The sequence below is a fragment of the Actinomycetospora soli genome (assembly GCF_021026295.1).
In the GTDB taxonomy this organism is placed as follows: Bacteria; Actinomycetota; Actinomycetes; order Mycobacteriales; family Pseudonocardiaceae; genus Actinomycetospora; species Actinomycetospora soli.
Genome location: NZ_JAJNDA010000002.1, coordinates 453,591 through 500,175, shown reverse-complemented (window position 1 = coordinate 500,175; position 46,585 = coordinate 453,591). Strand labels below are relative to the sequence as shown.

Below are 46,585 nucleotides of genomic sequence, written 5' to 3'. Positions count from 1 at the left end.
TTGGAGTGGACTGCGGGAAGTCGAACGCGAAACCGCCGAGTGGGTGCGCTGGTACAACTACGAACGCCTTCATTCGTCGGTCGGATACCTGCCGCCGGTTGAATGGGAAGCCCATTACACTGCCGCGATAACCCGGCAGGCCGCCGCGGCCTGACGCCCAGCCTCACCCAGGCCCGGGGCGGTTCACCACCGACCAGCCCAGACACGCCGCGATCACCCGCGGGTCCGGCTCCGGCCACCGCTCCAGCGTGTCCGCGCGCGCCCGGGCGGTCTCGAGCATCCAACACGCCCGGCGCCACTCGTCATGCACCAACCGCGCCTGCCAGGCCACCAACCCGGCCTCGCACTCCTGACCGGGCAACTCACGCGGGTCGGTCCACGGCACCGCCGGCGGCGAGGTGTCGAACACCCCACCACCACCCGAGAACCCCACCTCCACCGCCATGACTCGAACTGTAGTTCGAACCCCCGACAGTCACCGGCACCCCGAAACCCCAGGCCAGGGCCGAGCGCGACGCGAGAGGTACACCAGGCAGGAATCCGGCCCAAAGAACCTGCCTCACGTACACCTCGCGACCCCGAAACCCACGACAAGCGCCGAGATCACGAATCGGTCACGATCCGCCTCAGGCCAGGTTGCGTAGCTCCGGCCAGGCCTCGGCCCACGGTCGGGACGGCGTGCACACGGCGAGCAGCACCCGGTCGTTCACCGGAGCGACCTCCGGCCCGACGTACATCGGCAGCGGCACCAGCCGACGGCAGAACCGGGGCGCCCACTTCACGTCGCCCACGAGCAGCGCGTCGGCCGAGCCCGGCGGCACGTCGAAGTACCCGAAGCCGCGGTGCGTCGAGTACACGGGCGTCGGCAACCCGTACCGCGGGCCCTCGTGCTCCAACGCGCTCGCGTACCAGTAGGAGTAGGCCATCACCACGGTCCCGGGCGGCAGGGCGTGCCGCTGCCGTGCGACGCTGGCCGCGAGGTCGGACCAGCCGATCTGGCCCATCGTCTCGAACTCCGTCGTCGCCCGCCACGACGCCGGACCGAACGGCAGCACCCAGAGCACCGTGAGCACGGCCGACACGACCACCGCCGCCGGGTGGACCGCCCACCGCCACCACACCCGACGTCGGGAACGGGACGACGAGCAGACCGCGACGGCTCCCGCCGCGATGAGCACCGCGTAGAGCCCGGACAGGTAGTAGGGGCGGCCTCCCGCCGCCAGCAGCACCACCGTGACCAGCAGGGACGCCCATCCGAACGACCGCCACGGGCGCAACGGCGGGTACCGCAGCAGCGCCCACCCGCCGAGCAGCACCAGCACGGCACCCGGCGCGAGCCCCGCGTAGTAGAGGGCCCGGGGCAGGAACTCCCACCGGTCGCCGAACAGCGACGACTCCCCGGCCACGACCGAGCCCATCCGCAGCTGGGGCCACCCGTGGGTGGCCTGCCAGACGAGGGTCGGGACCGTCGAGGCCGCCGCCAGCCCCATCCCGACCCAGAGCAGCGGCCGCCGGAACAGGCGCCGGGGCCCGGCCACCGCGATCCCGACGACGAGCCCGCCGAGCAGCACGACGATCAGCACCTTGCCGAACAGCGCCACGGCGACGACGAGCCCGAGGGCGAGGAGCAGACGGTCGTCCGCAACGCCGTCGCGCTCCTGGCGCAGCCAGCGGGCGAGCAGCCAGAGCACCACGGCCCAGCACACCGGGTCGACGGTGGACGTCGCGAGCAGGTGTCCGGTCGCGAGCAGGTACGGGCTGATCGCGGTGACCGCGGCCGCCAGCACCTGCGCCCGCCGGCCACCCCCGAGCTCCCGGGCGATCAGTGCGGCGACGACCGTGCCCGCCGCGGTCAGCAGCGTCGCCGGGAGGCGCAGGACGACGAGGTCGCCCGGCGCCAGGTGGTCGAGCGCGGCGGCGAGCAGCGGGAGCAGTGGCGGCTGGTCGGCGTACCCCGCGCTCGGTCGCGCACCCGCGGAGAGGAAGTAGTACTCGTCGCCGAACCACCCGTAGCGCGCCGAGACCGCTGCGAGCAGCACCGCGACCCCCGCCGCGATCGCGAGGACCGGGCCCCGGGCGAACGGGGCCGACGGGGCCGGCGCGGTAGCCGACGGACGGACGGACAGCGGGGGCAGGTCGAGTCCGCGCGCGGGTGTCGTCGTCATCCCGCCTCCACCGGTCCCGTCGCGTGTCCGGGCGAAGGTAGCGGGTGGCCGACCTGGGACACTGACCGACCGTGGAGCTCACGCACAGCTGGTCGCGGGCGGTGCCGGACAGCTCACTCGGCGTGCTCGCGGGGCTCGCCGCCCGCTACGAACTGCGCGAGACCCGCAACGCCGCCGCGATCCTCGCCGCGACCGCGCCCGAGGAGTTCGCCCAACTCTGCGCCGTGCTCTCGGCCTTCGCGCTCTCGACCGTCGACCTCATCGAGGCCGGCGGCAACGAGTCCAAGCTGGCCGCCCGCCTCAACGCCGACTTCCGCGGGCGGGGCTGGCGCGAGGGACGCGTGGACACCGTCGTGCGCTCGGTGCTCCAGGTCCAGCCGTGGGCCCCGGCGGGTGAGCACGAGGTCGTCGAGCGCACCGACGAGGTGCGCAACGAGGGCTACAAGGTCGACAACGTGAAGGGCCGGGTCGCGCTCGACGTCGAGTGGAACGCCAAGGACGGCAACCTCGACCGCGACATCGGCGCCTACCGCAGCCTCTACGACGCGGGCCTGATCGACGGCGCGGTGCTGCTCACCCGCACGCACGACGACCTGCGCGAGCTCGCCCGCCGCCTCTCCCGCGCGGCCGGGCAGTCCGACGAGCAGATCCGCAGCCGGTTCTCGACGTCGACGACCACGCACCTGGGCAAGCTGGAGTCGCGCATGACGCGCGGGGACGCCGGCGGGTGCCCGCTGCTCGCGGTCGCCATCAGTGCCCGGTGCTTCCTTCCCGACGACGGGTCGGTGCCGGTCGCGTGGCCCGGTCACCGGGAGGAGCAGCCGGTGCTCGAGGGGTGGGCCGGATGAGCCCGCACGACGACGGGCCGAGACTGTCGGACCCCCTCGCTAGCGTGCCCCCCGTGACCGCCCCGCCGCTCGACCCGCCGCCCGCGCCGCTCCGCCGCCCCCGGGCCGACCCGTTGCGCGCCGACGTCACGCCGGTCGAGTCGGTGCCGCTGCCGACGGTCGAGGGCGGCTGGCCCTGCGTGCTGGCCGACCCGCCGTGGCGGTTCACCAACCGCACCGGGAAGGTCGCGCCCGAGCACCGGCGGCTCGACCGGTACGACACGATGACCGCCCCGGAGATCGCGGCGCTCCCCGTGGCCGACGTGGTCGCCGCGAACGCGCACCTCTACCTCTGGGTGCCGAACGCGCTGCTCCCCGAGGGCCTCGCGGTGATGCAGGGCTGGGGCTTCCGCTACGTCTCCAACCTCGTGTGGGCGAAGCGGCGCAAGGACGGCGGGCCCGACGGTCGTGGCGTCGGCTTCTACTTCCGCAACGTCACGGAGCTGATCCTCTTCGGCGTCCGGGGCTCGATGCGCACCCTCCCGCCGGCCCGCCGCCAGGTGAACATGATCGAGACGGTGAAGCGGGAGCACTCGCGCAAGCCCGACGAGGCGTACGACCTGATCGAGGAGTGCTCGCCCGGCCCGTACCTGGAGATGTTCGCCCGCTACCCGCGGCCGGGCTGGACGGTGTGGGGCGCCGAGTCGGCCGAGGACGTGACGCCCCGCGGGCGCCAGTACCCGGCCTACCGGTCGACCCCCGGAGGCCCGAGCTGACCTGAACCTGACAGAGATCTGACACAGCGTCACCCCAACGCGCTAAGGGTGACCACGTTCCGTCGTTCGGACGCCAATTCCGACCGCTTGACCGCTCTGTGCCAGCTGGTTATGGCGCTCATCGGCCACTCTCGGTGAGAATGCCGGGCATGACGAAGACCCCCGACCTGGCGCGCAACCAGCGGGTGACCGGCGCCGAGCGCGAGAAGCTGGGCAGCGAGCTGCTGAAGCGGTACCAGAAGGGCGCGAGCATCCGCGAGATCTGCGCCGACACCGGCTACAGCATCGGGCGGGTCCGCCGGCTGCTCGTGGACGCGGGCGTCGAGTTCCGCGGGCGCGGCGGCACGCACGGGCGCGCGCGCAAGAAGGCCGAGTAGCCGCGCGCGGACCCGCCGGGCCGGTCGGTCAGCGCCGCAGCCGGGTGAGCAGGTTGAAGCCGTACTTCAGCCCGACGTCCAGCCGCGAGCCGTCCGCCGGCAGCAGCCCGAGCTGACGCGCGAACTGCATCTGGTCGAAGATCACGAAGTTCGACACGATCTTCCCGTCCCGCACGGTGAAGTGGTCGACCCCGTCGAGGTCGAGGCGCGCACCGGTCGGCTCCACGCCCTCGAGCGCCGCGCCGGTGTGGGTCCCGGTGAGCGTCCAGCGGACGAAGACCTGCTCGCCCTCCTCGACCATGGCCTGCATCGTCAGGGTCACGTCCGGGACGGCCGCGAACAGCGCCTCGAAGTACCCCTCGATCTCCGTCGCCCCCCGGTAGGTGGCGGTGGGCATCCGCTCGCGGGTCTCGTCGGTCCACACCGCGCGCAGGGGCGCCGCGGTGTGGGTGTTGAGCACGTCGAAGGTCCAGCGCACGACCTCGCCGGGGGTGGCGTCGGCACCGGGCGGCGTGGGGGCGGGCGGACCCGCGCTGCGCGACATGGCTGGGAACCTAGGGCCCGGCCGGTCCCACCGCGCGACGGCCGGCACAGCGGTGAGGGATGTCCACATCGAGAAGTGGGCACCTGCGCGCCCATGAGCTCCCAGACTCTCGCCCAGTGGGTGTCCGCGATCGGCAGCGCCGGATCGCTCCTCGGCTTCGCCGCCTACGTCTGGATCATGCTGCTCAATCGCAAGGACCAGGTCGAGGTGCGCCAGGAGCAGCAGGCCCAGGGCGTCACGGCCTGGCTCGACGACGGGGAGCGGCACGACCGCGACGAGGACTACGTGCTCTGCGTGCACAACGGCGGCGACTCGCCGGTGTTCAACGTGCGCTGCCTGTTCTCACTGCCGTCCAGCGACGACCAGCACGCGGTCGACCTCGCGCTGCTCCCGCCGCGCCACGACGCGGTGCGGTCGCTGCCGTTCGGCGCCGACGAGGTCTCGCGCGAGGAGCTCTACTCGGCGCCGGCGGTCCCGGAGATGCGCTTTACCGACTCGCATGGCACGCACTGGGGGCGTGACGGGCACGGGCAGCTGCACCGCGTGGAGAACCGCGGCGTGCGCCGACGCCCGGAGCACCGCTCGGACCGGGACCGGAACGAGGACACCGGCCGCGACGACTCGGACTGGGAGTCCGCGCACCGCGAGCGGGCCGGCGCCCAGTCCTGAGGCCCGTCGTCACCGATCCGGGGACCACCCCGGCGGCAGGAGCACCGAGCACGGGTCGAACACGGCCTCGGACACCGCGTCGCCCGCGCAGTCCCGCGCCGGGCGCAGGACCACGGAGGGGTCCCCGGTGACGAGCCGGTCGAACGCGTCCGCGACGTCGACCAGGTACCGCGGTTCCGCCACCCCGCGGCCGAAGTGGGACATCGCGACCAGCCCGACCTCGGGGGCGAGCGCGGCGAGGCGGGCGGTCGACGCGGCGAAGGCCCCGAGGTCGCACTCCGGCGCCTGCGCGTAGATCGGCCCGGTGTTCACGGTGTCGCCGGCGAACAGCACGCCCGCGCGGTCGTCGAGCAGGCAGAGCGAGTCCGGGCTGTGGCCCGGGGTGTGGAGCACGGTCAGGGTGCGGCCGCCGAGGTCCAGCACGTCCCCGTCGGCCAGGGGCTCGGGCTCGGGTCCCGGCGGGGGGCCGGGGTCGACCCAGCGCTCGAGGCCGTCCGGGAGCGGGCGCGGGTCGGAGTCGGCGGAGAGCAGGTGGAAGTACCGGCGGTCGAGCTCCCGGTAGGCCGCCGCGGCGTCGAGCACCTCCCGCATCCACCCGAGGTAGGAGGCGCGCTCGGCGGGGTCGATCCCCGTCGTCGACGACGGGTGGGCCGAGACGCGGGAGAACTCGGCGTTCCCGCCGACGTGATCGACGTGCGCGTGCGTGTTGACCACGTCCACCGGCCGCGAGCACACGGCCTCGACCACCGGGCGGATCGGGGCGATCCCCAGCCCCGTGTCGACGAGCACGGCCCGGTCGCGGCCCGCGACCAGCCAGGAGTTGACGTGCGAGGGCTCCGCGAGCAGCCACACGTCCGGCGCGACCGGCCGGACGTGGAACCAGGGCGGACTCACAGCTCGGTGAGGATCCGCGGCCCGTCCGGGGTGATCGCCACCGTGTGCTCGACGTGGGCGGCGCGGCTGCCGTCGGCGGTGCGCAGGGTCCAGCCGTCGGGGTCGTGGCGGTAGTCGTCCTCGCCGCCGCGGTGCAGCATCGGCTCGATCGCGATGACGAGCCCGGGCTGCAGCGTCATCCCCTTGCCGCGGCGGCCCTCGTTCGGGACGTGCGGCTGCTCGTGCATGGCCCGGCCGATCCCGTGGCCGCCGTGGTCGGCGAGCATGCCGTAGCCCGCGGGGCGGGCGATCCCGGCGATCGCGGCGCCGACGTCGCCGAGCGTGTTGCCCTTCCGCGCCGCCGCGATGCCGGCGTACAGCGCGCGCTCGGTGGTGTCGATGAGCGCGAGGTCGCCCGGGTCCGCGGTGCCCACGACGTAGCTCACGGCCGCGTCGCCGCACCAACCCTCGACGAAGGCCCCGATGTCGATGCTGACCAGGTCGCCGTCGACCAGCCGGTAGGAGCCCGGGATCGCGTGGACCACCGCGTCGTTGACGCTCGCGCAGATGACGCCCGGGTAGGGCGAGGGCGCGAACCGCGGGTGGTAGTCGAGGAACGCGGGCTTGGCGCCGTGGTCGTTCATCACGTCGTGCGCGACCGTGTCGAGCTCCTTGAGCGTCACGCCCGGGGCGCTCGCCCGCTGCACGGCGTCCAGGCAGCGCGCGACGACCCGCCCCGCCTCGCGCATCAGCTCGATCTCGGCGGGCTTCTTCAGCTCGATGGTCACGCGTCGTCTCACCGGCGCGACAGTAGCCCGCGCGTCCGACCCCGGCGCGAATCACAGCCGTGTGGTTCATCCACAGTGTGGATGGAGCCTGTGGATCGAATGACATGGGTGTCATTCGATCCCCACTGTGGACAACCCCTGGGGACAACCCGTGTGACCCGCGCCCTCGTTCGGCTCCCGGCGACCCCGGGGACCCGACGGCCATGGGTCGATTCACCGGCAAGGTCGTCATCATCACGGGCGGGGGCTCCGGGATCGGGGCGGCGACCGCACACCGCTTCGCCGCGGACGGGGCCACCGTGGTGATCGCCGGCCGCTCGCAGGACAAGCTCGACAAGACCGTCGCCGACGCCCCCGCGGGGTCGACGGTGATCGCCAAGGCGTGCGACACCTCCGACCAGGACGCGATCACGCACCTGATCGACGAGGTCGCCCGCGAGCACGGCCGGTTGGACACGCTCGTCAACAACGCCGCCGTCGCCCGCCCGGGCACCGTCTCCGACCTCGACGCGGCGACCTGGCGCGAGGTCATGGCCACCGACGTCGACGGCGTCTTCTACGCGTCGAAGGCCGCGATCGACCACCTGAAGGCCACCCGCGGCAGCATCGTCAACGTCGGCTCGGTGTCCGGGCTCGGCGGCGACTGGGGCATGGCCGCCTACAACGCCGCGAAGGGCGCCGTGGTGAACCTGACCAACGCCATGGCCCTCGACCACGGCCCCGACGGCGTCCGCGTCAACGCCGTGCACCCCTCGCTCACCGCCACCGACATGAGCGAGGGGATCCGGGAGGACGACGAGGTCATGGACAAGTTCCGCGACCGCATCCCGTTCGGGCGTCCGGCCGAGCCGGCCGAGGTCGGCGACGTCATCGCCTTCCTGGCCGGCGACGACGCCCGCTTCGTCTCCGGGGCCCACGTGCCGGTCGACGGCGGTCTCGGCGCCTCGAACGGCCAGCCGCGGATGTGAGCTGCGCCCGGGTGGGCACGCCGTGGGGCTACGACCCCACCTTCTGCTCGCCCGGTGCCAGCCACACGTACTCGTCCGGGTCGATCCGCTCGGTCGCCTTCTCGTACTCGGACATGTAGCCCGGCCAGTTCGTGATGATCCGGCCGGACTCGTCGCGGTACCAGGAGTCGCACGCCTGCCAGGCGGTGCCCTCGAAGCGGGACTGCACCTCGGCGTCAGAGGCCGCCTCGACGTCGGGGCGCACCTCCGCCGCGGCGGCGCCGCGACGGTCGGCCTCCTGCAGCGCCGTGCGCACGTACCGCGCCTGCGACTCGAGGTAGACGATGATCGACCCGCCCGAGGTGTTCGTGTTCGGGCCGTACATCACGAAGAGGTTCGGGAAGCCCGGCACCGTCATCCCCAGATGCGCGTGCGGGCCGTCCGCCCACTCCTCGCGCAGTGAGCGCCCCTCCCGGCCCTGGACCTCCATGGGGAACATGAAGCTCGTCGTCCGGAAGCCCGTGCCCCAGATGATCGTGTCGACCTCGTGCAGACGACCGTCCTTCGTGCGGACGCCCGACGCCTCGATCCGCTCGACGGAGTCGGTGACCACCTCGACGTTGTCCCGCTGCAGCGCCGGCAGCCAGTACGAGCTGAACAGCACCCGCTTGCACCCGAAGGTGTAGTCCGGCCAGACCTTGCGACGCACCTCCGGGTCGCGCAGCTGGTGCCGCATGAAGATCTGCGACTTGAGCCGCAGCACCGGCCCGACCGTGCGCGGGTGCCGGATCGACGCGGTCAGCGACTCCAGGTAGAGCCGCTTGAGGCCCCACCGGCGCAGCCGCTGCACGCCCGGGACCTTGATCAGCCGCTGCACCGACCGCGGGTAGGGCATGTTCTTCCGCGGCAGGAACCAGTTCCCGGTGCGCTGGAAGACCGACATCTTCCCGACGACGGGTGCGATCGCGGGAACGAACTGCACCGCGCTCGCGCCGGTGCCGATCACGGCGACCTTCCGACCCGTGAGGTCGTGGTCGTGGTCCCACTGCGCGGAGTGGAACTCGGTGCCGGCGAAGTCCTCGCGCCCCGGGATGCCCGGGATCGACGGCTGGGCGAGCTGGCCGGTCGCGATGACGACGGCGTCGGCGGTGTACTCGTCGCCCTGCTCGGTCTCGACGCGCCACAGCGTGGCCTCGTCGTCCCACCGGCACGCGGTCACCGTGGTGTTCGGCCGGACGAGGTGGTCCACGGAGTGCTCCCGGGCCACGGTGCGCAGGTACTCGAGGATCTCCGACTGCGGCGAGCACAGCCGCGACCACGACCGGCGCTGCGCGAAGGAGTACGAGTACAGGTGGCTCGGCACGTCGCAGGCCGCGCCCGGGTAGGTGTTCGCGAGCCACGTGCCGCCGATGCCGGGAGCGGCGTCGAGGATCGTGACGTCGGTGTAGCCGTGCGCCCGCAGTTCGATGGCGGCCCCGATACCACCGAACCCCGCTCCGATGATCACCACGCGCCTGGTCATGTCGGGAACCTACCCTGGGAGTCATGGCTGACGGTTTGTTGGTTTTCGACGGCCGGTGCGGGTTCTGCACCCGCAGCGTCGGCTGGGTGCGGGCGTTGGACCGCCGGGGCCGGATCGAGACCCGCCCCTACCAGGAGCCCGGTGTCCCCGAGTCCGTCGGCACCGACGCCGCGACCTGCGCGGACGCCGTGCAGTGGCGGGGTCCCGACGGCGTCCGGCTCGAGGGGGCGGCCGCGGTGAACGCGGTGCTCGACACCGTCACCGGCACGCGGATTCCCTCGACCGTGTACCGTGCGACGGCGGGTCTGCAGGAGCGGGTCTACCAGTGGGTGGCCGACCACCGGGGCCGGTTCCCCGGGATGACGCCGTACTGCGAGTCGCACCCCGCGGAGTGCGCGGGTTAGCTCGCGAGCCCCCGCTGCACCTGGCCCGCCACGGACATGAGCAGGGCGTCCCGGCCCGGCGCCGCCGCGAGCTGCACGGCCCGCGGGAGGCGCAGCCCGGTGTCCACGGGCAGCGTGACCGCGGGCTGCCCCGTGTGGTTGTACAGCGGCGTGTACCCGTAGAAGCGCCCCATCGAGGTCAGCGTCACCAGCCCGTTGCGCTCGGGCGGGCCCCAGCGGTCGACCTCGGGCGCAGCGCCGCGCATCGTCGGCGAGAGCAGGACGTCGACGTCGGCGAGCTGGTCGAGCAGCCGGTCGCCGAGCCGGTCCCCGTGTGCCTCCGCGGCCGCCACCGCACGCTCCGGGAGGAGGGATCCGGCCCGCACGAGGTCCCGGATGCGGGGCTCGAACCGCTCCGGGTGCTCCGCGCCCGCCGCGGCGTCGGCGATCCCCCGCAGCATCCGTGTGACGACCGCGAGGGCCGCGGCCCGTGCGCGGTCGGGCCGCATCCGCACGGGCACGACGCGGTGCCCGGCGTCGGCGAGCCGGTCGGCCGCGAGCCGCACCGCCCCCGCGACGTGCGGGTCGAGCGCGACCGGCGGCGCCAGCGGCAGCGGGTCGACGAGCACCCCGATCCGCAGCCGGCCGGGCTCGACGTCCAGGGCCGCCCGCAGCGAGGTGCCGAACGAGCCGACGGCGTCGTAGAAGGTGGCCGCGAGCGCGAGGTCCCGCGTGAGGCACCCGACCGTCGCGAGCCCGCGCCACCCGCCCGGGCCGGGCATCGTGCCCGTCGTCGGCTTGAACCCGGGCAGCCCGCAGCAGGCCGCCGGGATGCGGATCGAGCCGGCCCCGTCGCTCGCGGTCGCGAGGTCGACCACCCCGGCCGCCACCGCCGCGGCCGACCCGCCCGACGAGCCGCCCGGGGTGTGCCCGAGGGCGAGCGGGTTGCGGGTCACGCCGTGGGCGGCGGAGTCGGTGACGCCGAAGGCCGCGAGCTCGGGCAGCGTGGTGCGCCCGATCGGGACCATCCCGGCCCGGCGGATCGCCGTCAGGAAGGCGTCGTCGGCCGCACCCGCCGTCGAGTGGGCGCGACCGCCCCAGCCGGTGACCTCGCCGACGGCCGTGACGTCGTCCTTCAGCGCGATCGGCAGGCCGTGCAGCGGCCCCTCCCCCGCGGTCGGGGCGGGCGGGTCGTCGGTGATCGAGACGAACGCGTTGAGCGTCGACCGGGTCTCGTGGGCACGGCGGATCGCGTCGCGGACCGGTTCCGGCGACGTCGAGGGGGCGGACACGGGCGGCACGCTAGCGGCATCATCTCCGGTGTGTTCCGCCTCGCCCGCGTCCCCGCCACGCTGCGCGGCACCGTGCGCCGCCTGGTGGCGTTCGACGAGGGCTCGGAGGTGGTCGTCCGCCGCCGGCAGGCCCCCACGTCGACGTGCACGCTGGTCGTCGGGCTGGCCGACCCGTTGCGGGTCGACGGGGTGGAGCACGCGGCCTTCGTGACCGGCCTGACCGTCGCGTCCGCGATCACCGAGTTCGCCGGACACCAGGCGGGGGTGCAGGCCGACCTCACGCCGGTCGGCGCCCTGCGGCTGTTCGGGGTCGCGCTCGAGGGGCTCGTCGGGCTCGACGCGCTCGGCCCGGACCTCGCCCGGCTCCCCGACCGGCTCGCGGACCTGCCGTCGTGGTCGGCACGGCTCGCCACGGTCGTCGCGGTGCTCGAGCGCCGGCTCGCGACGACGGGTCGGATCCCCGACCCCGAGGTGGCCCGCGCGTGGGCGCGGCTCGAGCACTCGGCCGGGCGGCACCCGGTCGCGGCGCTCGCGGACGACGTCGGGTGGAGCCGGCGGCACCTCACCCGCCGCTTCACCGCGCAGATCGGCCTCTCCCCCACGACGGCGGGTCGGGTCCTGCGGTTCCGGCGGGCCGCGGACCTGCTGGTGCCCCCGGTCGGCGCGGGCGGCTCCACCGTGCGGATCGCGGACGTCGCGGCGGCCTGCGGATTCGCCGACCACGCCCACCTCGACCGCGAGTTCGCCGCGCTCGCGGGCTGCTCGCCCACCGAGTACCGCGCCGGGTGGAGCACGGTGGCCGTCGACCCGGCCGACGTCGTGCACGGGTAGAGGTCCCCGACGTCCAAGACGTCCGGCCGGGATGCCGCCACGATCGACGCATGATCTGCACGACGCTGCGCTCCGACGACGTCCTCGCCCTCGCGCACTGGCTCTCCGGGACCCTCGGCCTCACGCCGGGGTACGTCGCGGCCGACCACGCCGAACTCTTCTGGCACGGCGGAGCGGTGCTCCTCGGACCCCGCCGTCCGGACGACCCGTGGGACACCGGGGGCGCCGTGACCTACCTCGTGGTCGACGACCCGGACGCCCACCACGCCCGCGTGGTCGCCGCGGGCGGCGAGATCGTCCTGGGGCTCACCGACCAGGACTACGGCTCGCGGGAGTTCGCGGTGGTCGACGCGGAGGGCAACCGGTGGTCGTTCGGGACATATCGCCCGACCGAGCCGGTGTCGGATGGGACGAACCGGGCATACTGACCGTGTGAGGCGGAGGAGCACACCCGTCCTGGTGGCGGTGGCGGTCGTCCTCGTGCTGGCGGCCGCGGCGGTGGAGTTCGCCCTGCTCCGGCAGGCCTCGACCGGACCCGCCCCGGTCTCCGCCACGCTCGTGGTCCCGGTCGAGGCCGGTCCCGCGACTCCCCGTCCCGCCCCCGTGACCGGGTGTGACCTGACTAACATCCAGCCATGGGCACCCACCTCAACCCCTACCTGCACTTCGACGACTCCGCCCGACCGGCCATGGAGTTCTACCGCGACGTCCTCGGCGGCACGCTGAACGTCATGACCTTCGGCGACATGGGCACCGAGGGCCCCGAGGCGGCGAAGGTCATGCACGCCCAGCTGGAGACCGACCAGGGCTTCACGCTGATGGCCTCCGACACCCCCGCCGGGATGGACCGGCCCTCCGGGTCCTCGATCTCGGTCAGCCTGTCCGGCGACGAGGGGGACCGGCTGCGCGGGTACTTCGAGCAGCTCTCCGCCGACGGCACCGTCTCGGTCCCCCTCGAGAAGCAGATGTGGGGCGACGAGTTCGGCCAGTGCACCGACCGCTTCGGCGTGACCTGGCTGGTGAACATCGCCCAGCCGCAGGGCTGAGGACCGTCGCGACTGGTGTGATGGGGGCGTGAACGACGGCGGGGCGACGCGGCCCGTGGCGCGGGGGGCGATCCTCCCGCTCTACGCGGCCGGGTTCGTCACGGCGTTCGGCTCGCACGGCATCGCCGCGAACCTCGGGTTCACCGGCGACCTCGGCGAGCAGCTCGTCACGCTCGGCATCCTGCTGGCGCTCTACGACGGCGCCGAGATCGTCCTCAAGCCGGTGTTCGGCGCACTCGCCGACCGGGTCGGGCTCCGCCCGGTGCTGCTCGGGGGCCTGTTCGGCTTCGCCCTGGCCTCCGCGGCGTTCGTGCTGGTCGGCAACCCGGCCCTGCTCGGACTCGCCCGCTTCGCCCAGGGCGCGGCCGCGGCCGCGTTCTCCCCGTCCGCCGGGGCCCTGATCGGCCGGATCGCACCGGCGACCGGCCAGGGCCGTGCCTTCGGCGGCTACGGCGCGTGGAAGGGCCTCGGCTACACGGCCGGACCGCTGCTCGGCGGGGTGCTGATCGCGGCGGGCGGCTACCCGCTGCTGTTCACGGTGCTCACGGTCGTCGCGGTGGCCGTGTTCGTGTGGACCGTGGTCGTCGTCCCCGACCCGCCGCCGCTCCCGCGCCGGCGCCAGGGGCTCGGGCAGGCGCTGCGCGGCCTCGCCGACCCCGGGTTCCTGCCCCCCACGCTCGCCCTCGCCGCCAGCGCCGCCGCCCTCTCGTGCGGTGTCGGCTTCCTGCCGCTGGTCGGCGCCGCGGACGGGCTGTCCCCGGTCGCGACGGGCGCGGCGGTGTCGGTGCTCGCCGTCGTCGCGGCCGTGAGCCAGCCGCTGGTCGGGCGCGTGCGCGACGCGGGCCGGCTGCCCGACCGGACCGCGCTCGTCGTCGGGACCCTCCTCACCGCGGCCGGGCTGGCGGTCCCCGCCGTGGTCGGGCACCTGGCGGGGCTGCTCGTGGCAGCGGCGGTCATCGGGATCGGCACGGCCGTGATCACCCCGGTCGCGTTCGCCGTGCTCGCGGCGTGGAGCCCGCCGGAGCGCATCGGGCAGACGATGGGCTCGGCGGAGATCGGCCGGGAGATCGGCGAGGCCGGTGGCCCCTTCCTCACCGGCGTGCTCGCGGCCGCGTTCGGCCTCGGCGGCGGGTTCCTCGGGATCGCCGTGCTGGTCGCGCTCACCGCGCTCGGCGGACTGCAGGTCCGCCGCCGCACGGCCTGATGGCCCGCTCCGACTCCGGCGAGTCGCTGCTCGAGCGGGTCGTGCGGATCCTCGAGTGCTTCACCCCGGAGGCGCCCGCGCTCGCCGTCACCGAGATCGCGCGGCGCGCCGACCTCCCCTCCACCACGGCGTCCCGGCTGGTCGCGGAGCTCGTCGGGCACGGCCTGCTCGTGCGCGACGACGGCCGGGTGCGGATCGGCACGCGCCTCTGGGAGCTCGGGGCGCGGGCCTCGTCGACGCTCTCGCTGCGCGAGACCGCGATGCCCGTGCTCGAGGACCTGCACCGGACGGTCGGGCAGCACGCCCAGTTCGGGGTGCTCGACGGCGACGAGGTGCTGTTCGTCGAGCGCCTCTCGGCCGAGCGGGCGGTGATCAACCTGACCCGCATCGCGGCCCGGCTCCCGCTGCACGCCTCGTCGTCGGGCCTGGTGCTGCTCGCGTTCGGCTCGACGACGCTGCAGGAGCGCGTGCTCGCCCGCCCGCTCGCCGGTTTCACGCGGAACACGATCACCGACCCGACCGTGCTCCGCGCCCGCCTCGCGGAGATCCGCGACCGTGGCGTCGCGCTCTGTCCCGGCTACATCCACCTCGACGCGACCGGCGTGGCCGTCCCCGTCCGCGACCCCGACGGCCACGTGGTGGCGGCCGTGTCGGTGGTGGTGCCCAACGACGGCGAGGCGGCCCGGACGGTGCCGGCGCTGACCGAGGCGGCGCGGCGCATCCGGAGACGACTGCGGTCCTGACGCCGGGTCGGCCCGTTGAACGGGCAGGCCCTACCGCCCGAGGCACCCGGCTCCGCACGCTGACGGGCATGACCTCGCTGGTGGTGACCGCCAAGGACGTCGTCGCCGACGGCGTCGTCGCCCTGACCCTCGCGCGTCCCGACGGCGGCCGGCTCCCGGACTGGACGCCCGGCGCGCACGTGGACCTCACCCTCGACTCGGGCGCGACGCGGCAGTACTCGCTGTGCGGCGACCGGTGGGACCCGTCGTCGTACCGGGTGGCGGTGCTGCGCGAGCCGGACGGCCGCGGCGGCTCGCAGTACGTGCACGACGTGCTGCGCCCCGGCGACACCGTGGGGCTGGGCGGCCCGCGCAACCACTTCCCGCTCGCGCCCGCGCCGCGGTACCGGTTCGTGGCGGGCGGCATCGGCGTCACGCCGCTGCTGCCGATGATCGCGGCGGCGGAGGTGCTCGGGGCCGACCACGCGCTGCTCTACGGCGGGCGACGGCGGGCCTCGATGGCCTTCCTCGACGAGCTCCCGGCGGACCGGACCACGGTGGTGCCGCAGGACGAGCGGGGTCTCCTGCCCCTCGCGTCATGGCTCGGGACGGTCGACGAGGGCACGGTGGTCTACGCCTGCGGTCCGGGGCCGCTGCTCGACGCCGTCGCCGCCCTCGTCCCGGCCGCCCGCCTGCGCACGGAGCGGTTCACCACGACCGAGGTCGCGGCCCCGGTCCGCGACGAGCCCTTCACCGTCGAGCTCGCCCGCAGCGGGACGACCCTGACCGTCGACGCGTCGGTGTCCGTGCTGGAGGCGATGCGCCGCGCCGGCGCCACCACGCTGTCCTCCTGCGAGCGCGGCACCTGCGGGACGTGCGAGACGACCGTGCTCGCCGGCGTCCCCGACCACCGCGACCAGGTCCTCGCCGACCACGAACGCGCCGCGGGCGACTGCATGCTGCCCTGCGTCTCGCGCGCCGCCTCCGACCACCTCGTCCTGGACCTGTGATGACCACGTCGAGCACCACCCCCGTCACCCACGTCGACCCGTTCTCCGTCGAGGTCCTCACCGACCCGCTGCCGTTCCAGGCCGCCCTGCGCGATGCGGGACCGGTCCAGTACCTCGCAGCCCACGACCTCTACGCGATGGGCCGCTACGCCGAGGTCCGCGCCGCGCTGACCGACTGGCAGCGCTTCTGCTCGTCGGCCGGCGTCGGGCTGTCGAACTTCCGCCGGGAGAAGCCCTGGCGTCCGCCGTCGTTGCTGCTCGAGGCGGATCCGCCGCACCACGACGCCCCCCGCCGCGTGCTGTCCGCGATCCTCGGCCCGCGGGCCCTGCGGCGGTGGCGCGACCAATGGTTCGCGGCGGCGGTCGAGCACGTCGACGCGCTGCTCGGGACCGGTGGCCGGCCCGTCGAGGTCGACGGCATGACCGCCCTCGCCGAGGCCTTCCCGCTGCGGGTCTTCCCGGACGCGGTCGGCATCGCCCGGGAGGGCCGCGAGCACCTGCTGCCCTACGGCGAGTACCTGTTCAACGCGTTCGGACCGCACAACGAGCTGGTGGCCGCGGGCGCCGTGCACGCCGGCGAGCACGCGGCGTGGGTCAACGCGCAGTGCGCCCGGGAGACGCTCGCCGACGAGGGGTTCGGCGCCGACATCTGGGCCGCCGCCGACCGCGGCGACCTCACGGCGGAGCAGGCCCCGCTCGTGGTCCGCTCGTTGCTCTCGGCGGGCGTGGACACCACGGTGCACGGCCTCGGCTGGGTGCTCCACGGGCTCGCGACGCACCCCGACCAGTGGGCCCACTACCGCTCCGAGCCCTCCCGACGACGGGTCTGCTTCGACGAGGCGGTGCGCTGGGGTTCCCCGGTGCAGACGTTCTTCCGGACCGCCGAGGTCGACGTCCCGATCGGGGACACGGTCGTCCCCGAGGGCGCGAAGATCCTGATGTACCTGGGGTCGGCCAACCACGACCCGCGCCACTGGGACGAGCCCGCGCGCTTCGACCTGCACCGCGACCCGTCGGGCCACGTCGGCTTCGGCTTCGGGCTGCACCAGTGCGTCGGGCAGCACGTCGCTCGGCTCGAGGCCGACGCCCTGCTCGCGGCCCTCGCCGACCAGGTGGAGCGCATCGAGCCCGCGGGCGACCCGGTGCGCCGGGCGAACAACAGTATGCGGGAGTGGGCGTCCCTGCCGCTGCGTCTGCACCCGCGCTGAGCCCCCCACTCCCTCATGGCAGGAAAGCGTCGTTGCTGTCATCCAGTGGCAGCGACGCCGCGTCCTCGATCTCGAACTTCCTGAGCGATCGCTCCAGTAGTCTGGACGACGTGTGGATCTGGCTCGCGGTCGCGATCGCCGCGGAGGTGGCGGGCACGGTCTCGCTGAAGCTCTCGGAGGGGTTCAGCCGGCTCGTGCCGTCGATCGTGGTGGTGGTCGGGTACGTGGTCGCCTTCTACTCGCTCTCCCAGGCCCTCGCGCGTGGCCTGCCGGTGGGGGTGGCCTACGGGATCTGGGCCGCGACCGGGGTCGCCGCCATCGCGATCATCGGCGCGCTGTTCCTCGGGGAGTCGCTGACCTGGGTGCAGGTCGGAGGCATCGGGCTCGTGATCGCGGGCGTCCTGGCACTGGAGCTCGGCGGATCGCACGGTGCCTGACGCGATCACGGACGGTCGACGCCGACGCGGAGCGACCCGTCGTCGGGAACTCCTCGACGCCACGCTGCGGGTGGTCGCACGGGGCGGGCCCGCGGGCGTGAGCCAGCGCCGGGTCGCCGACGAGGCCGGGATGCCGCCGAGCGCGGTGCTCTACCACTTCGCGTCGGTGGACGACCTGCTCGTGAGCACGCTCGTCGAGGTCAACGACCGCTACGTCGCTGCCCTCGAGGCGGTGCCGACGCTCGAGGCGCTCGCCGCCGTGATCGCCGGTTCGGACCGGTCGACGCTCATCGCCGAGTACGACCTGTTCCTGCTCGCGGCGCGTCGCGACGACCTACGGGGCGAGGTCGACCGGTGGGAGACCGCCCTGGCCGCGCTCGCGACCCGTCTCGGCGCACCGGCCCCCGAGCTGCTCGTGGCCGCGGTGAACGGTCTGTGGCTGCAGGACGCGCTCACCGATCTCGACGAGGCCGCGGTGCTGAGCGTCCTGCACGCGGCCGTGGGGTGGAGACAAGGGGAATCGAACCCCTAACCCCCGCCTTGCAAAGGCGGTGCTCTGCCAATTGAGCTATGTCCCCGTGTGGAGGGTCTACGACGCGCGGGTCGCCTCGCGCCAGACCTCCGCCGCCGGCCGCTCCTGCTGCTTGCGCCGCACGAGGTGGGCCACCCCGAACGCCGCCGCAACGAGCACGACCAGCTTCTTCACACCACCACGCTAGCAGCCCCCACCGGCCCCCGTTCTGCGATAGGACTCGGGGGACGACGACGACGGCGACGTCGGTGGTGGAGCGGGAGGGCTCATGGCGCACGCCTACGTGGTGGGCACGTTCGACACGAAGGGCGACGAGCTGCGCTACGTCGCCGACGCGATCCGGGCCGCGGGCCACGAGGTGACCACGGTCGACGTCGGGACCTCGGACCCGGACGCACGCCGGGCGGACGTCACGCCCGCCGACGTGGCCGACCGGAGCGCGTTCACCGGCGACCGCGGCACGTCCGTCTCCGCCATGGCCGCCGCGCTCGAGCGCTGGCTGCCCGAGCAGCGCCCGGACGGCGTGATCGGCCTCGGTGGGTCGGGCGGCACGGCGCTGATCACGCCCGCACTGCAGCGGCTGCCGGTCGGCGTGCCCAAGATCGTGGTGTCCACGGTCGCGTCGGGCAACACCGCGCCGTACGTGGGCTCCGCCGACATCACGCTGATGTACTCGGTCACCGACGTCGCCGGACTCAACCGCATCAGCCGGGTCGTCCTCTCCAACGCCGCCCACGCCCTCGCCGGGTCCCTGTCCGCACCCGCGGTCGAGGCGGTGGACAGGCCGGCGCTGGGTCTGACGATGTTCGGCGTCACCACGCCGTGCGTCACGGCGGTGACCGAGCAGGTGTCCGACGCCTACGACTGCCTCGTCTTCCACGCCACCGGCACCGGCGGGCGGGCGATGGAGAAGCTGGTCGACGACGGGTTGATCACGGCGGTCGTCGACGTGTCCACCACCGAGATCGCCGACCTGGTCGCCGGCGGCATCATGGCGGCCACCGAGGACCGGCTCGGCGCGATCGCCCGGCGCGGGGTCCCGTGGGTCGGCAGCGTCGGCGCGCTCGACATGGTCAACTTCGGGGCACCCGACACCGTGCCGGAGCGCTACCGCGGCCGGATCCTCTACGAGCACAACGCCCAGGTGACCCTCATGCGCACCACCCCCGACGAGTGCCGGGCCGCCGCCCGGTTCCTCGCCGCGCGCCTCAACGCCTGCGAGGGCCCCGTCCGTCTGGTCTTCCCGACGGCGGGTGTCTCGGCCCTCGACGTCGCCGGCGGTCCGTTCGCCGACCCCGCGGCGACCGAGGCCCTGCTCGGGACGCTCCGGGCGGAACTGCACCAGACCGATCGGCGCCGCCTGGTCGAGACCGATCTGCACGTGAACGACCCGGCGTTCGCGACGGCGCTGGTGGAGAACCTGCACGAGGTGGGAGAGCGGTGACGAAGCGGGCGGAGATCCTGGAACGACTGCGCGAGAAGGTGGGGCGCGGTGAACCGATCGTCGGCGGCGGTGCCGGCACCGGTCTGTCGGCCCGATGTGAGGAGGCCGGCGGTATCGACCTCATCGTCATCTACAACTCGGGGCGTTATCGCATGGCCGGCCGCGGGTCCCTCGCGGGACTGCTCGCCTACGGCAACGCGAACGAGATCGTGGTCGAGATGGCCGCCGAGGTGTTGCCGGTGGTGCGACACACCCCGGTACTCGCGGGCGTGAACGGGACCGACCCGTTCCTGCTGCGCGACCGATTCCTGCGTGAACTGGCCGACCTCGGGTTCGCGGGAATCCAGAACTTCCCGACCGTCGGACTCATCGACGGCACCTTCCGCGCCAATCTCGAGGAGACCGGGATGGGGTTCGCGCACGAGGTGGACCTCGTCGCGGCCGCCCGCGCCCACGACCTGCTGACCACGCCGTACGTGTTCTCCGCCGACGACGCCCGCGCCATGACCCGCGCCGGGGCCGACGTGATCGTGTGCCACATGGGCCTGACGACGGGCGGGTCGATCGGCGCGGAGACCGCGAAGACGCTCGACGACTGCGTCGCCCTCACCGACGAGTGGGCGGCCGCGGCCCGGGAGATCCGGGACGACGTCCTCGTGCTGGTCCACGGCGGCCCGGTGTCGGCGCCCGCGGACGCCGCGTACGTCCTCGAGCACGCCGGGACCTGCCACGGCTTCTACGGCGCGAGCAGCATGGAACGACTGCCCACCGAGGAGGCCCTGACGGCCCGGACTCGCGAATTCACGGAGCTGCGACTGAAGTCGTGACGTGTCCTCGCACTCATTTCTCCCGACACCGACGGGTGAACCGACCCCCCGTGCTCGCACTTCGGCGAATTCTTGCTAACGTGAATGGCATCGGGAGTGATTCCGATGCAATTCCCCCCTGAGCGAGGAGTACCGCCAGATGGCCCAGAAGACCGTCGTCACGTTGGTCGACGACCTCACCGGTGAGGAGTCCGAGGACATCACCACCGTCGAGTTCGCTCTCGACGGCGTGACCTACGAGATCGACCTCGACGACAAGAACAGCGCCGAACTGCGGGACACGCTCGCGCAGTACGTCGCCGCCGCGCGGCGCACCGGGGGACGCCGCGCCGGATCGGCGGGCGGGCGTCGTCGCTCCGGCGGCGCCGGGACCGGCACGCCGCGGGCCACCTCGCCCGGCGGGTACGACCGCGAGACCTCCAAGCAGATCCGCGAGTGGGCCCGCACCGAGGGCTTCGAGGTGTCCGACCGCGGCCGGGTGCCGAACAACGTCGTGGAGGCCTGGGAGTCCCGCGGCAAGAACGGCACCACCGCCGCCGCCTTCTCGGGCTGACGCACTCGCGTACGACGAAGGGCCCCGGAGCACGGCTCCGGGGCCCTTCGTGTGTCGGGGGGTGGGCCCAGCTGGATTTGAACCAGCGACCTCGTCGTTATCAGCGACGCGCTCTAACCAACTGAGCTATGGGCCCGAACGGTGACGAGGTTACCGGAGGGTGTCCGGACGCCCCGTCACCGGGGTCGGCTCAGTCGCGCTCGGAGAGCGTGACCTCGATGCCGCCGGCCACGTCGGCCGAGATGTTGTAGATGAAGGCCGAGACGCTCGCGAGCGCGGTGAACAGGATCGTGTTCACCACGCCGACGATCGCCGCCACGCCGAACACGCCGCCGGCGGTGATCAGCTGCCCGCCGCCGCCCCCGGCGTCCGAGGTGAGGTCCTGGTAGGTCCCGTTCAGCTGCGCCCAGACGCCCATGCCGTCGAGGACGGCGTAGAGCACGCCGACCGCGAACATCCACACGAAGAACAGCGCCACGCCGAGCACGAGGGCGAGCTTGAGCACCGACCACGGGTCGAACCGCTTGACCTGCAGGCTCGCGCGGCGCGGCACCTTGCCGCGGACCGGCCGGGCGCTCGGCAGGTCGTCGTCGTCGAACGAGTCGAAGTCGGGCTCCGGCTCGGACCGACCACCCGAGCGCATCCCGAGCTGCTCCGGGGAGAGCTGGTTGGTCGGGGCGTCGATCAGGGCCGTCGACGACCGCGCCGGCCCGGCCTGGCCCGACCCCTGCCCCGAACCCTGACCCGGACCGCCCGGATGGGGCGTGCCGGCGGCCGGCGTCCCGGCGGCGGGCGTCCCGGGCCCGCCGGTGGGCAGCGGACCCGTGGCCGGACGCCGGTCCGACGACGGGGCGTCGCCCCGGGGTTCGGCGTCCCGACCGGCCGGGGGCGGCTCGGAGGCGCCGGCCGACCCGCCCGACCCGGACGGCGCCGGGCCGCCCGCGGGGCCCGAGGACCCGCGGGCTCCCGCCCGCTGCCACGGCGGCGGCGGGCCGCCGGCGGGCTGCGCGCCCGCCCCGGATCCGCCCGCGGCCGACGAGTCCTCGCCGGTCGCACTCGTCACGACCGTGTCCTCGGCGGATCCGCCCTTGTTCTCGTCCGGTGTGCTCACGTGGCTCGTTCCGTCGTCAGGGGGTTCGGGGCGGGTCCGGGTGCGGCCCCGCACCTCACAGCAGCGTGTCGGGCGCCTGGTCCGGGCCGCCGGCGTCGGGGTCGGTGGCGTTCTCGGCGTTGCGGGCCACGGCGAGCAGCGTCGCGTTCTCGCCGAGGTTCATCAGGCGGACACCCTTGGTCTGACGGCCCGCCTTGCGGACCTCCTTCGCGGTGGTCCGGATGACGCCGCCGCTCGAGGTGATGGCGTACAGCTCGTCCTCCAGCTCGACGATCAGGGCGCCGACCAGGGTGCCGCGCCGCCGGTCGTACTGCAGCGTCAGCACGCCCTTCCCGCCGCGGCCCTGCACCGGGTAGTCCTCGATCGGCGTGCGCTTCGCGTACCCGCCGCCCGTCGCGACCAGCAGGAACGTCCCGTCGCGCACCACGCCGATCGACAGCAGCTCGTCGCCGGAGTTGAAGCGCATGCCCATCACGCCCGACGTCGCGCGGCCCATCGGGCGCAGCACCTCGTCGGTGGCCGAGAAGCGGATCGACTGGCCCTCCGCGGAGACGAGGAGCAGGTCGTCGTCCCCGGAGCAGAGCACCGCGCCGACGAGCTCGTCGCCGTCGCGCAGGTTGATGCCGATGAGGCCGCCGGAGCGGTTCGAGTCGAAGTCCGACAGCTTGGACTTCTTGACCAGCCCGCTCTTGGTGGCCAGCACCAGGTACGGCGCCGCCTCGTAGTTCGTGATCTGCATGACCTGGGCGATCTGCTCCTCGGGCTGGAACGCGAGGAGGTTCGCCACGTGCTGGCCGCGGGCGTTGCGCGTCGCCTCGGGCAGCTCGTAGGCCTTGGCCCGGTACACGCGGCCCTTGTTCGTGAAGAACAGCAGCCAGTCGTGCGTGGAGCAGACGAAGAAGTGGGCGACGATGTCGTCCTGCTTGAGCGTCGCGCCCTGCACACCGCGACCCCCGCGCTTCTGCGCGCGGTACAGGTCGGTCTTGGTGCGCTTCGCGTACCCGGTGCGCGTGATCGTGACGACGACGTCCTCGACCGCGATGAGGTCCTCGTCCGCGACCTCGCCGTCGTAGCCGACGAGGCGGGTCATGCGGTCGTCGCCGTGCTTCTCGACGATCTCGCCGAGCTCGTCGCGGACGATCTGCCGCTGGCGCTCGGGCCGGTCGAGGATGTCCTGCAGGTCGCGGATCGTCTCCTCGATCTCGGCCAGCTCGTCGATGATCTTCTGGCGCTCGAGGGCGGCGAGGCGCCGCAGCTGCATGTCCAGGATCGCCTGGGCCTGGATCTCGTCGACCTCGAGGAGCTCCATGAGGCCGGTGCGCGCGACGTCGACGGTCTCCGAGCTGCGGATCAGCGCGATGACCTCGTCCAGCGCGTCCAGCGCCTTCACGAGACCGCGCAGGATGTGGGCCCGCTCCTCGGCCTTGCGCAGGCGGTAGCGCGTCCGCCGGACGATGACCTCGATCTGGTGGCGGATCCAGTGCCGGATGAGCTGGTCGAGCCGCAGCGTGCGCGGCACGCCGTCGACGATCGTCAGCATGTTCACGCCGAAGCTGAACTGCAGCTGCGAGTGCTTGTAGAGGTTGTTCAGCACCACCTTCGCCACGGCGTCGCGGCGCAGGGTGATGACGATGCGGCGGCCCACGCGGTCCGACGACTCGTCGTTGATCTCGGCGATCCCGGTGACCCGGCCCTCGCGGACCATCGTCGCGATCGACTCGATGAGGTTGTCCGGGTTGACCTGGTAGGGCAGCTCGGTGACGACGAGGGTGGTGCGGCCCTTCGTGTCCTCCTCGACCTCCACCACGGCCCGCATGCGGATCGAGCCGCGGCCGGTGCGGTACGCGGACTCGATGCCGTCCTTGCCGACGACCAGACCCGCCGTCGGGAAGTCGGGGCCCTTGATGCGCTCCATGAGCGCCTCGAGGGTCTCCTCCTCGGAGGCCTCGGGGTGGTCGAGAGCCCACGTGGCGCCCTCGGCGACCTCGCGCAGGTTGTGCGGCGGGATGTTGGTCGCCATGCCGACCGCGATGCCGGCCGAGCCGTTGACCAACAGGTTCGGGAAGCGGCCCGGCAGGACCGCTGGCTCCTGGGTGCGGCCGTCGTAGTTGTCGACGAAGTCGACGGTCTCCTCGTCGATGTCCTGCAGCATCGCCATGGCGAGCGGCGTGAGGCGGCACTCCGTGTACCGCATCGCGGCCGCCGGGTCGTTGCCCGGCGACCCGAAGTTGCCCTGGCCGTCGATCAGCGGATAGCGCATCGACCACGGCTGGGCCAGGCGGACCAGCGCGTCGTAGATCGCCGAGTCGCCGTGCGGGTGGTAGTTGCCCATGACGTCGCCGACGACGCGGGCGCACTTCACGTAGCTGCGGTCCGGCCGGAAGCCGGAGTCGTACATCGAGTAGAGGACACGGCGGTGCACCGGCTTGAGGCCGTCCTCCACCAGCGGCAGCGCGCGCCCCACGATCACGCTCATGGCGTAGTCGATGTAGGAGCGCTGCATCTCCTGCTGGATGTCGACCGGTTCGATCCGGTCGCCGGAACCCGGAGGCAGCGTCGTCTCGGTCACGCGGTGTCCACTCCACTCCTGGGCGCCCCCGGGGCGCGGCCGGTCACCGCGTCGAACACGTCAGGGGCGTGCCCGTCCGCCGGACCCCGACACGCCGGGTCCGACACCCTCGATTCTACCGGGGGTGTCGACGATCTCGTGGGCGCCCCGCGCAGGTCAGGTGCGGTTCCCGCCCGCGGGGGACGTCAGGACCGGACCGCCGCCCCGTCGTCGGGGACGGAGACCAGATCGCGACGCAGCGTCTCCGACATGGCCCACGAACAGACCAGCGAGACCAGGGCCATCGCGGCGACGTACGCGGCCACCGACATCAGGCTGCCGGTCCAGAGGACGAGCAGCCCGCAGATCGCGGGCGCGATGCCGCCGAGGATGGAGGCGAGCTGGTAGGCCAGGGACGCGCCGCTGTAGCGCAGGTGCGTGGGGAACTGTTCGGCGAAGTAGGCCGACTGCGGGCCGTACACCGCGCTGCGGCACGCCTGCACCACGAGGCCGCCGAGGATGAACAGGCCGATGTTCCCGGTCCCGACGAGCAGGAAGTACGGCACCGCCGCGACCACCAGGACGGCCATGCCGACGAGGAAGAGCGGCCGGCGCCCGACGCGGTCGGAGAGCAGCCCGAGCAGCAGGATCATCGGGATGTCGGAGGCGGACAGGAACGTGTTCGCGCCGAGGATCGTCGAGCGTTCGTAGCCCAGCTCCGTGGTGGCGTACGAGACCAGCCAGACCGAGCTCACGTAGAACGTCGCGTTCGTCGCGAGGAAGGACCCGGCGGCGAGCAGGATGATCCGGGGGTGCTCGCGGAGCACCTCGAGCACCGGCAGCCGGCTGGCCTCACGCCGTTCGGCGTCGGCCCGGAAGACCGGGCTCTCCGCCACGGTGACCCGGATCCACATCCCGACCAGGATGAGCAGGGCGCTCGCGAGGAACGGGATCCGCCAGCCCCAGGCCTGGAACGCGGCGTCGCTCACCGTCAGGTCGAGGACGAGGAACGACCCGGTGCCGAGGACGAGGCCCAGCGGGACGCCGACCTGCGGCCAGCTGCCGTAGAAGCCGCGACGGTGGTCGGGAGCGTTCTCCACGGCCATCAGTGCGGCGCCGCCCCACTCGCCGCCGACGCCGAGGCCCTGGCAGAAGCGCAGCGCGACCAGCAGGACGGGGGCGAGGACGCCGATCGTCGCGTAGCCGGGCAGCAGGCCGATGCACACCGTCGCCGCCCCCATGAGCAGCAGCGAGTACACGAGCATCGGTTTGCGCCCGACGCGGTCGCCGAAGTGCGCGAACAGCGCCCCGCCGATGGGCCGGGCGACGAAGCCCGACGCGAAGGTGCCCAGCGCCGCGATCGTGCCCAGCGCGGGGTCGATCGAGGGGAAGAAGACCTTGTTGAAGACCAGCGCTGCCGCGGTCCCGTAGATGAAGAAGTCGAACCACTCGATCGTCGTCCCGACGAGGCTGGCCGCGGCCACCTTGCGCGGGACCCGGAGTGCGGGACCGGCCATCACTGCCTCCCGGGGGCTGTGGGTCGGCCCACGGTGAGGCTTCGGTCAAGGGACGGTCAAGACCCGTTCCGTCGGGAGGAAGAGGACGTTGCGGCGGCCGTCGTCGCCGCGGCGGTCCACCCAGGCGCCCTGCCAGGTCCGGGGGACGTAGTCGAGCCGGGCGAGGTCGTCGACGACCTCGGCCACGGACGTGCCGAAGCGGGCGAGGTGCCGGTCCTCCAGCTCGAGCATGAGGACCGGCCGGAAGCTCTCCAGCGTCTTCGGCGCACCCTCCAGCAGGCTCGCCTCGGCCCCCTCGATGTCGACCTTCACGAGGTCGAGCCGGTCGAGCTGCAGGTCGGCGACCAGCTCGTCGAGCGTGGACACGGTCACCGGGACCTCGTCGTGGCGGGAGAACTCCGCGTTCGAGCCCAGACCGACCGCACCCGTCGTCAGGAAGGCGCGGCCGTGGACCGGCAGGAAGCGGCGCCGGGGCAGCGACAACGCACCCGTGCCGGCGACGCCCGCGAGCGCCGTGCGGTGCAGGGTGACGTGCCCGGCCCCCAGCAGCGCGCGGGTGGCCCCGACGAACGTCGCGGGGCCCGGCTGCGGCTCGACGGCGTGCACGTGGCCGCGTGGCCCGACCAGCCCGGCGAGGGTCCAGGTGTAGAGCCCGAACTCCGCGCCGACGTCGACGCAGACGGCGCCGGGGCCGACGAACTCGGCGAGTCCGGCGACCTCGTCCTCGAGGAACCATGCGTGCGGTGCCGCCGTCCGCAGCAGCCGGCTCAGCCCTGCGGTGGTGTCCACTGCGCCGCGCCCTCCCGTCCGACGCGTCCGTCCGGACGCGCCGGGGGGGAGGGTAGCGAGCGACGTTTCCCGTGGAACCTCGGCGTGTCGGGTCAGACGTCGAGGAAGCGCACGTCCTTGGCGTTGCGGGTGATGAACGAGCGCCGGGACTCGACGTCCTCGCCCATGAGCACGCTGAACAGCTCGTCGGCGGTCGCCGCGTCGTCCAGCGTCACCTGCATCATCAGCCGGGTCTCGGGATCCATCGTGGTCTCCCAGAGCTCCTTGGCGTTCATCTCGCCGAGGCCCTTGTACCGCTGGATGCCCTCGTCCTTGTTGATCTTCTTGCCCGCCGCGCGGCCCGCCTCGAGCAGCGCGTCCCGCTCGCGGTCGGAGTAGGCGAACTCCGGCTCGGCGTTCCGACCGCCCCACTTGATCTTGTAGAGCGGCGGCATCGCGAGGAACACGTGGCCGTTCTCGATCAGCGGGCGCATGAAGCGGAAGAGCAGCGTGAGCAGCAGCGTGCGGATGTGCTGGCCGTCGACGTCGGCGTCGGCCATCAGCACGATCTTGTGGTACCGCAGCTTGGCGAGGTCGAACTCGTCGTGGATGCCGGTGCCGAGCGCCGTGATGATCGACTGGACCTCGTTGTTCTTGAGGACGCGGTCGATCCGGGCCTTCTCGACGTTGATGATCTTGCCGCGGATCGGCAGGATCGCCTGGAACATCGAGTCGCGGCCGGACTTCGCGGAGCCGCCCGCCGAGTCGCCCTCGACGATGTAGACCTCGCTGCGCGACGGGTCGTTCGAGCGGCAGTCGGCGAGCTTGCCGGGCAGGCCGCCGAGGTCGCCGGCCGTCTTGCGCCGCACGAGCTCGCGGGCCTTGCGGGCCGCCATGCGCGCCTGCGCCGAGCCGACCGCCTTGTTGATGATGGTCTTGGCGTCGGCGGGGTTGCGCTCGAACCAGTCGGCGAGGTGCTCGTTGCACACGCGCTGCACGAAGGACTTCACCTCGGTGTTCCCGAGCTTGGTCTTCGTCTGGCCCTCGAACTGGGGCTCGGCGACCTTGACCGAGACGATCGCGGCGAGACCCTCGCGGATGTCGTCGCCGGTCAGCGCCGGGTCCTTCTCCTTGATGAGCTTCTTGTCGCGCGCGTAGCGGTTGACCGTGGTGGTCAGCGCCGAGCGGAAGCCCTCCTCGTGGGTGCCGCCCTCGGTCGTGTTGATCGTGTTGCAGAAGGTGTAGACCGACTCCGAGTAGCCGGAGTTCCACTGCATCGCCACCTCGACCTGGTGGCCGGTGCCCTCGGCCTGGAAGCCCACCGGCTTCTTGTGGATCGGGTCCTTCGAGTTGTTGATGAAGGCGACGAAGTCCTCGAGGCCGCCCGGGTAGTGGAAGGTCCGCTCCTTGACCTTCGCCACGTAGCCCTCGGCGTCCGGCGCGTCGTCGAGGGTGGACCCCTCGGACTCCGCCCCCTCCGGCTTGCGCTCGTCGCGCAGGTTGATGGTCAGCCCCTTGTTGAGGAAGGCCATCTCCTGCAGGCGCCGCGAGATCGTCTCGAGGTTGTAGGTCGTCGTCTCGAAGATGTTCGGGTCGGCCCAGAACGTGATCGTGGTGCCGGTCTTGCGCGTCTTCCCGGCCTCGGTGAGCTTCCCGGGGATCGAGTGCTCGTAGTGCTGGGTCCAGATCTGGCCGTCGCGGTGGATCTCGACGTCGAGCGCCGTGGACAGCGCGTTCACGACGGAGACACCGACGCCGTGCAGACCACCGGAGACCGCGTACGACTTGTCGTCGAACTTGCCGCCCGCGTGCAGCACGGTGAGCACGACCTCGACGGCCGGCTTCTTCTCCACCGGGTGGGTGTCCACCGGGATGCCGCGGCCGTCGTCGGTCACGGAGATGCCGCCGTCGGCCAGCATCGTCACGGTGACCGCGGAGGCGTAGCCCGCCATCGCCTCGTCGACGGCGTTGTCCACGACCTCCCAGATCAGGTGGTGCAGACCGCGCTCGCCGGTGGACCCGATGTACATGCCGGGCCGCTTGCGGACCGCCTCGAGCCCCTCGAGGACGGTGATGGACGACGCGCTGTACTCGTTGTTCTTCTTCGCGGCAGCCACGGGCCTCGGTGTCTCCCTACCCTCGACGACCGGCACGACTCGTGACGGTCCTCTCCAGTCTACGGGGCCGCCCCCGCGGGAAGGGGCCGGATGGCATGTTGAGCGCGTCGCAGAGCGCCTGGAGGCGTCGGGGGAGGGTCCGGACGGCGGGTCGGGCGCTCGTCGGGCGTCTGGGCGCGGTCAACGGGCGCTGAGAGGGCCGACCCGCGTCCGGGGCTCAGCCGTACGTGTCCCGGGGTCCCCGGCCGGAGACGTGCCGCGGGCCGCGCCGCCAGCTCGGCGCCGTCGGACCGTGGATGCGCATGCCCGTCACGACGCCGGGGCCGAGGCCGGCCGCGATCCGGCCGAGGAGCTGGCGCTGCAGCAGGCGCAGCTGGGTCGCCCACGCCGTCGAGTCGGCCTGGACGGTCAGCTCGCCGTCGCGCAGGGCGGTCGGGGTGGCGTGCTCGGCCACCTCCGGTCCGACGAGCTCGGCCCACCGACCGAACACCGAGCCGTTCGCCAGCCGCGGCGTCCAGCCGCGCTGGGTGGACAGGCGGGAGGCGAGGCGTCCGAGGGTCTGCGGGTCGCGGTCGTCCGCACCCGGGCCGGACCACCGGCGCCGACGCCTGCGGGTGGTCTCCCCCGCGTCGCGCGTCGTCGTCCGGCGGGGCCGGCCCCGCGTCACCCCGCGCGCGGCCTGCTGCGCGCGGGCCGCCTCCAGGGCCGCGCGGGCGATGTCGGACCCGCGCGGGCGGTCGGGGTCCGACCCGTGTGGGTCGGTCTCCACGGACTCGATGGGCTCCTCCGCGCGGGCACCCTCCGTGGCCGGCTCTGCTCCGCCCGGGGCGCGGCGGGGCCCGAGCCGGGCGGGCGGCAGGACGACCGGCTCCGGTCCGGGACCCGGGGTGTGGACGCCGGGGCCCGCCACGTCGAGCAGGCCCTGCAGGTCATCCGCCGGATCCGGGCGCCGCGGCCGACGCCGGGACCGTCCCGACCCCGAGTTGTCCACAGCATCCACAGGTCTGTCCCCAGCTCCCGGGCCTTCTTCACCGATTCGGCTCACCAGGAACCACCCCGATCCTCCGTCACGACGCGACTCCCTCACGCACCGTGCCCGCCTCGATCACGTAGCGTGCTCCGCTCAGGACGGACGGGACGTCGTCGTCCACCGCCGCCGTCACGAGGACCTGCTCGGCCCGGGCGGCGGTCCGGGCGAGGGCGTCGCGGCGCCGGGCGTCGAGCTCGGCGAAGACGTCGTCGAGCACCAGGATCGGCTCCGAGCCCTCCTCGCGCAGCAGCTCGAACCCGCCGAGGCGCAGGGACAGGGCGAGGGCCCAGGACTCGCCGTGGCTGGCGTAGCCCTTCGCCGGCCCCTCGCCCAGGGTCAGCTCCAGCTCGTCGCGGTGCGGCCCGACGAGGCACACCCCGCGCTCGATCTCCTGGTCGCGCCGTCGCCCGATCTCCTCGAGCAGCGCGGCCTCCACCTCCGCGGCCAGCTCTGCGTGGGCGGCGCCGCCCGTGACGTCGTCCTCGCCGGCCGGTCCGCCGGCGGCGACCGTGCCGGCCAGCTCGTCGACCGCCGCGACCCGCGACCGGTACCGCGCGCCGACCGGCACCGACTCGGGTGCGACGGCCGCGTAGGCCGCCGTGACGTGCGGGGCGAGCGCCGCGGCGAGCTGGATGCGCCCGGCCGTCAGCGCCGCCCCGGCACGGGCGAGGTGGGCGTCCCAGACCTCGAGGGTGCCCGCCTCCCGGGCCCCGCGCGCCGACCGCGCGGACTTCAGCAGGGCCGAGCGCTGGCGCAGCACCTTGTCGTAGTCCGCCCGGACCCCGGCCCACCGCGGTGCGCGGGCCACCAGCAGCTCGTCGAGGAACCCGCGTCGTTCACCGGGGTCGCCGCGCACCAGGGCGAGGTCCTCCGGCGCGAAGACGACCGTCCGGACGATGCCCAGGATCTCCCGGGCCCGCGGTACCGGCGAGCGGTTCACCCGGGCGCGGTTGGCCTTGCCGGGCTGGATCTCGACCTGGACGGTCAGCTCCCGCCCACCGTTGACCACGGTGGCCCGGACCTGGGCCGCCGCCGCCCCGCGCCGCACCAGCGGGGCGTCCGAGGACACCCGGTGCGAGCCGAGCGTGGCGAGGTAGCCGACGGCCTCCACGAGGTTCGTCTTGCCCTGGCCGTTGGCCCCGACCAGCACGGACACCCCGGGGGCGAACGTCAGGTCCGCCTGCGCCCACGACCGGAAGTCGGTGACCGACAGCTCGCGCACGTACACCGGTCCTCCTCCCGTCGTCGCGCCCGGACGGCGTGGTCAGCTCCTGCCGGCACCCCGGGGCTCCTGTCGGTCGCCGGGGCGCTCGCGCGTCAGCCGCCCGTCGGCGGCTCGTTGGCGGCCTCGCCGGCCTTGTGCACGGCGTGGCCCCCGAACTGGGCCCGCAGGGCCGCGACGGCCTTCATCGCGGGCGAGTCGACCTGGCGCGAGGCGAAGCGGGCGAACAGCGCCGCCGAGATCACCGGCAGCGGGACGGCGTGCAGGATCGCCTCGTCGACGGTCCACCGGCCCTCCCCGGAGTCCTCGGCATAGCCGGTGATCCGGTCGAGGTGCGGGTCGGCCTCCAGCGCGCGGACCATGAGGTCGAGCAGCCAGCTGCGCACTACGGTGCCGCGGCTCCAGGCCTTCATCACGGCGCCGACGTCGGTGACCGGACCGCCCGCGTTGAGCAGCTCGTAACCCTCGGCGTAGGCCTGCATGAGGCCGTACTCGACGCCGTTGTGCACCATCTTCGCGTAGTGACCGGCGCCGACGGGCCCGGCGTGTGCGAAGCCCTCCTCGCGCGGCCCCTCGGGGCGCAGTGCGTCGAACACCGGCATGAGGCGCTCGATGTCCTCGTCCGCCCCGCCCGCCATCAGCCCGTAGCCCTCGGTGCGACCCCAGACCCCGCCGGAGACGCCGCAGTCCGCGTAGTGGATGCCGTGGGCCCCGAGCCGCTCCGCGTGCACCGCGTCGTCGGTGAACCGGCTGTTGCCGCCGTCGACCACCAGGTCGCCGGCGTCCAGCAGGTCGGCCAGGCGCTCCACCGTCGAGTGCGTGGGATCGCCCGAGGGCACCATCAGCCACACCGTGCGAGGCGCCCCCAGGGCCCCGACCAGGTCCTCGAGGGACTGCACGTCCCCGGAGCCGTCGTTCGCGTACCCGACGACCTCGTGGCCGGCGGCGCGGAGCCGCTCGGCCATGTTGCCGCCCATCCGACCGAGCCCGACCATTCCCAGCTGCACCGCGATCCGCTCCCTGTCTCCGGCGTGGGGGCGAGCCCTGCTGCGTCTCCCCCGGCGTGGCCGCCCGCGTCTCCTACCCCGGATCGTCGCCCGTGGATCACGGGCCGGCGGATCAGCCGGGCAGGCGCACCGGCATCAGCAGGTAGAGGTAACCCGGCCGCGGCTCCGGCAACTCGGCGTCCGCGCCGGGCCCGGGCTCGGGGGTCGTGGCGCCCCCGGCGCCGCTGTCCTCCGCCGCGTCGTCCGCACCGGGCTCGCCGGGGGCGGACGCGGGACGCAGCAGCGCGGGCCGGCTCGGCGTCGTGAACGACAGGTGGGCGTGGTCCGCCCCGAGCGCGCCCAGCCCGTCGAGCAGGTAGCCGGGGTTGAAGGCGATCGTCAGCGGCTCGCCCGCGAACGAGCAGGGGAGCTGCTCCTCCGCGCTGCCCTCGTCGTCACCGCCGGCGGTCAGGCGCAGGGAGCCCTCGTCGAACTCGAGCCGGACCTGGGTGCCGCGCTCGGCGACCAGGGACACGCGCTTGATGGCGTCGACCAGCGGGCCGATCTCGACGACCGCCGCCGAGGTGTGCTCCTTCGGGAGGAGCTGGCGGTAGCGGGGGAACTCGGCGTCGAGCAGCCGGGTCGTGGAGCGGCGACCGCCGCCGGAGAGGCCGAGCAGCCCGTCGCCGCGGCCCAGGGCGAGCTCGATGGTGCCGCCGGCCGAGGTCAGGGTCTTGGCCGCCTCGGAGAGGGTGCGGGCCGGGGCCAGGATCGCGGTCGGCTCGCCGTCGGCGGAGGCCGGGTTCTCGCCGGGCTCCCAGGTGAACTCGCGGACCGCGAGCCGGAACCGGTCGGTGGCGGCCATCGTCAGCGCCGACCCGTCGATCTCGACCCGGATCCCGGTGAGCATCGGCAGCGTGTCGTCGCGGCCGGCCGCGACCGCCACCTGCGACACGGCGCGGGCGAAGACGTCGGGGGCGAGCTCACCGACCACCGGCGGCATCTCCGGCAGCTGCGGGTAGTCCTCGGCGGACATGGTGGGCAGGCTGAACCGGGCGTTGCCGCACGTGAGCGAGGCGCGCGGCCCGTCGACGGTGAGGTCGACCGGGTGCGGCGGCAGCGAGCGCGTGATGTCGGCGAGCAGCCGCCCGGACACCAGGGCGCGGCCGCCGTCGCCGATCATCGCCGGCACCTCGACCCGGGCCGAGACCTCGTAGTCGAACCCCGAGACGGTGAGCGTGCCCTCGTCGGACGCGTCGAGCAGGACCCCGCCGAGGACCGGCACCGGTGCCCGGCTGGGCAGGCTCCGCGCGACGAAGGCCACCGCGTCGGCGAAGGCGTCGCGCTCCACGCGGAACTTCATCGGTGCTCTCCTGTCGTCGAGACGGGCGGCCTGCCCCGGGGACGTGTCGCCCCGGATCCGGGCAGGTCGTCACGGTAGAGCCTGCCAGGGGGGTCCGACACTCCGGCCCTGTGCAGGGTCGGGCGGTGCGCTCGGTCCCCAACCCCTGTTCCAGAAGAGTTCTCTTCAAGAGAGAGAACAGGAGTGACAGTAGGTCCTGTGGGCGCTGTGGAGCACCGCCGTCGACGCAGGTCGAACGCGTCGGACCGGTGTGGAGCGACGCGGGCGGTGCACCCCCGGATCCGGGGACGGAGCGGCGTGTCAGGTGGACGGAGGTCGGGCACCCCGTCCCGCCCACCGCTCCGTCCACCCCTCGGAGCGGCCTGTCCACAGACTTGTCCCCAGCTGTGGGTCGATCGGGAGTCGAACGATCGCGCAGCGCGACGGCGCCGCGATGAGCGGTGATCCGCCCGCGGGCGCCGGACGAGCGGTGGCGCCGTTCGGGACCGACGTTCGCCCGTCCCCGTGCCGGATGTCCGATTCCCGCTCACGCAGCGTGCGGACGAGGGCGTGATCGTGCGCGGAGCGTGCCGGCGCGGGGCCGCGGCGGCGAGGCCGCGGTCGACGGGACGGAGCTCGGCTCGAGGATGACCGCGGCCGGGCCGGGGATCGACGCGACGCGCCGGGACGGAAACCACCACCACCCGACCGGTGCACGGAGCGGCCACGGATCCGCCTCGGATCGGTCTCGGATCGGCCACGGAGGAGCCGCCGTCCGGACCCGTCGTCGGGACGGCGCCGTCAGCTGCGGGCGCGCTGCTTGATGCGCGCGGTGAGCTCCTGGACCTGCTCGTAGGTCCGGCGGCGCTCCGCCATCTCCTTGCGGATCTTCTTGTCCGCGTGCATGACCGTGGTGTGGTCGCGGTTGCCGAACATCTGCCCGATCCGCGGCAGCGAGAGGTCGGTGAGCTCCCGGCAGAGGTACATCGCGATCTGCCGGGCGAGCGCGAGGGCCTTCGTCTTGCCCGGACCGGTGAGGTCGTCGATCGACACGGCGTAGAACTCCGCCGTCACCGCCATGATCGTGGGCGCGGTGATCTCCGACTGCCGTGAGTCGGGGATGAGGTCGCGCAGCACGATCTCGGCCAGCTGCAGGTCGATCGGCTGGCGGTTCAGCGAGGCGAACGCCGTGACGCGGATCAGCGCGCCCTCGAGCTCGCGGATGTTGCGCTCGATGCGGTCCGCGATGAACTCGAGGACCTCCGGCGGGGCGGCCATCCGCTCGCCGGCCGCCTTCTTGCGCAGGATCGCGATCCGCGTCTCGAGCTCGGGCGGCTGGATGTCGGTGATCAGGCCCCACTCGAACCGCGTGCGCAGCCGGTCCTCGAGGGTCTCCAGCCGCTTCGGCGGGCGGTCCGAGGAGACGACGATCTGCTTGTTGGCGTTGTGGAGGGTGTTGAAGGTGTGGAAGAACTCCTCCTGCGTCCCCTCCTTGCCCTCGAGGAACTGGATGTCGTCCACGAGCAGGACGTCGACGTCCCGGTAGCGCCGCTGGAAGGCGACCTTGCGGTCGTCGCGCAGCGAGTTGATGAAGTCGTTCGTGAACTCCTCGGTCGACACGTACCGCACGCGCATGCCGGAGAAGAGGCGCTGCGCGTAGTGCCCGACGGCGTGGAGCAGGTGCGTCTTGCCGAGGCCGGAGTCGCCCCACACGAACAGCGGGTTGTAGGCCCGGGCCGGCGCCTCGGCGACGGCGACCGCCGCGGCGTGCGCGAAGCGGTTCGAGGCCCCGATGACGAAGGTGTCGAAGAGGTACTTCTCGTTGAGCCGGGTCTGCGAGCGGGGGGCGCCGCGGGCGCCGTCGGACGGCACCTCCGGCTCCGGACGGCCCGGGGCGGCGGCCCGGCCGGGCGGGCTCCAGATCTCGTGGACGGCGGCGAGGCCGTCGCGGACCTCGTCGACCTCCTCCTCGGGGTGGGAGCGGTCGGGGTTGTTGGTCACCCGACCGACGCCCGCCGCCGCCGCGATCGCGTCGGCGCGGTGCGAGCGCTCCCCGGTGAGGTAGCCGGTGTCCGGACCGCCGTCGTCGTAGACGGGGCGCGCGTAGTCGTCGCCGGCGTAGGGCTCGACGGCCGCGGCCGAGAGCCGGGGCAGGGGCGAGGTCTCGGGACCGGCCCCGTGGTCGCCGCCGCCGGTGCGGGCGCTGTGGTCGACCCGGACGGCGAGCTGCACCGGCCGGCCGATGCGCCGGGAGAGGGCGTCGACGATCGGATCGCGCAGGACGCGCTCGATCGCCTCCTTGGCGAACTCGCTCGGGGCGGCGAGCAGCGCGGTGTCGTCGAGCAGGCCGAGCGGGCGGGTCACGCGGATCCACGCCCGCTGCTGCGCGGAGAGCGGCGGACGGTCGGCGGGGCCGCCCGACGGCGTGGTGAGTTCGGCGACGACGCGGGCCCAGGTCTCGTCGAGATCGGAGAGCTGGTCCGTCATCGGTGCCCCTCCCCTGATCTCCGTCCCCGGGCGCGCGCGTCCACAGGCTTGTCCACAACTGTGCACGACGACGGGTCGTCGGCCGCGCGGGCCCCCGCCCCCGGGGTCCGCACCGCAATCGCGCCGCACTCCGCGGCCCGCTCCTGCTGTCGGCCTCGTCCGCTGCGCCCACCGCGTCCGGGACCGGGGCCGATCGGTCGGCCGTCCCCCGTCCCCGGGGTGGGGTGCCGGACGCTAACAAGGGCGCCCGCCGGGCCACAACCTCCCGGCGGTCCGTGGGCACCGCCGACCCATGATCCCCCACGGGTCGGCCGTCCGCCGGACGCGGGGCCGGTTCCCGGGGTGGTGACGGCGCTGGGCTACTCTGGAGGGCGACCGGATCCGGGTCCGTCGGCCCAGGGACTAGCCCTGGGCGTCTCGGCGCGCCCCGGTGGACCCGCGCTCCCCCACGACCAGGGGTGAGCCGACGCAGGAGTTCTCAGTCGTGGCCAAGGGCAAGCGTACGTTCCAGCCGAACAACCGTCGTCGGTCGAAGACCCACGGCTTCCGGCTGCGCATGTCGACGCGCGCCGGTCGTGCCGTGCTGGCCAACCGCCGCCGCAAGGGCCGCGCCGCCCTGTCCGCCTGACCCGTCGCCGCGAGCCGGTCGAGGTCCGTGCGTGCTGCCCCCGGCTCACCGCGTCCGCCGGCCCGACGACTTCCGGCTCGTCCTGCGCCGCGGGCGCAAGGCGGGCCGCCGTCGATTGTCGGTGCACGCGCTGACCACCGACGGACGGACCGGCCCCGCGCGGGCTGGTTTCGTCGTGGGTCGGGCCGTCGGCAACTCGGTCACGCGGCACCGGGTCACCCGGCGGCTGCGGCACCTGGTGGCGGAGCGGCTGCCCGCGCTGCCGGCCGGGACGGCGCTGGTCGTGCGGGCGCACCCCCCGGCCGCCTCCTCCTCGTCGGCCGAGCTGGCCGAGGACCTCGACGCGGCCCTGCGCCGACTGCAGCTCCGGCCCCGGCTCTGCGTCGTCACCCCGTAGACCCCTCCGGCCCGCCGTTCCCGACGGCGGGTCCGCGATCGGCTCCGGACTCCTCGCCCCGGGCCCGCACCACGGGCACCATGGACCGTGGACACGCGGTGGAACCGAGGGGGGCGACGTGACCGGGACCGAGACCCGAGCGGCGACGGCGCCCCCGCGGCCCGGGCCGGCCGCCCGTGTCCTCATCGCCGTGCTCGGCTTCTACCAGCGGTGGATCTCCCCGATGTTCCTGCCGCACTGCCGCTTCCACCCGACCTGCAGCGCGTACGCCGTCGAGGCGTTGCGTGTGCACGGCCTGCTGCGTGGAACGGTTCTCACCGTCGTGCGACTGCTGAAGTGCGCGCCCTGGCACCCTGGTGGCCTGGACCCCGTGCCCCCGCACCGTCGTCGTCGCCCGGAGACCCCTGACTCCGGGTGCACCGCCCCCCGGGGAGCCGGAGCCCCCACCAGCGAGGAGCAAGCGAAGTGCTGAACTTCATCTACTACCCGGTGTCGGCCATCCTGTGGTTCTGGCACAAGGTGTTCGGCTTCGTGTTCGGCGCCGACAACGGCTTCGCCTGGGCGCTCTCGGTCATCTTCCTGGTCTTCACGCTGCGCGCGCTGCTGTTCAAGCCGTTCGTCAGCCAGGTCCGCTCGATGCGGAAGATGCAGGAGTTCCAGCCGCAGATCAAGAAGCTGCAGGAGAAGTACAAGAACGACCGCCAGAAGCTCGCGGAGGAGATGCAGAAGCTCCAGAAGGAGCACGGCGTCAACCCGCTCGGCGGGTGCCTCCCGGTCCTGGTCCAGGTCCCGGTCTTCATCGGCCTGTTCCACGTGCTCCGCGGCTTCCGGCTGGACTACGCCTACAACTACGTCTTCAGCTACGCCGACATCGTCTCGTTCGACAACGCGACGATCTTCGGCGCGAAGCTGTCCGACGCGATCAGCGGCAACCTCGCCGCGGTCGGCTCCTTCTCGCTCGGCGGCTCGTTCAACGCGCACGTCATCCCGGTGGCCCTGCCGCTGATGATCATCGCCAGCGTCGCGACCCACTTCACCGCCCGGGTCTCCGCGGCCCACCAGTCGCCGGCCGCGGCCGCGAACCCGCAGGCCGCGATCATGCAGAAGCTGACGATGTGGCTGTTCCCGCTCGGCGTGCTCGTCTTCGGTGTCTTCTTCCCGATCGCGATCCTGCTCTACTGGCTCTCCAACAACTCCTGGACGCTGGCGCAGCAGTACTTCGTCTACAGCCGGATCGCCAAGGAGGAGCAGGCGCAGCGCGAGGTCGCCGCCGCCCAGCGGGACCTCCTCGCCCCGAAGCCCGGCCAGAAGCCGACCCGCCCCGCGGCGAACGGCGCCGGGAACGGCCACGGTCAGGCCGCGCCGACGGACGAGTCGTCGGACGCGCCGTCCGAGGCCCCGACCGAGAGCGCCCCGAGCACGCCGCGTCCGGGTGCCCGTCCGGTCACCGGCAAGAGCAGCGGCCGGGCCGCGCCGGGAAAGGTGAACTCGCCGGCCGCGAAGAACGGCGGGGCGCCCAAGAACCGCGGTAACGCCCAGGTCGCGTCGTCGCGACCGGGCAAGAAGTCCAAGAAGCGTCGCTGACGCCCCGGGGACGCGGGACCGCGCCCCCGTCATCACCGACCATCGCCCGCTGGCCGTGCCTCGCCCCGAGAGGATCGGCGCCCGGGTCCGGAGGGGTCGCACCCCGCGACCCCGGCGAGAGGAGACAAGCCGTGTCGGAGACCCTCGAGTCGGACGGCAAGGCCGGCGGGACCGAGACCGCGGCCTCGACGGCGGAGGCCGGTGCGTCCACGCAGGACGTCCTCGTGCGCGAGGGGGACATCGCCGGCGACTACCTCGAGCGCTTGCTCGACATCCTCGACTTCGACGGGGACATCGACCTCGACGTCGAGGCCGGCCGGGCGATCGTCAGCATCGACGGGGGCAAGGACCTCGAGAAGCTGGTGGGGCAGCGGGGCGACGTGCTCGAGGCGCTGCAGGAGCTCACCCGGCTCGCCGTCCAGCAGTCGACGGGCACCCGCAACCGCCTCATGCTCGACATCGCGGGCTGGCGGTCCCACCGCCGCTCCGAGCTCACCGACCTCGGCCGCCGGACGGCCGAGGAGGTCCGGGACTCGGGCGAGAGCCAGAAGATGCGGCCCATGACGCCGTTCGAGCGCAAGATCGTGCACGACGCGGTCGCCGGGGTCGAGGGCGTCCACAGCGAGAGCGAGGGCGAGGAGCCGCGCCGTCGCGTGGTCGTCCTGCCCGGCCGGTCGTGACCTCCGCGCCCGGCGCCGTTCCACGTGGAACAGGGGGCCGGTCGTGACGCTCGGCGAGCACGACCGGCTGGAGGGCCCGTCGGCGCCCACCCCGGAGGCGGTCGAGCTCTTCGGTGAGGCGCTGCCCCGCGCGACGCGGTTCGCCGAACTCCTCGCCGGGCCGGGACGGGAGCAGGGTGTGATCGGGCCGCGCGAGCTGCCGCGGCTCTGGAACCGGCACCTCGTCAACTCGGCCTGGGTGGGTTCGGTCATCCCGGAGAACGCCACGGTCGTCGACATCGGGTCGGGGGCCGGCCTCCCCGGCATCCCCCTCGCCCTGGCCCGACCCGACCTCCGGATCACGCTGCTCGAGCCCATGGCGCGGCGCGTGTCGTGGCTGGAGGAGGTCGTCGCGGCGCTCGGGCTGGACGTCGTGGTCCGGCGGGGACGCGCCGAGGAGCGCGAGACCCGGCGGGCGGTCGGCGAGTCGGACGTCGCCACGGCGCGTGCCGTCGCCCCCCTGGGGCGGTTGGCGGCGTGGTCGCTCCCCCTCGTCCGGCCGGGTGGGACACTGGCCGCGCTCAAGGGAGCCAGCGCCCAGGACGAGGTGCGTCGGGACGCCGTGGAGCTCCGGGCGGCGGGTGGTGGTGACGTCGAGGTCGTCACCACCGGCGCGGGAGACGCACTGACGCACATCGTGGTGGTACATCGGACGGAACGGCGGACGGCAGCCGGTTCGGGTCCCGGTGGTGGGCGCCGTGGTCGTGGCAGGAAGGATCGATCCTCGTGACCGAAGGACAGGCCGTTCCACGTGAAACACGCCCGCGGGCCGACCGTGGGAGTGCCGAGAAGGTCCGCGAGGCCGTGAGCGAGGCCGTCTCGACGGTCGGCGCCGGCGTACTCGGTGCGGGCGAGGTCATCTACGGCGACGGCGGCGGCATGACGCCCATCGCCGAGGAGGCCGCCCGCGCGGCCCGCGTGCTGCACCCCGAGGACCACCGGATGCCGCGGCCGAGCCGCCGCCGGGTCATCACCGTCGCGAACCAGAAGGGCGGCGTCGGCAAGACGACGAGCACCGTCAACCTGGCCGCGGCCCTCGCGCTACACGGCGCCCGGGTGCTCGTCGTGGACCTCGACCCGCAGGGCAACGCGAGCACGGCGCTCGGCGTGGACCACCGCAGCGGGACGCCGTCGATCTACGAGGTCCTCATCGGCGAGCTCACCCTCGACCAGGCCGCCCAGGTGTGCGACCGGTCCTCGGACCTCCTCTGCGTGCCCGCGACGATCGACCTCGCCGGCGCGGAGATCGAGCTCGTCTCGATGATGAACCGGGAGTCCCGCCTCAAGCAGGCGCTCTCCGACGATGTGCTCGACCGTCTCGACGTCGACTACGTGCTCGTCGACTGCCCGCCCTCCCTGGGCCTGCTCACGCTGAACGCGATGGTCGCGGCGCCCGAGGTGCTGATCCCGATCCAGTGCGAGTACTACGCCCTCGAGGGTCTGAGTCAGCTGCTCAACAACATCGGGCTGGTGCAGTCGCACCTCAATCCCCGCCTGCACGTCTCCACCATCCTGCTGACGATGTACGACGGCCGCACCAAGCTCGCGGACCAGGTGACCCACGAGGTCCGGAACCACTTCGGCGACCTCGTGCTCCGCACCGTCATCCCCCGCAGCGTGAAGGTCAGCGAGGCGCCGGGCTTCGGGCAGACGGTCCTGACCTACGACCCGGGCTCGCGGGGCGCCATGAGCTACCTCGACGCCGCCCGTGAGTTCGCCATGCGCGCGGCGGTCGCCGAGCGTCGGGCCGGAGCGAACGCAGGGGAGTCGGCGTGACCGAGCGACGCGGAGGCCTCGGCCGCGGCCTCGCGGCCCTCATCCCCACGGGACCGCCCGAGGGCGCCCCCGAGGCACGACCCGGCGTCGGGAGCCGCGCGGCGGACGTGGTCATCGGGCAGCGCAGCCGTCCCGAGGCCCCGACGGGGGCGCCGGAGCCGCCGGCCGCGCCGAGCGGGGACGGCGGCACCGTGGCGGGGGCGGTCTACCGCGAGGTCCGCGTCGACGGCATCCGCGCGAACCCCCGCCAGCCGCGGTCGGTGTTCGACGAGGAGGCGCTCGCCGAGCTCGAGCACTCGGTGCGGGAGTTCGGCCTCCTGCAGCCGATCGTCGTGCGCGAGCTGGAGAGTCCGGTCCCGGGCGACGCCGGGGTGGAGGTCACGCACGAGCTCGTCATGGGCGAGCGGCGCTGGCGGGCCGCCGGACGGGCCGGCCTGACGCACATCCCGGCGATCGTGCGTCGGACGTCGGACGACGACCTGCTGCGCGACGCCCTGCTCGAGAACATCCACCGGGTCCAGCTGAACCCGCTCGAGGAGGCGGCCGCCTACCAGCAGCTGCTGACCGAGTTCGCCGTGACGCACGAGCAGCTCGCCGACCGCATCGGCCGGAGCCGCCCGGCGATCACCAACACGATCCGGCTCCTGCGGCTCCCGGTGGCCGTCCAGCGTCGGGTCGCCGCCGGGGTGCTCTCCGCCGGCCACGCGCGCGCCCTGCTCGGGATGGAGGATCCGGCCGCGCAGGAGGAGCTCGCGGCCCGGATCGTCGCCGAGGGCCTGTCGGTGCGGGCGGCCGAGGAGGCGGTCACGCTGGCGCGCGGCGAGCGGGAGCCGACGGCGAAGCGGCGCTCCCCCGCCCGCAAGCTGCACGCGCCGGGGCTCCAGGACCTCGCCGAGCGACTGTCGGACGCCTACGACACCCGCGTGAAGGTCGAGCTGGGCCAGCGCAAGGGCCGGATCGTCGTGGAGTTCGGTTCGGTGGACGATCTGGAGCGCATTGCGGCGCTGATGAACCAGAAGGGCCTCCCGGGCCCCTCACCCTCGGAGTGATCTTCCGGGGCCGCAGCGGCGATCTCAGGGCGCCCAGAGATCGCCCCTGCGCTCGACGGTCAGACGGAGCGGTCCGGTGATCGTCGGACCGCCCGGTCCACGAGGAGCCCGAACACCTCGCCGAGGTCCCGTCCGGCCGCCTCGATCGCGCGCGGCAGGAGCGACGTCTCCGTGAGGCCCGGCGACACGTTCACCTCGAGGACCTGGACCCGGCCGTCCCGGTCGACGATCGCGTCGGTGCGTGAGAGGTCCCGCAGACCCAGGGCGCGGTGCGCGGCCACGGCGGTCTCCGCGACGCGGGTCGCCACCGCCTCGTCGAGCCGCGCCGGGCAGTGGAAGCGGGTGAGCCCCGCCGTGTACCGCGCGGTGTAGTCGTAGACGCCGCTCTGCGGCTCCACCTCGACCGCGGGCAGCGCGACCGGGCCGTCGCCGGTGTCGACGACCGACACCGCGAGCTCGACCCCGTCGACGAACCGTTCGACGAGGACCGTCTCGGAGTAGGCGAGGGCGCCGACCATCGCGGACGGCAGGTCGGCGGCGTCGCGCACCACCTGGGCGCCGAGCGCCGAGCCGCCCTGGTCGGGCTTCAGCATCAGCGGCAGCCCCAGCCGGGCCACGAGCGCGTCCAGGACGGCGCCGGCGCCGAGCTCGCGGAACGTGGCGTGCGGCAGCGCGACCCACTCCGGCGTGTCGATGCCCGCCCGGGCCAGCTCCGCCTTCGCGCTCGGCTTGTCGTGGGCGCGCCGACAGGACCGGGCGTCGGTGCCGACGAACGGCACGCCGAGCAGCTCCAGGACGCTCTGCACCGCCCCGTTCTCGCCCTCCCCGCCGTGCAGGGCGACGACGACGGCGTCCGGCCGCGTCTCGCGCAGACGGCCGAGCAGTGCGGCGTCGGTGTCCCACTCGTCGACGGTGGCCCCGGCGTCCCGGAGCTCGGCGGCGAGGCGGCGGCCGGAGCGCAACGACACGTCACGCTCGTGGGAGAGGCCGCCGGCGAGCACGGCCACGGTGCGGTCGATCACGACCCCGGACCCTAGTCCGGGGCCGTGACCCGCCGTCGGGACGGGAGTCAGGCGGTGTCGACCGAGGGGGCCTGCGGCCCCGGCGTCCCCGACGTCCCCGGCGCGGGGCGTGCGCCGGACCCCGAGAGCCCGAAGGTGCGCAGCACCTCCAGCTCGCCGTCCAGGACGCCCGCGAGACGGCGGACGCCCTCGACGATGCGCTCGGGCGGCGGGTAGCAGAACGACAGCCGCATGTGCCGCGCGCCGGACCCGTCCGCGTGGAACCCGGTCCCCGACGCGTACGCGACGCGGGCGGACACGGCCCGGGGCAGCATCGCCCGCGTGTCCACCCCCTCGGGCACGGTCGCCCACACGAAGAAGCCGCCACGCGGTCGGGTCCAGTGGCAGCCGTCCGGCAGGTGCGTCTCCAGGGCGCCCAGCATCGCCTCGCAGCGCTCGCGGTACATCTCGCGGAACGACTTCACCAGGCTCCGCCAGTCGTGCGTGGCGAGGTAGCGGGAGACGACGAGCTGGGTGAACGCCGGAGGGCACAGGGTGGCCGACTCGGCGGCCAGGACGAGCTTGTCCCGGATGCCGTGCGGCGCGAGCGCCCAGCCGACCCGCAACCCCGACGCGAAGATCTTGGAGAACGAGCCGAGGTAGACGACGTTCTCGGGGTCGAGCGAGCGCAGCGAGGGGTAGGTCTGCCCGTCGAAGCCGAGCAGGCCGTACGGGTTGTCCTCGACGATCAGCACCCCGTACCGGCGGCACAGCTCGACGACCTCGCCGCGCCGGTCCGCGGCGAGCGAGACGCCGACCGGGTTGTGGAAGTTCGGCACGGTGTAGAGGAACTTGGCGCGCCGTCCCTCCCGCACCAGCCGCTGGAGTGCCTCCTCCAGCGCGGCCGGCACGAGCCCGTCGTCGTCCATCGCGACGTGGCGCACCTCGGCCTGGTAGGCCGCGAAGGAACCGAGTGCGCCGACGTAGGACGGGGACTCGGCGAGCACGACGTCGCCGGGGTCGACGAACAGGCGCGTCAGCATGTCCAGCGCCGACTGCGAGCCCACGGTGACCACGACGTCGTCGGGCGCGAAGCCGCCGGTCGCCGACAGCGAGCCCGCCTCGAAGGCCATGACGTCGCCGATCTGCTCGCGCAGCACCGGCACGCCCTGGGCCGAGCCGTACTGCAGCGCGCCCTGGCCCTCCGCCGCGATGAGGTGGCCGACCTCGGTGGCCAGCGAGTCGAGCGGGAGGGCGGCGAGGTTGGGCATGCCGCCCGCGAGCGAGACGACCTCGGGCCGGCTGGCCACCGCGAACAACGCCCGGATCTCCGAGGCCGTCATGCCGGCCGTGCGGGCCGCGTAGCGCTCGGAGTGGGGGTCGCCGGTGGAGCCCGCCGCCGCTGCGCCCGCCGCCGCCGCGCCGGCCCCGGAACGGGCGTCGGGTCGGGGGACGGGGGGCGTCGGCGTCATCAGCGACTCTCCGTGATCATCTTCACGACAGGATCAGCGCGACTGTACGCGTCGTCCCGCCGCCTCCGGAGCGAGCGTCGTCACCCCCCGGGTCGACCATCCGCCGCTCCCCCTGCCCCGGTGCCCGATCACCCGACCCGGCCGCCCGTATTGTCGAGTGCGGCGCGGGAGAGTACGCATGCCATCGCCGGACCGCGGGGAGTGCAGACGGGAGTGTCGGTGTCGCGAGAGTGCGTCGGGATCACCCTCGACAACATCGAGGAGCTGCCCAAGGGCTGCCGTCGGTGCGTGTACTGGGAACTCCCCCCGCACCTGGGCAGCCAGGCCGAGGAGTTCGGCACCCTCGAGCTGGAGAAGGAGGCCTGGGTCTCCGGGGTCCTGCTCGAGTGGGGCTCGTGCGGGCGCATCGCCCACGTCGACGGCGTCCCCGCCGGGTACGCCTTCTACGCCCCGCCGGCCGCCGTCCCGCGGGCCGCGGCCTTCCCCACCGCCCCGGTGGGCGCCGACGCCGTCCTGCTGTGCGGGCTGCACGTGGTGCCGGACTTCGCCGAGGTCGGGATCGGGCGCCTGCTGGTGCAGGACGTCGTCCGGGACCTCTCGCGGCGCGGGGTGAAGGCCCTGGAGGCGTTCGGCGACGCCGCCGGCCGGCCCCGCGGGGAGGCGCACGGGCGTACGGCGGAGGACTCGCCGACCTGCGTGCTGCCGGCCGCGTTCCTGCGGGCCGTCGGCTTCAAGACCGTCGCGCCGCACCACCGCTGGCCGCGACTGCGCCTCGAGCTGCGCACCGGGTTCTCCTGGAAGGAGGACGTCGAGGCGGCGATCGCCCAGCTCCTCGGCTCCGTCACGGTGACGACGGCGCCCGCGGCTCCCGTGGGTGCCCCGGCACCACGCTAGGTGCCTGCGGCTCGTGAGCACTTCCGGCGGCTACAGCCGCGGGCAGTGCTCACGAGCGCGGAGCGCACGACTAGGCGCCGATCGGGCTGCCTTCCTCGCGCTGGAGGATGTCGGAGAACGTGAACGTGCCGGTCGGCTTGTCGTTCTGCCCGAGCAGGTAGAGCCGCTTCACGGCGACGAGGATCCCCTCGGCGACGACGTCGCGGAACGCCGGGTCGAGCAGGGCCGCCCGGTCCGCGGCGTTGGTGAGGTACCCGATCTCCACCCGCACGGCGGGCATCCGGGTCAGCCGCAGCAGCTCCCAGGGCCGCGGGTGCACGCCGCAGTCGGTCATCCGGGTGCGGGCGAGCAGCTCCCGGTGGATGTAGCCCGCGAGGGCCTCGCCCACCGTGGAGGTCGCGCCGGTGCCGGTGCCGAAGTGGAAGGCGGCCAGCCCGTTCGCGGCCGGGCTCGGGTTCGCGTCCACGTGCAGCGAGAGCACCACGTCGGCGCCGGCCGAGTTGGCGAAGGCCGCCCGCTCGGCGTCGCTCGGGCAGTCCTGCGGGCCGTGCGAGAGCAGGGCCTCCATGCCGGCCGCGGACATGCGGCCCTCGAGCCGTCGGGCGATGTCGGAGACCAGGCCGGCCTCGGTGACGTCGCCGATCGCGCCGCCGGGGTGCGCACCGCCGTGACCCGGATCGATCACGATGCGCTTGCCGGAGAGGCGCGGCCCGGCCCGGTGCAGCCGCTCCTGCTCGCGCAGCAGGCCCGGACGGCCGCCGGTGACCTTGCGCCCCAGGTAGCCGAGGTGGCGCAGCGTGCGGGGCCCGCAGATGCCGTCGGGGGCCATCCCGTAGTCGCGCTGGAAGCTGCGCAGGGCCTGCTCGGTCTGGCGCCCGAACGCGCCGTCCGCGCGCCCCGAGTCGTACCCCAGCTCGAGCAGGCGCTCCTGGAGGGCGAACACGTCGTCGCCGGTCATCA

Annotated in this window: 49 protein-coding genes and 2 tRNA genes (1 of these 51 running past the window's edge); 28 read left to right on the top strand and 23 right to left on the bottom strand. The window is 73.7% G+C overall.

Translation table 11 applies throughout. The annotated features are described in order from the left end of the window. Window positions 1–10 precede the first annotated feature (10 nt). A complete protein-coding gene (locus LN037_RS04940; protein ID WP_372460381.1) occupies window positions 11–154 on the top strand; it encodes an integrase core domain-containing protein in 144 nt (47 codons plus the stop codon). 9 nt (window positions 155–163) lie between these two features. Here LN037_RS04940 and LN037_RS04935 read toward each other — a convergent pair whose 3' ends face one another. Together LN037_RS04935 and LN037_RS04930 are read right to left on the bottom strand one after the other, a co-directional pair. Then, window positions 164–445 (bottom strand): hypothetical protein, encoded by a 282-nt coding sequence (locus LN037_RS04935; RefSeq protein WP_230750358.1) that lies wholly within the window; start codon window positions 443–445, stop codon window positions 164–166. A 181-nt stretch (window positions 446–626) separates the two neighbouring features. Beyond that, complete coding sequence (locus tag LN037_RS04930) at window positions 627–2,165, bottom strand: glycosyltransferase family 39 protein (RefSeq protein WP_230750356.1); 1,539 nt, start codon at window positions 2,163–2,165, stop codon at window positions 627–629. A 71-nt stretch (window positions 2,166–2,236) separates the two neighbouring features. On the opposite strand from LN037_RS04930, the gene LN037_RS04925 reads away from it, so the two are divergent. The 3 genes from LN037_RS04925 (at window position 2,237) to LN037_RS04915 (ending at window position 4,145) form a co-directional block, all read left to right on the top strand. Beyond that, complete coding sequence (locus tag LN037_RS04925) at window positions 2,237–3,013, top strand: BglII/BstYI family type II restriction endonuclease (protein ID WP_230750354.1); 777 nt, start codon at window positions 2,237–2,239, stop codon at window positions 3,011–3,013. 53 nt (window positions 3,014–3,066) lie between these two features. After that, window positions 3,067–3,768: an MT-A70 family methyltransferase gene (locus LN037_RS04920; RefSeq protein ID WP_230750352.1), complete on the top strand. Its 702-nt coding sequence runs from the start codon at window positions 3,067–3,069 to the stop codon at window positions 3,766–3,768. A 149-nt stretch (window positions 3,769–3,917) separates the two neighbouring features. Then, window positions 3,918–4,145, top strand: coding sequence for a helix-turn-helix domain-containing protein (locus tag LN037_RS04915; protein WP_230750350.1), 228 nt, complete (start codon window positions 3,918–3,920; stop codon window positions 4,143–4,145). Window positions 4,146–4,173: 28 nt separating this feature from the next. Here LN037_RS04915 and LN037_RS04910 read toward each other — a convergent pair whose 3' ends face one another. Further along, window positions 4,174–4,689: an ester cyclase gene (locus LN037_RS04910; protein WP_230750347.1), complete on the bottom strand. Its 516-nt coding sequence runs from the start codon at window positions 4,687–4,689 to the stop codon at window positions 4,174–4,176. A 93-nt stretch (window positions 4,690–4,782) separates the two neighbouring features. Between LN037_RS04910 and LN037_RS04905 the strand changes: the two genes are divergently transcribed. Next, window positions 4,783–5,358, top strand: a complete 576-nt coding sequence (locus tag LN037_RS04905) for a hypothetical protein (RefSeq protein WP_230750346.1) — start codon at window positions 4,783–4,785, stop codon at window positions 5,356–5,358. A gap of 9 nt (window positions 5,359–5,367) precedes the next feature. On the opposite strand, the gene LN037_RS04900 is transcribed toward LN037_RS04905, so the two are convergent. Both LN037_RS04900 and map read right to left on the bottom strand, forming a co-directional pair. Further along, entirely contained in the window at window positions 5,368–6,252 is an 885-nt protein-coding gene (locus LN037_RS04900; protein ID WP_230750344.1) for an MBL fold metallo-hydrolase, read from the bottom strand. Further along, the gene (gene map / locus LN037_RS04895) at window positions 6,249–7,019 is read right to left on the bottom strand and encodes a type I methionyl aminopeptidase (RefSeq protein WP_308286106.1); all 771 of its coding nucleotides are present in this window, start codon (window positions 7,017–7,019) and stop codon (window positions 6,249–6,251) included. The genes LN037_RS04900 and map overlap by 4 nt, the downstream gene beginning before the upstream one ends. A 203-nt stretch (window positions 7,020–7,222) precedes the next feature. On the opposite strand from map, the gene budC reads away from it, so the two are divergent. Then, window positions 7,223–7,987 (top strand): meso-2,3-butanediol dehydrogenase, encoded by a 765-nt coding sequence (budC, locus tag LN037_RS04890; RefSeq protein WP_230750342.1) that lies wholly within the window; start codon window positions 7,223–7,225, stop codon window positions 7,985–7,987. 28 nt (window positions 7,988–8,015) lie between these two features. Here the strand turns inward: budC and LN037_RS04885 are convergent, their stop codons facing one another. After that, window positions 8,016–9,488, bottom strand: coding sequence for a flavin-containing monooxygenase (locus LN037_RS04885; RefSeq protein WP_230750341.1), 1,473 nt, complete (start codon window positions 9,486–9,488; stop codon window positions 8,016–8,018). 23 nt (window positions 9,489–9,511) lie between these two features. On the opposite strand from LN037_RS04885, the gene LN037_RS04880 reads away from it, so the two are divergent. Then, on the top strand, window positions 9,512–9,892 hold the full coding sequence (locus tag LN037_RS04880) for a thiol-disulfide oxidoreductase DCC family protein (protein WP_230750339.1): 381 nt from the start codon (window positions 9,512–9,514) through the stop codon (window positions 9,890–9,892). On the opposite strand, the gene LN037_RS04875 is transcribed toward LN037_RS04880, so the two are convergent. Continuing rightward, window positions 9,889–11,163: an amidase gene (locus tag LN037_RS04875; protein WP_230750337.1), complete on the bottom strand. Its 1,275-nt coding sequence runs from the start codon at window positions 11,161–11,163 to the stop codon at window positions 9,889–9,891. The genes LN037_RS04880 and LN037_RS04875 overlap by 4 nt on opposite strands. A gap of 30 nt (window positions 11,164–11,193) precedes the next feature. Between LN037_RS04875 and LN037_RS04870 the strand changes: the two genes are divergently transcribed. The 9 genes from LN037_RS04870 (at window position 11,194) to LN037_RS04830 (ending at window position 18,153) form a co-directional block, all read left to right on the top strand. Further along, window positions 11,194–11,994: a helix-turn-helix domain-containing protein gene (locus tag LN037_RS04870; protein ID WP_230750335.1), complete on the top strand. Its 801-nt coding sequence runs from the start codon at window positions 11,194–11,196 to the stop codon at window positions 11,992–11,994. 50 nt (window positions 11,995–12,044) lie between these two features. Beyond that, window positions 12,045–12,422 carry a VOC family protein gene (locus LN037_RS04865; protein ID WP_230750334.1) on the top strand — a complete coding sequence of 126 codons (378 nt, stop codon included), beginning with the start codon at window positions 12,045–12,047 and terminating at the stop codon, window positions 12,420–12,422. Window positions 12,423–12,629: 207 nt separating this feature from the next. Then, window positions 12,630–13,040, top strand: coding sequence for a VOC family protein (locus LN037_RS04860; protein WP_230750332.1), 411 nt, complete (start codon window positions 12,630–12,632; stop codon window positions 13,038–13,040). 28 nt (window positions 13,041–13,068) lie between these two features. Further along, the gene (locus LN037_RS04855) at window positions 13,069–14,244 is read left to right on the top strand and encodes an MFS transporter (RefSeq protein ID WP_230750330.1); all 1,176 of its coding nucleotides are present in this window, start codon (window positions 13,069–13,071) and stop codon (window positions 14,242–14,244) included. Beyond that, complete coding sequence (locus LN037_RS04850; RefSeq protein ID WP_230750328.1) at window positions 14,244–14,987, top strand: IclR family transcriptional regulator; 744 nt, start codon at window positions 14,244–14,246, stop codon at window positions 14,985–14,987. The genes LN037_RS04855 and LN037_RS04850 overlap by 1 nt, the downstream gene beginning before the upstream one ends. 68 nt (window positions 14,988–15,055) lie before the next feature. Continuing rightward, entirely contained in the window at window positions 15,056–15,976 is a 921-nt protein-coding gene (locus LN037_RS04845) for a PDR/VanB family oxidoreductase (protein ID WP_230750326.1), read from the top strand. Continuing rightward, window positions 15,976–17,184, top strand: a complete 1,209-nt coding sequence (locus tag LN037_RS04840) for a cytochrome P450 (RefSeq protein ID WP_230750324.1) — start codon at window positions 15,976–15,978, stop codon at window positions 17,182–17,184. The genes LN037_RS04845 and LN037_RS04840 overlap by 1 nt, the downstream gene beginning before the upstream one ends. Window positions 17,185–17,294: 110 nt before the next feature. Beyond that, entirely contained in the window at window positions 17,295–17,621 is a 327-nt protein-coding gene (locus LN037_RS04835) for a DMT family transporter (protein WP_230750323.1), read from the top strand. Continuing rightward, the gene (locus tag LN037_RS04830; RefSeq protein WP_230750321.1) at window positions 17,614–18,153 is read left to right on the top strand and encodes a TetR/AcrR family transcriptional regulator; all 540 of its coding nucleotides are present in this window, start codon (window positions 17,614–17,616) and stop codon (window positions 18,151–18,153) included. The genes LN037_RS04835 and LN037_RS04830 overlap by 8 nt, the downstream gene beginning before the upstream one ends. Here LN037_RS04830 and LN037_RS04825 read toward each other — a convergent pair. Further along, window positions 18,127–18,199: transfer RNA gene (locus LN037_RS04825), tRNA-Ala, on the bottom strand. The two genes, LN037_RS04830 and LN037_RS04825, sit on opposite strands and share 27 nt — an antisense overlap. Before the next feature lie 11 nt (window positions 18,200–18,210). Next, the gene (locus LN037_RS04820) at window positions 18,211–18,327 is read right to left on the bottom strand and encodes a DLW-39 family protein (RefSeq protein WP_230750319.1); all 117 of its coding nucleotides are present in this window, start codon (window positions 18,325–18,327) and stop codon (window positions 18,211–18,213) included. 94 nt (window positions 18,328–18,421) lie between these two features. Here LN037_RS04820 and LN037_RS04815 point away from each other — a divergent pair, with 94 nt between their 5' ends. From LN037_RS04815 to LN037_RS04805, 3 genes are all read left to right on the top strand, one after another. Continuing rightward, window positions 18,422–19,597 (top strand): Tm-1-like ATP-binding domain-containing protein, encoded by a 1,176-nt coding sequence (locus LN037_RS04815; RefSeq protein ID WP_230750317.1) that lies wholly within the window; start codon window positions 18,422–18,424, stop codon window positions 19,595–19,597. Further along, window positions 19,594–20,424 (top strand): phosphoenolpyruvate hydrolase family protein, encoded by an 831-nt coding sequence (locus LN037_RS04810; protein ID WP_230750315.1) that lies wholly within the window; start codon window positions 19,594–19,596, stop codon window positions 20,422–20,424. Before LN037_RS04815 ends, LN037_RS04810 begins: the two co-directional genes overlap by 4 nt. Window positions 20,425–20,563: 139 nt before the next feature. Further along, window positions 20,564–20,977: a histone-like nucleoid-structuring protein Lsr2 gene (locus LN037_RS04805; protein ID WP_230750312.1), complete on the top strand. Its 414-nt coding sequence runs from the start codon at window positions 20,564–20,566 to the stop codon at window positions 20,975–20,977. Window positions 20,978–21,039: 62 nt separating this feature from the next. Here LN037_RS04805 and LN037_RS04800 read toward each other — a convergent pair. The 11 genes from LN037_RS04800 to dnaA all read right to left on the bottom strand — a co-directional run bounded on the left by LN037_RS04800 (window position 21,040) and on the right by dnaA (window position 36,105). Beyond that, window positions 21,040–21,113 (bottom strand) — tRNA-Ile (locus LN037_RS04800). Window positions 21,114–21,167: 54 nt separating this feature from the next. Further along, complete coding sequence (locus tag LN037_RS04795) at window positions 21,168–22,088, bottom strand: DUF3566 domain-containing protein (RefSeq protein ID WP_308286105.1); 921 nt, start codon at window positions 22,086–22,088, stop codon at window positions 21,168–21,170. Between the two features lie 55 nt (window positions 22,089–22,143). Then, window positions 22,144–24,657 (bottom strand): DNA gyrase subunit A, encoded by a 2,514-nt coding sequence (gyrA, locus tag LN037_RS04790; protein WP_230750310.1) that lies wholly within the window; start codon window positions 24,655–24,657, stop codon window positions 22,144–22,146. Between the two features lie 185 nt (window positions 24,658–24,842). Continuing rightward, the gene (locus LN037_RS04785; protein WP_230750308.1) at window positions 24,843–26,153 is read right to left on the bottom strand and encodes an MFS transporter; all 1,311 of its coding nucleotides are present in this window, start codon (window positions 26,151–26,153) and stop codon (window positions 24,843–24,845) included. A 45-nt stretch (window positions 26,154–26,198) separates the two neighbouring features. Beyond that, entirely contained in the window at window positions 26,199–26,942 is a 744-nt protein-coding gene (locus tag LN037_RS04780) for an FkbM family methyltransferase (RefSeq protein WP_230750306.1), read from the bottom strand. 92 nt (window positions 26,943–27,034) lie between these two features. Beyond that, on the bottom strand, window positions 27,035–29,038 hold the full coding sequence (gyrB, locus tag LN037_RS04775) for a DNA topoisomerase (ATP-hydrolyzing) subunit B (RefSeq protein WP_230750304.1): 2,004 nt from the start codon (window positions 29,036–29,038) through the stop codon (window positions 27,035–27,037). Between the two features lie 217 nt (window positions 29,039–29,255). Then, window positions 29,256–29,816, bottom strand: a complete 561-nt coding sequence (locus tag LN037_RS04770) for a DciA family protein (RefSeq protein WP_230750411.1) — start codon at window positions 29,814–29,816, stop codon at window positions 29,256–29,258. A 289-nt stretch (window positions 29,817–30,105) separates the two neighbouring features. Continuing rightward, window positions 30,106–31,296 (bottom strand): DNA replication/repair protein RecF, encoded by a 1,191-nt coding sequence (gene recF, locus LN037_RS04765; protein ID WP_230750302.1) that lies wholly within the window; start codon window positions 31,294–31,296, stop codon window positions 30,106–30,108. 89 nt (window positions 31,297–31,385) lie between these two features. Further along, the gene (gene gnd, locus LN037_RS04760) at window positions 31,386–32,297 is read right to left on the bottom strand and encodes a phosphogluconate dehydrogenase (NAD(+)-dependent, decarboxylating) (RefSeq protein WP_230750300.1); all 912 of its coding nucleotides are present in this window, start codon (window positions 32,295–32,297) and stop codon (window positions 31,386–31,388) included. 112 nt (window positions 32,298–32,409) lie between these two features. Then, window positions 32,410–33,639, bottom strand: a complete 1,230-nt coding sequence (gene dnaN / locus LN037_RS04755) for a DNA polymerase III subunit beta (protein ID WP_230750298.1) — start codon at window positions 33,637–33,639, stop codon at window positions 32,410–32,412. Between the two features lie 780 nt (window positions 33,640–34,419). Further along, on the bottom strand, window positions 34,420–36,105 hold the full coding sequence (dnaA, locus tag LN037_RS04750; protein ID WP_230750296.1) for a chromosomal replication initiator protein DnaA: 1,686 nt from the start codon (window positions 36,103–36,105) through the stop codon (window positions 34,420–34,422). A gap of 484 nt (window positions 36,106–36,589) precedes the next feature. Here dnaA and rpmH point away from each other — a divergent pair, with 484 nt between their 5' ends. The 8 genes from rpmH (at window position 36,590) to LN037_RS04710 (ending at window position 42,258) form a co-directional block, all read left to right on the top strand. Next, entirely contained in the window at window positions 36,590–36,733 is a 144-nt protein-coding gene (rpmH, locus tag LN037_RS04745) for a 50S ribosomal protein L34 (RefSeq protein WP_230750295.1), read from the top strand. 31 nt (window positions 36,734–36,764) lie between these two features. Continuing rightward, window positions 36,765–37,130: a ribonuclease P protein component gene (gene rnpA, locus LN037_RS04740; protein ID WP_230750293.1), complete on the top strand. Its 366-nt coding sequence runs from the start codon at window positions 36,765–36,767 to the stop codon at window positions 37,128–37,130. Between the two features lie 118 nt (window positions 37,131–37,248). Continuing rightward, complete coding sequence (gene yidD, locus LN037_RS04735) at window positions 37,249–37,602, top strand: membrane protein insertion efficiency factor YidD (RefSeq protein WP_230750291.1); 354 nt, start codon at window positions 37,249–37,251, stop codon at window positions 37,600–37,602. Further along, window positions 37,596–38,714, top strand: a complete 1,119-nt coding sequence (gene yidC, locus LN037_RS04730) for a membrane protein insertase YidC (RefSeq protein WP_230750289.1) — start codon at window positions 37,596–37,598, stop codon at window positions 38,712–38,714. Before yidD ends, yidC begins: the two co-directional genes overlap by 7 nt. A 131-nt stretch (window positions 38,715–38,845) precedes the next feature. Next, on the top strand, window positions 38,846–39,394 hold the full coding sequence (locus tag LN037_RS04725; RefSeq protein WP_230750287.1) for a Jag family protein: 549 nt from the start codon (window positions 38,846–38,848) through the stop codon (window positions 39,392–39,394). Between the two features lie 43 nt (window positions 39,395–39,437). Further along, complete coding sequence (rsmG, locus tag LN037_RS04720; RefSeq protein WP_230750285.1) at window positions 39,438–40,163, top strand: 16S rRNA (guanine(527)-N(7))-methyltransferase RsmG; 726 nt, start codon at window positions 39,438–39,440, stop codon at window positions 40,161–40,163. A 149-nt stretch (window positions 40,164–40,312) separates the two neighbouring features. Continuing rightward, on the top strand, window positions 40,313–41,209 hold the full coding sequence (locus tag LN037_RS04715; protein WP_230750410.1) for a ParA family protein: 897 nt from the start codon (window positions 40,313–40,315) through the stop codon (window positions 41,207–41,209). Then, window positions 41,206–42,258 carry a ParB/RepB/Spo0J family partition protein gene (locus LN037_RS04710; RefSeq protein ID WP_230750284.1) on the top strand — a complete coding sequence of 351 codons (1,053 nt, stop codon included), beginning with the start codon at window positions 41,206–41,208 and terminating at the stop codon, window positions 42,256–42,258. Before LN037_RS04715 ends, LN037_RS04710 begins: the two co-directional genes overlap by 4 nt. Window positions 42,259–42,317: 59 nt before the next feature. Here LN037_RS04710 and LN037_RS04705 read toward each other — a convergent pair whose 3' ends face one another. Further along, window positions 42,318–43,280, bottom strand: a complete 963-nt coding sequence (locus LN037_RS04705; protein WP_230750282.1) for a D-alanine--D-alanine ligase family protein — start codon at window positions 43,278–43,280, stop codon at window positions 42,318–42,320. Between the two features lie 47 nt (window positions 43,281–43,327). After that, on the bottom strand, window positions 43,328–44,731 hold the full coding sequence (locus LN037_RS04700) for an aminotransferase-like domain-containing protein (RefSeq protein ID WP_230750280.1): 1,404 nt from the start codon (window positions 44,729–44,731) through the stop codon (window positions 43,328–43,330). 219 nt (window positions 44,732–44,950) lie between these two features. On the opposite strand from LN037_RS04700, the gene LN037_RS04695 reads away from it, so the two are divergent. Further along, a complete protein-coding gene (locus LN037_RS04695; RefSeq protein ID WP_230750279.1) occupies window positions 44,951–45,625 on the top strand; it encodes a GNAT family N-acetyltransferase in 675 nt (224 codons plus the stop codon). A 70-nt stretch (window positions 45,626–45,695) separates the two neighbouring features. Here LN037_RS04695 and LN037_RS04690 read toward each other — a convergent pair whose 3' ends face one another. After that, a protein-coding gene (locus LN037_RS04690; RefSeq protein WP_230750277.1) for an N-acetylmuramoyl-L-alanine amidase crosses the window boundary here: on the bottom strand, window positions 45,696–46,585 show its 3' portion. 271 nt of this gene lie beyond the right edge of the window; 890 of the gene's 1,161 nt are visible here — the last part of the coding sequence; the start codon falls outside the window, past its right edge; its stop codon occupies window positions 45,696–45,698.

What these genes read in the sequence shown, in the direction of transcription:
- LN037_RS04935 (WP_230750358.1), bottom strand. Translation starts at nt 445, where the DNA reads ATGGCGGTGGAGGTGGGGTTCTCGGGTGGTGGTGGGGTGTTCGACACC.
- LN037_RS04930 (WP_230750356.1), bottom strand. Translation starts at nt 2,165, where the DNA reads ATGACGACGACACCCGCGCGCGGACTCGACCTGCCCCCGCTGTCCGTC.
- LN037_RS04915 (WP_230750350.1), top strand. Translation starts at nt 3,918, where the DNA reads ATGACGAAGACCCCCGACCTGGCGCGCAACCAGCGGGTGACCGGCGCC.
- LN037_RS04910 (WP_230750347.1), bottom strand. Translation starts at nt 4,689, where the DNA reads ATGTCGCGCAGCGCGGGTCCGCCCGCCCCCACGCCGCCCGGTGCCGAC.
- LN037_RS04905 (WP_230750346.1), top strand. Translation starts at nt 4,783, where the DNA reads ATGAGCTCCCAGACTCTCGCCCAGTGGGTGTCCGCGATCGGCAGCGCC.
- budC (WP_230750342.1), top strand. Translation starts at nt 7,223, where the DNA reads ATGGGTCGATTCACCGGCAAGGTCGTCATCATCACGGGCGGGGGCTCC.
- LN037_RS04885 (WP_230750341.1), bottom strand. Translation starts at nt 9,488, where the DNA reads ATGACCAGGCGCGTGGTGATCATCGGAGCGGGGTTCGGTGGTATCGGG.
- LN037_RS04880 (WP_230750339.1), top strand. Translation starts at nt 9,512, where the DNA reads ATGGCTGACGGTTTGTTGGTTTTCGACGGCCGGTGCGGGTTCTGCACC.
- LN037_RS04865 (WP_230750334.1), top strand. Translation starts at nt 12,045, where the DNA reads ATGATCTGCACGACGCTGCGCTCCGACGACGTCCTCGCCCTCGCGCAC.
- LN037_RS04860 (WP_230750332.1), top strand. Translation starts at nt 12,630, where the DNA reads ATGGGCACCCACCTCAACCCCTACCTGCACTTCGACGACTCCGCCCGA.
- LN037_RS04850 (WP_230750328.1), top strand. Translation starts at nt 14,244, where the DNA reads ATGGCCCGCTCCGACTCCGGCGAGTCGCTGCTCGAGCGGGTCGTGCGG.
- LN037_RS04845 (WP_230750326.1), top strand. Translation starts at nt 15,056, where the DNA reads ATGACCTCGCTGGTGGTGACCGCCAAGGACGTCGTCGCCGACGGCGTC.
- LN037_RS04840 (WP_230750324.1), top strand. Translation starts at nt 15,976, where the DNA reads ATGACCACGTCGAGCACCACCCCCGTCACCCACGTCGACCCGTTCTCC.
- LN037_RS04815 (WP_230750317.1), top strand. Translation starts at nt 18,422, where the DNA reads ATGGCGCACGCCTACGTGGTGGGCACGTTCGACACGAAGGGCGACGAG.
- LN037_RS04805 (WP_230750312.1), top strand. Translation starts at nt 20,564, where the DNA reads ATGGCCCAGAAGACCGTCGTCACGTTGGTCGACGACCTCACCGGTGAG.
- LN037_RS04785 (WP_230750308.1), bottom strand. Translation starts at nt 26,153, where the DNA reads ATGGCCGGTCCCGCACTCCGGGTCCCGCGCAAGGTGGCCGCGGCCAGC.
- dnaN (WP_230750298.1), bottom strand. Translation starts at nt 33,639, where the DNA reads ATGAAGTTCCGCGTGGAGCGCGACGCCTTCGCCGACGCGGTGGCCTTC.
- dnaA (WP_230750296.1), bottom strand. Translation starts at nt 36,105, where the DNA reads ATGACGGACCAGCTCTCCGATCTCGACGAGACCTGGGCCCGCGTCGTC.
- LN037_RS04715 (WP_230750410.1), top strand. Translation starts at nt 40,313, where the DNA reads ATGACGCCCATCGCCGAGGAGGCCGCCCGCGCGGCCCGCGTGCTGCAC.
- LN037_RS04700 (WP_230750280.1), bottom strand. Translation starts at nt 44,731, where the DNA reads ATGACGCCGACGCCCCCCGTCCCCCGACCCGACGCCCGTTCCGGGGCC.